Origin of the sequence: Kitasatospora sp. NPDC088783, assembly GCF_044750705.1 — a bacterium.
Taxonomy (GTDB): domain Bacteria; phylum Actinomycetota; class Actinomycetes; order Streptomycetales; family Streptomycetaceae; genus Kitasatospora; species Kitasatospora fiedleri.
The window spans coordinates 898,720-942,511 of sequence record NZ_JBIVKJ010000002.1 but is presented as its reverse complement, the minus strand read 5'-3'; the positions used below and the strand labels follow the sequence as shown (position 1 = coordinate 942,511).

Annotated in this window: 47 protein-coding genes and 3 pseudogenes (1 of these 50 cut by a window edge); 25 read left to right on the top strand and 25 right to left on the bottom strand. The window is 74.7% G+C overall.

Annotation, left to right across the window (positions count from 1 at the left end):
* A pseudogene (locus ACIP60_RS08615) lies at window positions 1-191 on the top strand (IS1182 family transposase); the annotation flags it as partial.
* On the opposite strand, the gene ACIP60_RS08610 reads toward ACIP60_RS08615, so the two are convergent.
* Window positions 165-479: a hypothetical protein gene (locus ACIP60_RS08610; protein WP_400681507.1), complete on the bottom strand. Its 315-nt coding sequence runs from the start codon at window positions 477-479 to the stop codon at window positions 165-167. The pseudogene ACIP60_RS08615 and the gene ACIP60_RS08610 sit on opposite strands and share 27 nt — an antisense overlap.
* Window positions 480-870: 391 nt before the next feature.
* On the opposite strand from ACIP60_RS08610, the gene ACIP60_RS08605 reads away from it, so the two are divergent.
* Complete coding sequence (locus ACIP60_RS08605) at window positions 871-993, top strand: hypothetical protein (RefSeq protein ID WP_400681504.1); 123 nt, start codon at window positions 871-873, stop codon at window positions 991-993.
* 23 nt (window positions 994-1,016) lie between these two features.
* On the opposite strand, the gene ACIP60_RS08600 is transcribed toward ACIP60_RS08605, so the two are convergent.
* Window positions 1,017-1,460 (bottom strand): hypothetical protein, encoded by a 444-nt coding sequence (locus ACIP60_RS08600; protein ID WP_400681503.1) that lies wholly within the window; start codon window positions 1,458-1,460, stop codon window positions 1,017-1,019.
* 346 nt (window positions 1,461-1,806) lie between these two features.
* Here ACIP60_RS08600 and ACIP60_RS08595 point away from each other — a divergent pair, with 346 nt between their 5' ends.
* A complete protein-coding gene (locus tag ACIP60_RS08595) occupies window positions 1,807-2,058 on the top strand; it encodes a hypothetical protein (protein ID WP_400681500.1) in 252 nt (83 codons plus the stop codon).
* Between the two features lie 50 nt (window positions 2,059-2,108).
* On the opposite strand, the gene ACIP60_RS08590 is transcribed toward ACIP60_RS08595, so the two are convergent.
* The 5 genes and pseudogenes from ACIP60_RS08590 to ACIP60_RS08570 form a co-directional block, all read right to left on the bottom strand.
* Window positions 2,109-2,693: a hypothetical protein gene (locus ACIP60_RS08590; RefSeq protein ID WP_400681498.1), complete on the bottom strand. Its 585-nt coding sequence runs from the start codon at window positions 2,691-2,693 to the stop codon at window positions 2,109-2,111.
* Window positions 2,694-2,919: 226 nt separating this feature from the next.
* Window positions 2,920-3,108 (bottom strand): hypothetical protein, encoded by a 189-nt coding sequence (locus tag ACIP60_RS08585; protein ID WP_400681496.1) that lies wholly within the window; start codon window positions 3,106-3,108, stop codon window positions 2,920-2,922.
* Window positions 3,109-3,455: 347 nt separating this feature from the next.
* Window positions 3,456-4,739, bottom strand: a complete 1,284-nt coding sequence (locus ACIP60_RS08580; RefSeq protein WP_400681596.1) for an IS256 family transposase — start codon at window positions 4,737-4,739, stop codon at window positions 3,456-3,458.
* 57 nt (window positions 4,740-4,796) lie between these two features.
* Window positions 4,797-5,534, bottom strand: a pseudogene (locus tag ACIP60_RS08575) (transposase).
* Between the two features lie 9 nt (window positions 5,535-5,543).
* The gene (locus ACIP60_RS08570; protein ID WP_400681494.1) at window positions 5,544-6,512 is read right to left on the bottom strand and encodes a helix-turn-helix transcriptional regulator; all 969 of its coding nucleotides are present in this window, start codon (window positions 6,510-6,512) and stop codon (window positions 5,544-5,546) included.
* A gap of 94 nt (window positions 6,513-6,606) precedes the next feature.
* On the opposite strand from ACIP60_RS08570, the gene ACIP60_RS08565 reads away from it, so the two are divergent.
* The gene (locus tag ACIP60_RS08565) at window positions 6,607-6,975 is read left to right on the top strand and encodes a VOC family protein (protein WP_400681492.1); all 369 of its coding nucleotides are present in this window, start codon (window positions 6,607-6,609) and stop codon (window positions 6,973-6,975) included.
* Here the strand turns inward: ACIP60_RS08565 and ACIP60_RS08560 are convergent.
* From ACIP60_RS08560 to ACIP60_RS08540, 5 genes are all read right to left on the bottom strand, one after another.
* On the bottom strand, window positions 6,878-7,507 hold the full coding sequence (locus ACIP60_RS08560; RefSeq protein ID WP_400681490.1) for a phosphotransferase: 630 nt from the start codon (window positions 7,505-7,507) through the stop codon (window positions 6,878-6,880). The genes ACIP60_RS08565 and ACIP60_RS08560 overlap by 98 nt on opposite strands.
* Complete coding sequence (locus ACIP60_RS08555) at window positions 7,497-7,979, bottom strand: hypothetical protein (RefSeq protein WP_400681488.1); 483 nt, start codon at window positions 7,977-7,979, stop codon at window positions 7,497-7,499. The genes ACIP60_RS08560 and ACIP60_RS08555 overlap by 11 nt, the downstream gene beginning before the upstream one ends.
* A 234-nt stretch (window positions 7,980-8,213) precedes the next feature.
* Window positions 8,214-8,633, bottom strand: a complete 420-nt coding sequence (locus ACIP60_RS08550) for a hypothetical protein (protein ID WP_400681486.1) — start codon at window positions 8,631-8,633, stop codon at window positions 8,214-8,216.
* A 412-nt stretch (window positions 8,634-9,045) separates the two neighbouring features.
* The gene (locus tag ACIP60_RS08545; RefSeq protein WP_400681485.1) at window positions 9,046-9,438 is read right to left on the bottom strand and encodes a hypothetical protein; all 393 of its coding nucleotides are present in this window, start codon (window positions 9,436-9,438) and stop codon (window positions 9,046-9,048) included.
* A gap of 115 nt (window positions 9,439-9,553) precedes the next feature.
* On the bottom strand, window positions 9,554-10,009 hold the full coding sequence (locus tag ACIP60_RS08540) for a hypothetical protein (protein ID WP_400681483.1): 456 nt from the start codon (window positions 10,007-10,009) through the stop codon (window positions 9,554-9,556).
* A 532-nt stretch (window positions 10,010-10,541) separates the two neighbouring features.
* Here ACIP60_RS08540 and ACIP60_RS08535 point away from each other — a divergent pair.
* The 8 genes and pseudogenes from ACIP60_RS08535 to ACIP60_RS08500 form a co-directional block, all read left to right on the top strand.
* Window positions 10,542-11,279, top strand: a pseudogene (locus ACIP60_RS08535) (IS5 family transposase); the annotation flags it as partial.
* A 165-nt stretch (window positions 11,280-11,444) separates the two neighbouring features.
* Complete coding sequence (locus ACIP60_RS08530; protein WP_400681594.1) at window positions 11,445-12,299, top strand: NAD(P)H-binding protein; 855 nt, start codon at window positions 11,445-11,447, stop codon at window positions 12,297-12,299.
* 559 nt (window positions 12,300-12,858) lie between these two features.
* The gene (locus ACIP60_RS08525; RefSeq protein ID WP_400681481.1) at window positions 12,859-13,908 is read left to right on the top strand and encodes an acyl-CoA dehydrogenase; all 1,050 of its coding nucleotides are present in this window, start codon (window positions 12,859-12,861) and stop codon (window positions 13,906-13,908) included.
* Entirely contained in the window at window positions 13,905-14,717 is an 813-nt protein-coding gene (locus ACIP60_RS08520; protein WP_400681478.1) for a PIG-L deacetylase family protein, read from the top strand. The genes ACIP60_RS08525 and ACIP60_RS08520 overlap by 4 nt, the downstream gene beginning before the upstream one ends.
* Window positions 14,714-15,379, top strand: coding sequence for a methyltransferase domain-containing protein (locus tag ACIP60_RS08515; protein WP_400681475.1), 666 nt, complete (start codon window positions 14,714-14,716; stop codon window positions 15,377-15,379). Before ACIP60_RS08520 ends, ACIP60_RS08515 begins: the two co-directional genes overlap by 4 nt.
* On the top strand, window positions 15,376-16,092 hold the full coding sequence (locus ACIP60_RS08510; protein ID WP_400681474.1) for a glycosyltransferase: 717 nt from the start codon (window positions 15,376-15,378) through the stop codon (window positions 16,090-16,092). Before ACIP60_RS08515 ends, ACIP60_RS08510 begins: the two co-directional genes overlap by 4 nt.
* Window positions 16,093-16,231: 139 nt before the next feature.
* Window positions 16,232-16,768 (top strand): ferritin-like domain-containing protein, encoded by a 537-nt coding sequence (locus ACIP60_RS08505; RefSeq protein ID WP_400681472.1) that lies wholly within the window; start codon window positions 16,232-16,234, stop codon window positions 16,766-16,768.
* 280 nt (window positions 16,769-17,048) lie between these two features.
* The gene (locus tag ACIP60_RS08500) at window positions 17,049-18,845 is read left to right on the top strand and encodes an acyl-CoA dehydrogenase (RefSeq protein WP_400681469.1); all 1,797 of its coding nucleotides are present in this window, start codon (window positions 17,049-17,051) and stop codon (window positions 18,843-18,845) included.
* A gap of 93 nt (window positions 18,846-18,938) precedes the next feature.
* On the opposite strand, the gene ACIP60_RS08495 is transcribed toward ACIP60_RS08500, so the two are convergent.
* Together ACIP60_RS08495 and ACIP60_RS08490 are read right to left on the bottom strand one after the other, a co-directional pair.
* A complete protein-coding gene (locus tag ACIP60_RS08495) occupies window positions 18,939-20,135 on the bottom strand; it encodes a spore photoproduct lyase family protein (RefSeq protein ID WP_400681467.1) in 1,197 nt (398 codons plus the stop codon).
* 55 nt (window positions 20,136-20,190) lie between these two features.
* On the bottom strand, window positions 20,191-21,243 hold the full coding sequence (locus ACIP60_RS08490; protein ID WP_400681465.1) for a phosphatidylinositol-specific phospholipase C domain-containing protein: 1,053 nt from the start codon (window positions 21,241-21,243) through the stop codon (window positions 20,191-20,193).
* A 268-nt stretch (window positions 21,244-21,511) separates the two neighbouring features.
* Here ACIP60_RS08490 and ACIP60_RS08485 point away from each other — a divergent pair, with 268 nt between their 5' ends.
* Together ACIP60_RS08485 and ppk2 are read left to right on the top strand one after the other, a co-directional pair.
* A complete protein-coding gene (locus ACIP60_RS08485; RefSeq protein ID WP_400681464.1) occupies window positions 21,512-21,859 on the top strand; it encodes a PRC-barrel domain-containing protein in 348 nt (115 codons plus the stop codon).
* An 86-nt stretch (window positions 21,860-21,945) separates the two neighbouring features.
* Window positions 21,946-22,917, top strand: a complete 972-nt coding sequence (gene ppk2, locus ACIP60_RS08480; RefSeq protein WP_400681461.1) for a polyphosphate kinase 2 — start codon at window positions 21,946-21,948, stop codon at window positions 22,915-22,917.
* 43 nt (window positions 22,918-22,960) lie between these two features.
* Here ppk2 and ACIP60_RS08475 read toward each other — a convergent pair whose 3' ends face one another.
* The 5 genes from ACIP60_RS08475 to ACIP60_RS08455 form a co-directional block, all read right to left on the bottom strand.
* The gene (locus ACIP60_RS08475) at window positions 22,961-24,610 is read right to left on the bottom strand and encodes an SDR family oxidoreductase (protein WP_400681459.1); all 1,650 of its coding nucleotides are present in this window, start codon (window positions 24,608-24,610) and stop codon (window positions 22,961-22,963) included.
* 181 nt (window positions 24,611-24,791) lie between these two features.
* Window positions 24,792-25,721, bottom strand: a complete 930-nt coding sequence (locus ACIP60_RS08470; protein ID WP_400681457.1) for an SDR family oxidoreductase — start codon at window positions 25,719-25,721, stop codon at window positions 24,792-24,794.
* A gap of 299 nt (window positions 25,722-26,020) precedes the next feature.
* Window positions 26,021-26,395 carry an ATP-binding protein gene (locus ACIP60_RS08465; protein WP_400681455.1) on the bottom strand — a complete coding sequence of 125 codons (375 nt, stop codon included), beginning with the start codon at window positions 26,393-26,395 and terminating at the stop codon, window positions 26,021-26,023.
* Window positions 26,396-26,767: 372 nt separating this feature from the next.
* The gene (locus tag ACIP60_RS08460) at window positions 26,768-27,121 is read right to left on the bottom strand and encodes an STAS domain-containing protein (RefSeq protein ID WP_400681453.1); all 354 of its coding nucleotides are present in this window, start codon (window positions 27,119-27,121) and stop codon (window positions 26,768-26,770) included.
* Window positions 27,122-27,221: 100 nt separating this feature from the next.
* Window positions 27,222-27,590 carry a VOC family protein gene (locus tag ACIP60_RS08455; protein ID WP_400681450.1) on the bottom strand — a complete coding sequence of 123 codons (369 nt, stop codon included), beginning with the start codon at window positions 27,588-27,590 and terminating at the stop codon, window positions 27,222-27,224.
* Window positions 27,591-27,808: 218 nt separating this feature from the next.
* On the opposite strand from ACIP60_RS08455, the gene ACIP60_RS08450 reads away from it, so the two are divergent.
* The 4 genes from ACIP60_RS08450 to ACIP60_RS08435 all read left to right on the top strand — a co-directional run bounded on the left by ACIP60_RS08450 (window position 27,809) and on the right by ACIP60_RS08435 (window position 30,807).
* Window positions 27,809-28,015: a hypothetical protein gene (locus ACIP60_RS08450; RefSeq protein WP_100834351.1), complete on the top strand. Its 207-nt coding sequence runs from the start codon at window positions 27,809-27,811 to the stop codon at window positions 28,013-28,015.
* 106 nt (window positions 28,016-28,121) lie between these two features.
* Window positions 28,122-28,853, top strand: a complete 732-nt coding sequence (locus tag ACIP60_RS08445; protein WP_400681447.1) for a hypothetical protein — start codon at window positions 28,122-28,124, stop codon at window positions 28,851-28,853.
* Complete coding sequence (locus ACIP60_RS08440; protein WP_400681444.1) at window positions 28,850-29,779, top strand: DUF6895 family protein; 930 nt, start codon at window positions 28,850-28,852, stop codon at window positions 29,777-29,779. The genes ACIP60_RS08445 and ACIP60_RS08440 overlap by 4 nt, the downstream gene beginning before the upstream one ends.
* Window positions 29,776-30,807 carry a serine hydrolase domain-containing protein gene (locus ACIP60_RS08435; RefSeq protein ID WP_400681442.1) on the top strand — a complete coding sequence of 344 codons (1,032 nt, stop codon included), beginning with the start codon at window positions 29,776-29,778 and terminating at the stop codon, window positions 30,805-30,807. The genes ACIP60_RS08440 and ACIP60_RS08435 overlap by 4 nt, the downstream gene beginning before the upstream one ends.
* A gap of 124 nt (window positions 30,808-30,931) precedes the next feature.
* On the opposite strand, the gene ACIP60_RS08430 is transcribed toward ACIP60_RS08435, so the two are convergent.
* Window positions 30,932-31,789 (bottom strand): helix-turn-helix transcriptional regulator, encoded by an 858-nt coding sequence (locus tag ACIP60_RS08430; RefSeq protein ID WP_400681439.1) that lies wholly within the window; start codon window positions 31,787-31,789, stop codon window positions 30,932-30,934.
* A 102-nt stretch (window positions 31,790-31,891) separates the two neighbouring features.
* On the opposite strand from ACIP60_RS08430, the gene ACIP60_RS08425 reads away from it, so the two are divergent.
* The 5 genes from ACIP60_RS08425 (at window position 31,892) to ACIP60_RS08405 (ending at window position 37,709) form a co-directional block, all read left to right on the top strand.
* The gene (locus ACIP60_RS08425; protein ID WP_400681437.1) at window positions 31,892-32,665 is read left to right on the top strand and encodes an SDR family oxidoreductase; all 774 of its coding nucleotides are present in this window, start codon (window positions 31,892-31,894) and stop codon (window positions 32,663-32,665) included.
* Window positions 32,666-33,018: 353 nt separating this feature from the next.
* Complete coding sequence (locus tag ACIP60_RS08420; protein ID WP_400681434.1) at window positions 33,019-34,128, top strand: polyprenyl synthetase family protein; 1,110 nt, start codon at window positions 33,019-33,021, stop codon at window positions 34,126-34,128.
* Entirely contained in the window at window positions 34,125-35,732 is a 1,608-nt protein-coding gene (gene crtI, locus ACIP60_RS08415) for a phytoene desaturase family protein (protein WP_400681432.1), read from the top strand. Before ACIP60_RS08420 ends, crtI begins: the two co-directional genes overlap by 4 nt.
* Window positions 35,719-36,717 carry a phytoene/squalene synthase family protein gene (locus tag ACIP60_RS08410; RefSeq protein ID WP_400681430.1) on the top strand — a complete coding sequence of 333 codons (999 nt, stop codon included), beginning with the start codon at window positions 35,719-35,721 and terminating at the stop codon, window positions 36,715-36,717. Before crtI ends, ACIP60_RS08410 begins: the two co-directional genes overlap by 14 nt.
* Window positions 36,714-37,709, top strand: a complete 996-nt coding sequence (locus ACIP60_RS08405; RefSeq protein WP_400681429.1) for a DUF5914 domain-containing protein — start codon at window positions 36,714-36,716, stop codon at window positions 37,707-37,709. Before ACIP60_RS08410 ends, ACIP60_RS08405 begins: the two co-directional genes overlap by 4 nt.
* 57 nt (window positions 37,710-37,766) lie before the next feature.
* On the opposite strand, the gene ACIP60_RS08400 is transcribed toward ACIP60_RS08405, so the two are convergent.
* From ACIP60_RS08400 to ACIP60_RS08385, 4 genes are all read right to left on the bottom strand, one after another.
* Window positions 37,767-39,272: an FAD-dependent oxidoreductase gene (locus ACIP60_RS08400; protein WP_400681591.1), complete on the bottom strand. Its 1,506-nt coding sequence runs from the start codon at window positions 39,270-39,272 to the stop codon at window positions 37,767-37,769.
* Between the two features lie 95 nt (window positions 39,273-39,367).
* On the bottom strand, window positions 39,368-40,651 hold the full coding sequence (locus ACIP60_RS08395) for a lycopene cyclase family protein (protein WP_400681426.1): 1,284 nt from the start codon (window positions 40,649-40,651) through the stop codon (window positions 39,368-39,370).
* A 301-nt stretch (window positions 40,652-40,952) separates the two neighbouring features.
* Window positions 40,953-41,288 (bottom strand): DUF1232 domain-containing protein, encoded by a 336-nt coding sequence (locus ACIP60_RS08390; protein ID WP_400681423.1) that lies wholly within the window; start codon window positions 41,286-41,288, stop codon window positions 40,953-40,955.
* A 99-nt stretch (window positions 41,289-41,387) separates the two neighbouring features.
* Complete coding sequence (locus ACIP60_RS08385) at window positions 41,388-42,251, bottom strand: helix-turn-helix domain-containing protein (RefSeq protein WP_400681420.1); 864 nt, start codon at window positions 42,249-42,251, stop codon at window positions 41,388-41,390.
* 171 nt (window positions 42,252-42,422) lie between these two features.
* On the opposite strand from ACIP60_RS08385, the gene ACIP60_RS08380 reads away from it, so the two are divergent.
* Both ACIP60_RS08380 and ACIP60_RS08375 read left to right on the top strand, forming a co-directional pair.
* Complete coding sequence (locus tag ACIP60_RS08380; RefSeq protein WP_400681418.1) at window positions 42,423-43,082, top strand: hypothetical protein; 660 nt, start codon at window positions 42,423-42,425, stop codon at window positions 43,080-43,082.
* Window positions 43,076-43,696, top strand: coding sequence for an RICIN domain-containing protein (locus ACIP60_RS08375; protein ID WP_400681415.1), 621 nt, complete (start codon window positions 43,076-43,078; stop codon window positions 43,694-43,696). The genes ACIP60_RS08380 and ACIP60_RS08375 overlap by 7 nt, the downstream gene beginning before the upstream one ends.
* Before the next feature lie 78 nt (window positions 43,697-43,774).
* Here ACIP60_RS08375 and ACIP60_RS08370 read toward each other — a convergent pair whose 3' ends face one another.
* A protein-coding gene (locus tag ACIP60_RS08370; RefSeq protein ID WP_400681412.1) for a DUF2267 domain-containing protein crosses the window boundary here: on the bottom strand, window positions 43,775-43,792 show its 3' portion. It continues 378 nt past the right edge of the window; 18 of the gene's 396 nt are visible here — the last part of the coding sequence; the start codon falls outside the window, past its right edge — the gene reads right to left on this strand; the stop codon is at window positions 43,775-43,777.

The following is a 43,792-nucleotide window of genomic DNA, read 5'->3' as shown; positions in this document are numbered from 1 at the left end:
GCCACTGCCGCTACCGCGGGCAGCCCAAGGCACACTTGCAGCACGTACTCACCGCCATCGCCGTCAACATCCAACGCCTCAGCAACCAGGACCTCAACGAAGGCGCGCCCCCACGACCGCCGACAGCCTTCCAGGCCCACCTCGACCAGCAGGGCATCCCGCGCCTACGCTCCTGGCGAGCCGTCAGCTGACGCGACGGCGATCAAGATCCCCGACAGAGTCAAGCTCAGAGAGTCCGGCTCGGTCCGGCGCAGGAAGGTGACGGTGCGGTCGGTGGGGTTGGGGCCGACGGGCGTGCTGATGTCGTAGCCGATGCCGTCGGGCAGGTGGACGCGCACCAGCTCGGCGTACCCCGCCTTTTGGACGGTCAGCGGCGGGAGGAAGGGCACCGACGATTCGCCGATCCGGTCGTGGACCGCCCAGCTGCCGTCCGCCGGCACGAGTGCGTACGCCGACTGCCGGTACCCGCCCTGCACCAACCGGTCGAACCACTGGGTCCAGGGCGGTCGGGCGGAGTCCGCCGGGGGCGCGGTAGAGTCCCCGGGTAGATCGCCTCGTCCAGCAAGGTCGCCTCCCGCAGCGCCTTCGCCTCCGCGTTCGGCATCCACTGCTGGTACGCCGCGTCGCCCGCCCAGAGCGCGGGAGCTGGCCGGGCGGCAGGCCGGGCACGCGCACATCCAGGCGCTGCTGAACGCCGCCGAGGCGGTAGAGGGCGGCGGCGGTGCCGGGCGGGGACGGCGAGGCCTTGGACGACCTGTACCGCTCCTGGCTGTCGGCGCCGTCGGTACAAACCGGCCGGGCCGCGACTGGTGGACCGAGGGCCGGGGCGGCTACTGCGGCCGCCGCGCCCACCGGCCGGAAGGACTGCCCGTGGTGAGGATCGACGCCCCGCACGAGACCGAGGCGTACACCGACGCCCCGCACGAAGCCGACGAGACCCGCGCCGTCGAGCAGCTGCTCGGGAGGGCCGCCCCACCGTACGCGGTGCTGTGACGGCGCCTGTGACTTCGGCCCGCTCAAGCCCGCGCGAGCCAGTTCCGGACGCCGTCCTCGGTGCCGGAGGGAATCTCCCCTGCGTCGAGCATTCCCTGGACGTAGCGGCGGATCGGCTCGGCACGGTAGGGGTGCGGCACCCCGACCGCGGAGGCCGTGCCGTCCTGCCAGGTCGTCCCCTCGATGATCACCTCGCCGTCCAAGGAGGACGCCAGCAGACCGCCTCCGACCGGCCCGGAGACGGTGCCCGGGTTGCGGCCCGAGACGTTCCAGCGCTCCGCGAGCCGCACCGGCGTCCAGACCGGGTACTCGTTGTCCGGGTCCAGGGTGACACCGAGCAGGAAGGCACCGTCCTCGGCGAACAGGCCCATCCGGGTCGCAAGGCGCAGCCACGCCTCGTCGAACCTCTCCAGGCCGTCGGGCTGCGCGAGGTCGACGACCTCGTCGATCCGGCCGTCCGCGGGCAAGCAGGACGTCGCGCAGGCCCCCTGGGGCGGACACACCTGCGCCGGCACAGGGACCGACAGCAGGACCAACCCAGCCTGGGCCAGTACATCGGAAATCACCGTGTCTCTCACAGACCACCTTCTCCTGGAACAGGCATCACGGATCGCACCAGAACAGTCTCCCGTAGGCGTGGCCGACGCCTCTCCCCGTCCACCTCTCACATGAACAACCGCCTGGCAGCCGGCCCGACGGGACGGTCTGGGCGCCGAGCTGGCCGCCCTGCCGCCCACCAGCGAGACATCCACCGCATCCGCCGACCACCGCGCCGCCGAGCAACTCCTGCTGCTGCGAGAAGCGCTGGTCCCGGTGTCGGTGCTCACCACAGCGGTGGAACTGCTCAGCCTGCTGGCCGACAGCCAGGACCCGGTGACTCGCGAAGCCGCGGCGGCGATGGCACGCGGCCGGGGCCCGGCCGTCCTCGTGCGGCAGGGGCAGGGCGGCCGCGACACGCACTTTCCCGGTGACGCCGCTCCACTGGCTGGGGAGTGTGCCGTCGGGGCCGGCTTGTGCGAGGAGTTCGCGGCGGCAGCCTCGCCCAACCCTGGCAAGGGCGCCTGACCCTGGCTGCCGGACGAACGGCACGACCATCGCTGCCGTTGTCTCGCACCCTACTTGGCGCGGGCGGGACCGCGGCGCTCGACGACACCCTCTCCACGAGCCCTGGGGAGGTCCTGGATCTTCACCGCCCCTCGGCGGGGCATTCCCGTGCCCGGCCCGAAGACGTCCTCGCCGAGCAGGTACTGGTAGAGCCACTCGCTGAAGCCCATCCTGAATTCGGTGAACCCACCGTCGAATGCGAACCCGACCACGTTCCACCCTCCCCCGGCTTCTGCCCTGACCAAGAAGGCGGACTCGCGGCGGTCCGTACTGATCACAGGGATCAGGTCGTCCGGCCCGCCGCCGGCCGGGGCGGCTCCTCGGAAGGTGATGTCGCCCCAGTCCGTCGACTTCAGGGCCTCGATCCGCGAGGAGACGTGGTCCTTCAGGTTGAACAGCTCGGTCCCCGGGTGGAAGAGCATGAGGTGCTCATCGATCATCGCCGGCCCGTAGGTCTCGATGATCCTCTTGAAGTCCTCCGGGAGACCGGCTCCCAGGAGGTCTTCCACCGGGCCCCAGTCGGTCACTGCGGGCCGGTCCGGGCGCCCCGGGCCGATCGCCTCGAATACCCGGTCGAGGTACTGGTACTCACTCATGGTCCCATCCCTGCTAAAAGGGTGTCTGTACAGCCAGTCACGCTCGGCCGTGTACTTCATCATGCCGATGGCCAGTTGTCCCAGACCAGGACGATCGGGCCGCCGGGACCGGGCGGGCGGGCGCCCGCTGGGTGCGGGAGCTGGCCGGGCGGCAGGTCGAGGCAGTCCTCGAAGGGCAAGGTGGCCGGGGTGGCGGTACGGGTGAGGTAGAGGCCGGGGCGTCGGGTCAGAGGTCGCCGAGGAGCCGGACCGCGGTGCTGAGGAAGAACAGCCGGCCCGAGGCGGCGGGCCGGAAGTCGAAGACGCTGGTGAACGGGCCGGTGATCAGCAGCAGGCGGCGCCACTCACGGGTGGCGGCCACCTCGCCCTCGAACCAGACCGCCCCGCCGGTGCGGTGGACGACCAGGTGCGGCACGTGCGTATGGGGTCCCACCCGAGGGCCGGGTGGGACCCCAGTTGCTGCCCACCTGAAAGCACGGAGCAAGGTTCTCCCTGACACCACGGCCGCCGAACTGACGTGCGACGTAGTGACAGCGAGCGAAATCGGCGTAACCGCCGTCTGGTCCGCTGACAGTAAAGCCGTTCGCCATAGCTTTGTTCTCCGCGGTAGCCCATCCGGCGATGTCGCCGCCAGCGCCGGTGCCACGGCTCTTCGAAGGAGCTCCGATCGGACAAGCCCCCGCCCCGGTGGACTGCTCGATACCGGGAGCGATCGCCAATAGGGGGTGTGTCCAGTGACTGGTGTATCTGATGTTGTGTGAGTTACCGGCGACCGGTGGAGAGTCGGCCGTCGAAGGTGATGTCGAATGCCTGGAGGGCGGGCTTCCATGGAATGGTCCAGCGCTTGTCTCCCTGACCGGTGGGGTCGAGGCTCATGACGGCCGTGTAGACGCACTTCAGCGCGGCTTGCTCGTTCGGGAAGTGCCCGCGGGCCCGAACGGCCTTGCGGATCCGGGCGTTGACCGACTCGATCGCGTTCGTCGTGCAGACGACACGGCGGATCTCGGCATCGAACTGCAGGAAGGGCACGAACTCGGCCCAGGCGTTCTCCCACAGCCGCACGATCGCCGGGTACTTCGTCCCCCACGCCTCCTGGAACTCCAGGAACCGCTCCTCGGCGGTGTCCTGGGTGAGGACGGTGTGAACGGGCCTGAGCGCCTTCGAGATCTTGTTCCGGTCCTGGCGGGCCGCGTAGCGGAAGCCGGCGCCCATCAGGTGGACGACGCAGGTCTGCGTGATCGCCTGCGGCCAGAGCGTGCCGGTGGCGTCGGGCAGGCCCTTCAAGCCGTCGCAGACGACCGTGCACACGTCCTCGACGCCGCGGTTCCTGATCTCGGTGAGGACCTGGAGCCAGTACTTGACGCCCTCTCCGCCGCCGCCGGCCCACAGGCCCAGGATGTCGCGGGTGCCGTCCACGGTGACCGCGAAGGCGGCGTGGACCGGGCGGTTGGCGACCTGTCCGTCGCGGACCTCCACGTGGATGCAGTCGATGAAGACGACCGGGTAGACCGGGTCGAGGGGACGGTTCTGCCACTCGGCCATCGAGTCCATGATCTTGTCCGTGATGGTGGAGATCGTTGACTTCGGCACGCTCGCACCGTAGACCTCGGCCAGGTGGGCCGAGATGTCGCCGTGCATCAGGCCCCGGGCCGAGAGGGACAGCACCATTTCCTCGACGCCGGACGGCCGGCGCTGGCGCTTCTTGACGATCTGCGCCTCGAAGGAGCCCTCGCGGTCGCGCGGCACGACGATCTCGACCGGGCCGATGTCCGTCAGCACGGTCTTCGACCGGACCCCGTTGCGGGAGTTCCCGGAGTCGGCCCCGGCCTTGTCGTGCTTGTAGCCGAGGTGGCCGGTGATCTCGCCCTCAAGGGCGGACTCCGGCACGCGCTCGGTCAGCTGCTGCAGCAGCCCGCCCTCGCCGGTCAGCCGGAGCCCGCTCGCACGTGCCCGGTCGACCAACTGCCCGATCAACTGCTCGTCCAGCAGGCCCGCTGTCAGCTCGACCGGCCGGACCTCTTCAACCGCCCCAACCGAGGCAGTCACGTCGCTCATCAGGTGCTCTTCCTTGATCAGGAGAGACACCGGTCACCGTACAGACCCTCACGGTGCCGACTTGTCGAGACGTCGCCAGCAGATGAGTCCGCAGGCGAGTGGGACGAAGGCGTTGTGGAGCTGGGCGAAGGTCTGCTCGACGACGTAGCGAAGCTTGCCGAGGCCGATGGTATCTGGCTCGCCGCGGCGGGAGATGACGGGCAGGATCCGGCGTTTGCGCAGTTGTCGGCGGTTGGGGTTGCTGTCGTAGCCCCTGTCGCCGAGCAGGGCGTCGGGACGTTTGCGTGGGTGGGCGACCCGGCCGGCGACCGGTGGGATGCCGTCGACCAGGTCGAGGGTCCGGGTGACGTCGTTGACGTTGGCGGCGGTGGTGATCACATGGAACGGGATGCCTCCGACGTCGCTGATCAGGTGGTGCTTGCTGCCGGTCTTGCGGCGGTCGACCGGCGACGGGCCGGTCTCCTCGCCCTCTTTTTGGCGCGTACGGGGGAGGCGTCCACGCACGCGCGCGTCCAGTCGATCAGCCCTGCCGCGTTCAACTCGGCCAGGAGCATGCGGTGCAGGGCCTCGAACACCCCGGTCTGCTGCCGGCTGATGCCGGTGTACAGCACGAAACAGGATGCCCTGCAGGCACAGCCGGTCGTCCACCGGACGCGGACCCGGCGACCGCTGCGGCCAGGCCGGCAGAAGCGGCTCGATCCCGGCCCACAGCTCGTCGTCCACGATCCACGGCTTCTTGCGCACACCATCACGGACGGACGAATCGTCACATCGGTCACACCCCACCAGTAACGATCACCAAGATCGTGTTACGAGTTCATAGTGGAGCGCGAGATTGGTGGCGAGGTCGCGGAGGTGAGCCCTGGCTTCGGTGGGGCCGTGGACAGTGATGGCGCTGCCGAACGGCAGGAGTGCTCGCACGTCCTCCAGGTGCAGGAAGCGGATCGTCACCTTGCGGCCGGTGGCGGATTCTTCATGGTCGTCTTGGACGAGCCGTTGGCCAAAGATCCGTTGCGCTCGCTCGAACTGGGTCTGGTCGATGGTGGCGCTGACCTCTATCGCATGGTTGTGTTCCCACTGATCAACGAGCGCTGCAGCGACGGTGACCAGGGTCTGGTTCTCGCGGATCCGTCGTGGCTGGTCGACTTCTTTCCACGCCGTGATCCGCTCGAGTCGGTACATCCGTGGCACTCGAGCACGGTCGGCGACGAGATACCAGATGCCGGCCTTGGCGAACAGCCCGTAGGGATCCACGACCAGGTCGCGTGGGCATGACTCGCGTGGGCTGTCGTACTCGATCCGTAGCCGGCGACCTCGCCGCACTGTGCCGATCAGCGAAGCCGGAGTCGTGCCGGAAGCCCGTGTCCGGAGCCAGGGACGGCTGTCCACGTGCACGACGTCTGTGAGCGGCAGGAGATCGTGTCCTCGACGTGACTGTGTGGCGACGATCTTGGAGAGCGCGCGCCGGCTTTCGACCGATGCGTCGAGTTCCGCACGTTGCTTGTCGTCCAGCCCGGTGAGCGAGAGGTGATCACGCTCGCCCGGCGTGAGTCGCATGAGGTCGAGCCCGGCCCCGGGCAGCAGGGTCACGCCGCCGAGGCGACCCCGTTGCGCGGTCACCGGCAGACCGGCATCGCGGAGCCAGTTCAGGTCCCGGGTGATGGTGCGAAGGGACACCCCGAGCGCCGAGGCGAGTTCCTGCGTGGTCACACCGTCCCTCGATTCGAGGAGCAGCATCAGGGAGAAGAAGCGGTCTGGGGTCACACCCCAAGTCTGTGAGGAATTACGACACGATGCGGCGCATATCCCGGTCAGGCTGGTGGATGCGTGCCTACGACCTGCAGGAAGGAACTTCCCAATGACCACATCCGTCGTGTCCATCGTCTATGTGAACGACGCGCCCGCCGCAGCTCGTTTCTACGGCGACCTCCTCGACATGAGGCCGTCGTTCGAGACTCCGGGATACATCACCTTCGACCTCGGGCCGGGCGCTGACCTCGCTGTGTGGTCCGGTCAGTTCGAGGATCTGTCAGCGGACGTCCCACGCACCAGTGAAGTGTGCCTGGCCGTCCCCGGTGGTGGGCCCGACGAGATCAACGCGATCTTCAAGCAGTGGCAGTCCAAGGGCGTCACGATCCTGCACGAGCCTCATGATATGGGGTTCGGGCTGACCTTCCTCGCAGCCGATCCTGACGGGAACCGTATCCGCGTCGCACCGCGGGGCTGAAAGTCCACCACGCGGCAGGCGCGCACGACAGGTGTCGTGCCTGCCGCCCTCTGAGACACAGAACACTCGGACACACGTTCCGCTTGCCTAGCATGTAGCCGATGCCTTCGAGGGGATCGCCGGGTGCGGCAGGGTCGAAGTCGATGAACGCGACCGGGACGCCGTCGTCGGAGAAGACCGTGTTGTCCGGTCCCGGGTCGTGATGGCAGACCACGGGGTGCCGGTCGGCCAGGACACTGCCGCGCGTCGCCTCGTGGAAGGCGCGGAGCAGGGCGCCGGCGGCGCTCACCTGCGGGTCGGTCCAGCGCTGGAAGCGGGCGAGCGCTCGACCCGGGAGGTGGCTGAGGATCTGGCGGTCGGCCTCGTTGAACCCGAGATGGCGTGGGGCACCGGTGAAGCCCTGCCGCTGAAGTTCACCGAGCAACTGGGCGACGAACGCTGACGACGCGGTGGCCGGTCGCCGAACGGTGCGGCCGACCCGGACGACGTCGGGAGTGATCCGCCCGCCGGGCAGCGGTACCTCATTCTCCATGTCGCCCATCTTCTCGTGCCCGGCACCGGCACACGGGAGCGAAGCCGCGGAAACTTCCCTTGTCGCGAGGGGTGTGCTCCGGCAGGCGGTGCGCGACGGTCAGGTCCTGGCGCCAGCCTTCCAGCGATGCGGCGCTCGCCTCCAAGGCGCGGGGGCGGTCCAGCAGGGGCGCCAGAGCTGCCTGGGCGTTGCGGAGCAGCTCCCCGGCCGGGTAGCCGCCGCCGGTCCCGTCGGTGACTGCGAGGCCGAGGTAATGCAGGATGTCGCGGACCAGGGCGTTGATCTCCGTGGCGGCCGCGGCCAGCACCCCGGCTTCGCTCTGCGGAAGGTTGAGGCTGCCGGAGGTGACCACGCGCAGGCGAAGGCGTGTCACCTCGTTGAAGTCGCGGACCAGTTCGGCGAGCGTGACGGTGTCCTGGGCCTCCTGCGGGGGCAGGCGCAACTCCGCGTCGCCGTGGTAGCCGGGCTGCACCCCCTGCACCTGGGGTACGGCGCTGGTGCTGGTGGGCTTCGAGCAGGTCGGAGCGGACCGCGCCGAAGCTCTCGAAGTCGCTGGACCGGCCGGCCCCCTTCTCGATGTCTTCGGCCGCCAGGTCGACGGCGAGTTCGTGCAGCGGTTACAGGGCTTCGGTGATGGCGTTCACCTGGCGGGTCCCCCTCGTCGGGTGCGGGCGGTCCTCGCGTTGAGCGCGGGGTCGGTGGCCGGTCAGCCGATCTGCGCCTGGGCGATGTCGGCGGGCGGGGTGCTGGTGCGCTGGGCCCAGGTGAGGACGGCGGCGAGCGCGGTGCCGGCGGTGACGTGGCAGCCGCCGGGATGGACGATGAGCTTCTGGACAGAGCGGTGGACGCGGCCCTTGCGGACGAGGGCCAGGACGTCGGTGGCGGCGCGCTCGCCCCGCCAGTGGCCGGCGGGCAGGGCGGTGGCCGCGAGCAGGCCGGCCGGGACGCCCGCGGGGCTGGTGGACCAGGCGTCGAGGAGGAGGATGGCCAGTCCTGCGGCGTGCGAGGTGGTGACCGGCTGCTCGGCGGTGGGGTCGGGGCCGAGGGAGTCGAGCAGCCGGGCCGCGTGCGCGGTCTCGTCGGCGCAGCTGTGGGCGGGCTCGATGCCCTCGTCCGCCCACGTCACCCCGGCCGGAAGAGGCAGCGGGCGAGTTGATGCCCCCTCTGTCACGGCCGTTGAACACGGAGTGGCATGAAGAGGGCCATACGGATTGGGTGTTGTTGTGACGCGACACCTTGGCCGTACGGCTTCGTCCCCTCACCTCCCCACCGGCCTTCGATGCCGTCGACTCGACATGCTGATCGGCGAGTTGGTCCAAGTGCGGCCGGCTGCCGAAGAAGGACCGCTGCACGACCGTCGAGGACATGACCGACTGCGCGCGGCCGGGACTGGACCAAGCACTGAGCCCTTTCGGATCGACCACCGAGCGGGTGGCCGGGCCACGGTTGCAGGCGACACGAGCGACGAAGATCACGCCGGTCCGGGCAACCGTCAACGGCAGAGGCGGCCTCACCCACCGGGTGGCAGCTGAGAAGGCTCACTGATCCGGAACTCCGGGCCCGCCCGGGCGGCCGGGCGCCGCCTGCTCCCGGCCGCCGGACTCCTGGGAGATCCGGGACAGCAAATCCGGGTGGTACAGCACCTCCTCGGCGCGGCGCCGCTTGCGCTGCGCCTCCGCCTCCCGGGCGCGGGCCTGCACGGTGCTGCGCCAGTAGGCCTCGAACGCGGCCACCGGATCGTCGTCCACCGCGTCCAGGAAGACGCGGACGGCGTCGACGGCAAGCCCGGCACAGCGCAGCATCTCGGCCTGCGGCCCCTCCCCGGAGCGGACCGCCTCGACCCGGGCCTTGTCCCGGACCGCCTTGGACTTGCACGCCGTCGAGCAGTACTCCGGGCGGCGCCCGCGCTTGCCGGGCTCCGCAGCCGGCACCGGCTTCCCGCACCCCGACCGCAGGCACGTCTCCCCGGCCACCACATCGAACAGCACGTCAGCCGTGTCAGCAGCGCCGGAATTGCGGGGCTGCCGTCGCGGGTGGATTTCAGGGTCAGTAGTTGCCGTTCGAGAGGATGGTACCGCTCTGGTTGTAGACCGTGATCAAACCTGCTCCCGCAGCAATGGGCTTGTGCTTCTGCGTTGCCCAGTCAGTTGCGGCTGAGACGATCAGCTTGGCCGTGCCGGTGTCGCTGGACGTGATATCACCGGTCAGGTCGGTGTAGATGTTCACCTGACCGTCAGAGGCATCGACTTTCGCGACATGGTCGGCAACTGCGGTTTTCATTGCGGAGGTTGCGCTCGACGAGCTGGCGACGAAAGCCTTGAGAGAAGCCGCCTCCGTCGTCGCTGCTGCTGCGCTTGAGCTCGCCGCCACTGCCGTACTGCTGGTGCTCGTCGCCGCAGATGAGGTAGTCGCCGCTGGCGCGCTGTTCGAAGCGCCGCTCGACTCGGTCTTGCTACTGGAACAGCCGGCACTTGAGGCGCCGATGGCGAGCGCGGCGATCACCGATACGCCACTGAAGGCGGTCCTTCGTCCCGTTGTGTTCCTCATGGCTCCAGGCTGTTGCGTGCTCTTGTCAAATGCATCCGGTGCCGGCCATCCGGGTGGGAAGCGCGGAATGCCCCCAAGTGCCGGGGAAGTTCAGAGCCGGTCCGACCAGGGCGGTCAAGGTTCGACAACACGAACCGGGCAGTAGTCCAACTTCAGCGGCAATCGAGCAAGGTTGGTGGCACAGGACAGCACTCACCGGAGGCCCGACTACGTGCCTTACCAGCCGTTGCTCCATCGAACTTCGTGGGCGTGAGTTCGACGTTGCCGACCCGGTCGGGTGATCTTCTGGTCGGCTGGGCATGAAGGCGGGGCCCGTGCAGCTCGTGGGTGTCGAATCCAGCCGAGCAACAGGAGGCCCCTGGTGCCGCAGTCTTCCGTGTCCGTGCCGCTGTCGTCCAACTCCTTTCCTCTGTCGTGTGATTGTCTTGCTCACCGGTTCGGGAACGCCGGGAACCGCCCGCACAGGCGACCGAGGTACCCCTCGGACATGAGCGACGCGGAATGGGCCGTCGTGCGGGACGCGATGCCGGTGCCCGCCTGGCTGGAGGGAAGGGGTGGGCGGCCGGAGGGCTACTGCCACCGGCAGTTGGTCGACGCGGTGCGCTACCTGGTCGCGGGCGGCATCGCCTGGAGGGCGGTGCCCGCGGACTTCCCCGCCGGGGACCGCGTCTACGCCTTCTTCCGGCGCTGGCGGGACAAGGGCCTGGTCGGCGAGTTCCACGACCGGCTGCGGGAGCGGGCCCGCGAGGCAGCGGGCCGTGATCCGGAGCCGACCGCCGGGATCATCGACGCCCAGCCGGTGAAGGCGGCGGCGTCGGTGCCGGCCACGAGCCGGGGGTTCGACGGCGGGAAGAAGGTGAACGGCCGCAAGAGGCACATCGTCGTGGACACCGTCGGGCTGCTGCTGGCCGTGATGGTCACCGCCGCATCCGTCACTGACCGCGAGGACGGCCGGACGCTCCTGGAGCGGCTGCGGATGCGGCACTGGCGGATCTCGCTGGTGTGGGCCGACGGCGGCTACACCGGACGCCTGGTCGACATCGCCCGTGACGTGCTGCGGATCGCGCTGACCGTGATCAGGCGGACGGATGACACGACGGGCTTCGTGGTGCTGGCGAAAAGGCGGCTGGTGGAGAGGACATTCGCGTGGCTGGTGCACTCGCGCCGTCTGGCCCGCGACTACGAGAGGCGCACCGACGCCTCCGAGGCGGTGAGCCGCTGGTCGATGACCATGGTCATGAGTCGCCGGCCCCACCGCCCGGTTCCTGGCGGACCGCACCGCCGACCACCGCCCCCACGCCGGCGAGGCCCGGCCCACGGGCCGCCGTCGCGTCCCCGTTCCGCGCACCGCAGCCGCCCACCCGCCCGTCCAGGGGAGGAACCCCGCACCATGAGCATCGTCGTCACCGGCGCCAACGGCCGGCTCGGCCGCCTGACCATCGCCGAACTCCTGCGCACCGTACCCGCCCGCGAGATCACCGCCGTGGTCCGCACCCCCGGCAAGGCAGCCGACCTCGCCGGGCGGGGCGTCACTGTCGTACCCGGCGACTACAACGACCCCGCCTCCTTCGACGGTCTCCTCCGGGCCGGTGACAAGGTGCTGCTGATCTCCGGCAACGAGTTCCACCGCGACATCGTCGCCCAGCACCAGGTCGTCATCGACGCCGCCGCCCGGGCCGACGTCGCCCTGCTCGCCTACACCAGCCTGCTGGGCACCATCAGCGGCCCCGTCTCCGTCAACCACCGCAGGACCGAGGCCGCCCTGCGCGCCCGCGGCCTGCCCCACACCCTGCTGCGCAACGGCCTCTACCACGAGATGGCCACCGACGCCGTGGCCCCCGCCCTGCGCACCGGCGCGATCGTCCGCGCCGCCGGACAGGGCCGCGTCGCCTCCGCCTCGCGCGCCGACTACGCCGCCGCGGCCGCCGCCGTCCTGACCGGCACCGGCCACGAGGGCGCCAGCTACGAACTCGGCGGCGACACCGCGTGGAGCTTCGCCGAACTCGCCGAAGAAATCTCCCGGCAGTCCGGCACCAGCGTCGTCTACCGGCCGGTGACCGCCGACCACTACGAGGAACTCCTCACCGCCACGGGCCTGCCCCAGCCGATCGCCCACGCCGTCGCCGCCCTCGACCTGAACGTCGCCGACGGCGAATGCGCCACCCGCAGCGGCGACCTCTCCCGCCTCACCGGCCGCCCCACCACCCCCCTCGCCCACGCCATCGCCACCGCCCTGCACCCCTGACCCAGGCACCTCGGCGGAAGAGCCCCGCAGCGGACGGCCGCACCTCCCCCGGCCGCCTCCCCCGGCCCGGCCCGTACCCTCCGGGCGTGATGAGACGTGAACGACCCGGGCGCGGACCGTCCGCGGTGCCCGGTCAGGCACCGCGGGAACGGAGTCGGGACCGGATCGAGCCGGACCGGCACGAGGGGCGCGTCGACGACGTCCGGGAGGATCGGGCCGTCGAGCGGAGGGCCTTCACCCGTGGGTGGGCGCCTCCTCCCTGCGGCCGCAGGGTCCGCCGGGGCTGGTCAGCGGGTGGTCGACGCGGGTGGTCGACGCGGGCGGCCGGACGCCGGGAGTCCTCCGGCGGGGGCGGGCCGGGAGCGCGGTCGGGGTGCGGGCGTCCGGTGCGGGGGGCAGAGTCGGGGGCGATGCCGGACGGCCGTCGAATCGTCCGGTGCGATGGTGAGGAGCTCAACGTGTTCGCTGGACCGTCCTTCCGGCCTTCCACCCTGCCGCCCTGGCCCGTCCGAGTGCCGCGGCAGCAGGGCCCCCACCCGTCCGACCGGGCCGGCAGTCCGTGAGCACCGCCGTGCACGGCCGCGCCCCGGACGGGTCCGCCGGGGAGGTCTGCGCCACGGCGGGCCACCGCCGGACGATCGCCGAGGCGTTCACCCGGATGGCGGCCGACGGGGAGTTGGACCTTCCGCTGCCCGGTGCCGGGCGGACCGCGGAGCGCTGGGCGGCGCTGACCCGGTGGGCGCAGCAGGACCTGTCCCTGGCCCGGCTCGGCGAGGGCCATGCGGACGCCGTCGCGATCCTCGCCGAACTCGGGGCCCGGAGTTCGGAGTTCGCGCTGGACGGCGGAGCGGGGCCGCGCTGGGGGGTGTGGGCGGCCGAGCCACCGGGGTACCGCCTGGAGGCGCGCCGCGGTTCGGACGGCTGGCGGTTGTCCGGGGTGAAGCCGTTCTGCTCGGGGGCCCGGGTGTGCACCCACGCGCTGGTGACCGCCCGCGACGGGGAGCGGCGGCGGCTGTTCGCCGTCGAGGTGGCGCAGCCGGGTCTCGTCCCGCTGCCGGACAGCTGGCCCGGGCCGGGCATGGCGGGCAGCGACACGCTGGACGTGGTGCTGGAGGACGTCCGGGCCGTCCCGGTCGGTGAGCCGGGCGCGTACCTGGAGCGCCCCGGTTTCCACCACGGCGGGATCGGCGTCGCCGCCTGCTGGCACGGCGGGGCCCGCGCGGTCGCCCGCACGCTGCTGGAGGCCGCGCGCAAGTGGGACCTGGGCCCGCACGCCCTGGCCCATCTCGGTGCCGTCGACGCGCACCTCGCCACCGTGGACGCCCTGCTGGAGGGCGCGGCCGCCGCCGTCGACGCCGACCCCCTCGACGCGGCCGGTACCGCGCGCCGCCGCACGATGCGGGTGCGGGCCGCCGTCGAGCACGCCGCCGGGGACGTGCTGGCCCGGGTCGGCCGGTCGCTGGGCGCCGCCCCGCTGGGCCACGACGCCGTGCACGCGCGGGCCGTCGCCGACCTGACCGTCTACCTGCGCCAGCACCACGCGGAGCGCGATCTGGCCGGTCTCGGCGCGGCGGCCCGCGACGCCCGCCTGGAGTGGGAGGACGGATGACGGACCGTCCGGTTCCGACGCCGGCTCCCGGCCCCGGGCGGCGGGCCGCGGCCGACCCGATCCAGGCGCCCGGGACGCCGGAGCAGGACTGGCGGGCGTGGGCACCGCTGCACCGCCTCCCCGCCGTCGACCCGCTCGCCTGCCTGCCCGCCCGTCCGGACGGCCCGCCCGTCGTCCTGGTCGTGGCGGCGCACCCCGACGACGAGGTCCTCGGCTTCGGCGGCACGATCGCCGTCCTCGCCGCGGCCGGTGTCCAGGTGCGCCTGGTGTCCGTCACCGACGGCGAGGCGTCCCATCCGCACAGCACCACTGCCGCGGCCCGCGACCTGGCAGCCGTGCGCGCCCGGGAACTGCGCCGGGCGACACGCGAGTTGGGGGCGGACGTGCCGGCGGTGCGGCTGGGGCTGCCCGACAGCGGCGTGGCCCGCCACGAACCGGCGCTGGCCGCCGAGCTGACCGGGCTGCTCGCGGACTGCGACCTGTGCGTGGCGCCGTTCGGCGCGGACCTGCACCCGGACCACGAAGCCGCGGGACGCGCGGCGCTGGCGGCCGGGGCCGCACAGGGGGTTCCGGTGTGGGAGTACCCGGTGTGGGCGTGGCACTGGGCGGTGCCGGGCGATCCGCGGCTGCCCTGGAGCCGGGCGGCGCGCATCGCGCTGCCCCCGGCCGCCCGGGCCCGCAAGCGCGCGGCACTGCGGTGCTTCCGCAGCCAGATCGAGCCGCTCGGCGACGGACCGGGCGACGGGGCGATCCTGCCCCCGGACGAACTCGCCCACTTCCAGCGCGACTTCGAGGTGATCTGGCGATGACCACACCCCCTCGCCCCGCGGCAGGGCGCCCGACCGGCGCCGCCACCCCCGCCGCCTACTTCGCCGGCATGTACGCCGAGCAGGACGACCCCTGGCGGCTGGCCGAGCGCTGGTACGAGCGGCGGAAGTACGCCCTGACCCTCGCGGCGCTCCCCGAGCCGCGCTACCGCAGCGCGTTCGAACCGGGCTGCTCGGTCGGCGTCCTGTCCGCGCTGCTGGCCGAACGCTGCGACGCCCTGCTCGCGTGCGACCGGGAGGAGCGCGCCGTGGCCCGGGCCCGGGCCCGCCTCGCGCGGGCGCCGCACGTGCGGGTGGAGCACCGCCGGCTGCCGGACGACTGGCCCGACGGCGCCTTCGACCTCGTCGTCCTGTCCGAGCTGCTGTACTACTTCACCGCCGCCGACGCCGCGGACGTCCTGGAGCGGGCCGTGCACGCGTTGGAGCCCGGCGGCACGCTCCTGCTGGTCCACTGGCGCCACCCCGTCCCGGACCACGCCCGCAGCGCCGAGGCCGTCCACGGACAGGCCCGCGCCCACCCGGCCCTGGTGCGGATCGCCGCGCACGCCGAACCGGACTTCCTGCTGGACGTGTTCGTCCGCCCGGACCGGCCCGGCACCCCGGCCGCCGGCCTGTCCGTCGCCGCCGCCGAGGGCCTGACGTGATCCGCGCGGTGGCCGTCGTCGTCCCCGCCCGCGACGAGGAGGGACTGCTCGGCAGCTGCCTGACCGCACTGCACCGGGCGCTGCGCCACCCTCGGGTACGGGCGCTGCCGCACCGGGTGGTCGTGGTGGCGGACGCCTGCACGGACGCCACCGCGGACGTGGCCCGCCGGTACGGCGCGCAGGTGCTGGAGCTGGCGGCCGGCAACGTCGGGGCGGCCCGCGCGGCGGGCAGCGAACGGGCCGTGGACCTCGCCCTCGCCACCGGGTCCGCCCTCGCCCCGGCCGGGGTGTGGCTGGCCCACACCGACGCGGACTCCCGGGTGCCGTCCGAGTGGCTCGCCCGCCAGCTCGACCACGCGGCTCTCGGATGGCACGCGGTCGTCGGCACCGTCCGCGTCACGGACTGGACCGGCCACCGGCAGGCCACCGCCGGGGCCTTCCGGCGGCACTACCGGCACCCGGCGGGCGCCGGGGGCCACCGCCACGTCCACGGGGCCAACCTCGCCGTCCGTGCCGACGCCTACCGCGCGGTCGGCGGTTTCGCACCACTGCCCGTCGGCGAGGACCGCGCCCTGGTCGCGGCCCTGGAGGCCGCCGGCCACCGCGTCAAACGGACCCCCGACACCCCCGTCACCACCTCCGCACGACGCGACCCCCGCGCCCCCGGCGGCTTCGGCGACTTCCTGCGCGGCCTCGACTCCCTCGCCCGCTGACGCGGCCCGCCCGGACCGGGCGTCCGCGTGCTCGCGCTGGTGCAGACCGGTGGTGTCGCGGGCCCGTCCGTGTCGCCGCCGCCGGCTGCGGGAATCGGTGGGAGAACCGTTCTCACCCCCCACCACCTGGGAGTACCGCATGGCTGGCGACGATTTCGTCATCGACGTGACCCGGATCCGGGACGAAGCCCGGCAGAAGATGTCCGACGGCGCCCTGACGGCCACCTACGGCCTGGACGCCGCGAAGGTGATCGCCGTCCTGAACGACGTGGTCGCCACCGAGGTGGTGTGCTGGCTGCGCTACACCCGGCACGCGATCTCGGCCACCGGCATCGATCGCGCGCAGGTCGCGGCCGAGTTCACCGAACACGCCGCCGAGGAGATGCAGCACGCCCTGCGCGCCGCCGAACGGATCTCCCAGCTCGGCGGCGAGCCCGACTTCGACCCCGCCACCCTCGTCCGACGCGCCCACACCGACTACACCACTCCCGGCGAGACGGACCTCAAGACGATGCTGGAGGACAACCTGCTCGCCGAGCGCATCGTCATCTCCACCTACCAGGAGATCGCCCGCTGGCTCGGCGAGCACGACCCCACCACCCGCCGGCTCATCGAATCCATCCTCGAGGAGGAGGAAGAGCACGCCGACGACCTCACCGACCTGCTCGCCACCTGACCGCGTCCCTGGGCCGCACGTCCGCCGTTCTCCGCCCGCCGGTCTCCGCGCGCCGCCGGGTTCCGGTGGAGAACGGGGGCGGGAGCGCGCCCGCACGTCGGGCCGAAGCCGTGCGGGGCCCGGAACGGCCGGAGCCGCCCGCCCCGGGCGGGGGCGGGGGGCTCCGGGGCGCCCGGGTCGTCGCGGACGGTGCCCGGTCGACCCCGCCCGTGCCCGCGCGCGGGCACGGCGGAGAATGGGGCCTGCCCGCAGACCGGCCGCCCGATTGGACGCACCCGCCATGGCCTCCCTCCTGCTGTCCCGCCGCGACCTGGACTTCCTGCTGCACGACTGGCTGGACGTCACCGCCCTGACCGCGCGCGAGCGCTACGCCGAGCACGACCGGGACACGATCGACGCGGTGCTCGACCTCAGCGCGCGGATCGCGGCCGAGCACTTCGCCCCGCACAACAAGAAGAACGACGCCCAGGAACCGACCTTCGACGGCGAGCGGGTGCACATCATCCCGGAGGTCGGGCGGGCGCTGCGGGTCTTCGCCGAGTCCGGTCTGGTCGGTGCGGCGATGGACCACGCGGTGGGCGGACAGCAGCTGCCGCAGGTGGTCGCCCACGCCTGCACGGCCTGGTTCCAGGCGGCCAACGTCGGCACCGCGGCCTACCCGTTCCTGACGGTGGCCAACGCCAACCTGCTGCTGGCGCACGGCAGCGCGGAGCAGGTGGACACCTACGTGCGGCCCATGGTCGAGGGCCGCTTCTTCGGCACCATGTGCCTCTCCGAGCCGCAGGCGGGCTCCTCGCTGACCGACATCACCACCCGGGCGGTGCCGCAGCCCGACGGCACGTACCGGATCACCGGCACCAAGATGTGGATCTCCGGCGGCGACCACGACCTGAGCGAGAACATCGTCCACCTGGTGCTCGCCAAGATCCCCGGCGGCCCGGCGGGCGTGAAGGGCATCTCGCTCTTCGTCGTCCCCAAGTACCTGGTGGCGCCGGACGGTTCACCGGGCGAGCGCAACGACGTGGTCCTGGCGGGCCTGAACCACAAGATGGGCTACCGGGGCACGGCCAACACGCTCCTCAACTTCGGCGAGGGACGGCACACGCCGGCGGGCGCGCCGGGCGCGGTCGGCTTCCTGGTCGGCGAGCCGCACCACGGGCTGGCGTACATGTTCCACATGATGAACGAGGCCCGGATCGGCGTCGGCCTGGGCGCCGCCGCGCTCGGCTACACCGGCTACCTGCACGCCCTCGACTACGCCCGCACCCGCACCCAGGGGCGTCCGCCCGGCGCCAAGGACCCCGCCGCCCCGCAGGTGCCGATCATCGAGCACGCCGACGTCAGGCGGATGCTGCTGGCCCAGAAGAGCTACGTCGAGGGCGGCCTCGCGCTGAGCCTGTACTGCAGCCGCCTGCTGGACGAGGAGCGCACCGCCGGGCAGCAGGCCGAACGGGACCGGGCCCGGCTGCTGCTCGACGTGCTGACCCCGATCGCCAAGAGCTGGCCCTCGCAGTGGTGCCTGGCCGCCAACGACCTCGCCATCCAGGTCCACGGCGGCTACGGGTACACCCGCGAGTACGACGTCGAGCAGTTCTACCGCGACAACCGGCTCAACCCCATCCACGAGGGCACCCACGGCATCCAGGGCCTCGACCTGCTCGGCCGCAAGGTCGTCATGGGCGGCGGGGCGGGCCTGCGGCTGCTGCTGGAGACCATCGGCGCCACCGTCCGCCGGGCCGCGGACACCGGGGGCGAAGCCGCCGTCCTGGCCGCGGAGCTGGCCGCCGCCGCCACCCGGGTCGAGCACACCACCGCCGCCCTGTGGGCGGGCGGCGACCCGGACACCGCGCTGGCCAACGCCTCCCTCTACCTGGAGGCGGTCGGACACGTGGTGGTCGCCTGGATCTGGCTGGAGCAGTTCCTCGCCCTCCCCGACGGCGGGGACGCCTTCCACCAGGGCAAGCGGCAGGCCGCCCGCTACTTCTTCCGCGTCGAACTCCCCCGCACCGGACCGCAGTTCGACCTGCTGACCGGCCTGGACCGGACGGCGGCCGACACCCGCCCCGACTGGTTCTGAGCGCCCGCGCACGCGCACGCGCACGCACCGGGCCTCCGGGCCTCCGGGCCGCCGGGTCCGGTGCGCGCGGGTCCGGTGCGTGCGGACGGTGTGTCAGAAGGCGTAGCGGACCCGCAGCCAGGGGGCGCGGGCGCCGATCAGCTCGCGCAGCGTCTCGAGGGCGGCGGCCTTGACGCCGGTGCGGTAGCGCACGTTCCAGCCGCCGTTCTCGGAGCGTTTCGGCTGCTGGAGGTCCGGGCGCCACAGGACCTCCTCCGCGCGGGGGTGCCAGCCGAGGTTGACCTCGTGCAGGTCCCGGTTGTGGGTGAGCATGATGACCTCCGCGGCGGCCTGGTCCTTGACCCGCCCCGGGAGCGTGTCGTCCATGGCCCGCAGCAGTTCGCCCCAGTCGTGCTCCCAGCCCGGGCGGATGACCACCGGGGAGAGGTTGAAGTGCACCTCGTAGCCGGCGTCGAGGAAGTCGGCGGCGGCCGCGAGGCGTTCGGGGACCGGGCTGGTGCGGATGTCGAGGTGCCTGGAGTCGTCGGGCGGCATGACGGAGAAGCGGATGCGGGTGCGGCCCTGCGGGTCGAGCCGCAGCAGGTCGGGGTTGACGAACTTGGTGGCGAAGGACGCCTTGGCGGTGGGCAGGCGGCGGAAGGCCCGGACCAGGTCGGCGGTGCCGTCGCCGATCAGGTCGTCGACCGAGCAGTCGCCGTTCTCCCCGATGTCGTAGACCCAGGCGTGCTCGTCGCACTGGTTGGGCTCGCGCTTGGGGCCGTTGGCCGCGACGTGCCGTTCCAGGGCGGCCAGGACGCGCTCGGTGTTGGTGAAGACGGTGATCGGGTTGGCGAAGCCCTTGCGGCGCGGGACGTAGCAGTAGGCGCAGGCCATGGCGCAGCCGTTGGAGAGGCCGGGGGCGATCCAGTCGGCCGACCGCCCGTTGGGGCGGATGCCGAAGGACTTGCGCTCGCCGAGGACCAGGATGCCGCGCTTGGTCCGCACCCAGCGCTCCACGTTGCCCGCGTTACCGTGCAGGTCGGGGATGCGCCAGTGAGAGGCGGTCTCGACGATCCGGGCGCCGGGGAAGCGGGCGATGATCTGCCGGCCCCGCCAGGACCGCGCGGCGGCGGGTTCGGCGTGGATCTCGGTGATGTCGAGCAGCCTGCGCGCCTGCTCCCCGTCGCGGAACGGCCGCTCGGGGGGTTCGCCGTCGGGGGACTCGCCGGGCGGCGCGGCGGCGGCGATGAGCTCGTCCAGGTCGAACAGGCCCTCGGCCCCGTCTCCCGGCCCTCCGGGACGCTGTCGCATGTCACCAGTGTACGGAGGAGGGCCGGGGGCGCGGGGACGGGACGCCGGCGGGGTGTCAGCCGCGCGGCAGGACCATGGACTGGACCTCGGGCAGGTGGCGCCAGTCGGCGGAGACCAGGGTGGCGTGGGCGCCGGCGAGTTGGACCACGCGGGCGCGGGCCTGGTCCGCGGTCGGGTCGGTGGCGCTGATCGCGGGGGCGACGTTCTGCGCGTCGGTCATGCTGAGCAGGTAGTGGCGGGTGCCGTACCAGGAGGTGTCGACACCGTTCAGGTAGGCGGCGGCGTCGCCGTCGAAGACCACGAACCAGGGGCGGATGTCCGTCTCCGGGTACCCGGTGCGCGGGTCGCCGGCGGCGGCGCCGTGGACGGCGGGGAAGACCCGGGCATCGCCGATCCGGCCGGCGGCGGCCAGGTCGCGCAGGTGGCGGGCGTACTCGACGTCGGTGTGCAGGGTGTCGAAGGGGTTGCCCTCCTCCACGGTGCCGGGGATGACGTAGACGATCGCGCGGCCGGCCAGGCTCGACCGGCCGGGCCAGTTGCCGGCCCTGGCGGCGTCGTCCAGGGTCGGGTAGCTCCCCCCGCCGGGCTTGGCCAGCAGGTCGGCGGGGCGGAAGGCGGCGCTGCCCAGGTGGGCGGCGATCAGCGCGTCGAGCTGGGCGGGGCCCATGCCGCTGTTGGCCGCGAAGCCGCCCTTGAGTTCCAGTTTGACCGTCAGCGGGCCCGCCGCGGGGTGCGCGGCCAGCCAGACCCGGACGTCGTCCAGGCAGCTCTCCAGGTTCTTGTTGGCGCCGCCGGTGTACAGCTGCGCCGGGGAGGAGGCGTTGACGCAGTTGTTGGAGTTGCCCAGCGGGTTGGAGTGGCTGACCTTCCACTCCTTGGTGACGGTGTCGGTCCAGGCGTCCAGCTCGATCATCGAGGTGCCGGTGTCCAGCGCCTGGGCCAGGAATCCGAAGGCGGCCGGGTCGTAGGTGTTGTGGATGCCCACGGAGCTGGTGGAGGCGAACGGCAGTTCGGCGGGGGTGGCGGCGCCGGCGGCGGCGCCGAGCTGGGTGGTGGCCGTGAGGGCCGCGGCGAGTGCGGCTGCGGCGGCGGTGCGGCGGAGGTTCATTCGGTCCCTCGTCGGTCGGGCGGCGCGGACGGTCGGGCGGCGCGGACGGTCGGGCGGCGCGGACGGTCAGGCGGTCAGGCGGTCAGGCGGTCAGGCGGTCAGGCGGTCAAGCGTGGGCCCCCTGAATGACTTTCACGTGACATGACAACGAACTGCCACGGAAGCTGACGCGGCGTCAAGACCCCGCGGTGGAACCGGGGCGGATGGGCCGTCGGAACGCGGGTAACGGAGTCGGTGAAGCAGCACGTCGAGGACAGGGGAGGCCAGCGTGGCCAGAGGGATCTGGGATTACGAGAGCGCCGAGGGGTACGCCTCGGGCGACGATCTGGCGGGATACCGGGTGGAGGCCTCGGACGGCCGGATCGGCAAGGTCGACAAGCACAGCGAGGACGTCGGCCACGCCTACCTCGTGGTGGACACCGGGCCGTGGATCTTCGGGCGCACGGTGCTCGTCCCGGCGGGCACCGTCAACCGGGTCGACCACGACGACAGGTCGGTGTGGCTGGACCGGACCATGGAGGAGATCCGGAACTCGCCCGAGTTCGATCCAGACACCCACGCCGACAGCTCCGACTACCACCAGGCCCTCGGCGCCTACTACCTGGGAACCGCCTGAGCCCCGCGCCGCCCCGTCCGACCGGACGGGGCGGCCGTCCCGGAACCGGGACGGAACCACCCGACCGAAGGGAGCAGGAGCCCGCCGTGGACGAGCGAGAAGCCCGGCGCACCGGGGCCGAGGACCTGTTGGCGGGTCTGAGCGTGGACCACCAGCGGCCGGAGCAGCCGGTGCTGCTGGACGCGGCCGGCGCGCCCATACAGACCTGGCAGGAGAACCACCCCTACGACCGCAGGATGGGCCGCGGCGAGTACGAGCGGACCAAACGGATCCTGCAGATCGAACTGCTGAAGCTCCAGCGCTGGGTGAAGGCCACCGGGACGCGGCTGGTCGTCGTCTGCGAGGGCCGGGACGCGGCGGGCAAGGGCGGCGCGATCCGGCGCTTCACCGAGCGCCTCAACCCGCGCGGCGCCCGGATCGTCGCCCTCGACAAGCCCACCGACCGGGAGGCCGGGCAGTGGTACTTCCAGCGGTACGTCGCCCAGTTGCCGACCGCGGGTGAGATCGTCTTCTTCGACCGCTCCTGGTACAACCGGGCCGGGGTCGAGCGGGTGATGGGGTTCTGCTCGCCGGAGGAGTACGAGCGGTTCCTGCGGCAGTGCCCCGCCTTCGAGGACATGCTGGTGGCCGACGGGATCGTGCTGGTGAAGTTCTGGTTCTCGGTCTCGCGCTCCGAACAGCGCACCCGCTTCGCGATCCGCCGGGTCGACCCGGTGCGCCAGTGGAAGCTCTCCCCCACCGACCTGGCCTCCCTGGACCTGTGGGACGCCTACACGAGCGCCAAGGTCGGCATGTTCCGGGCCACCGACACCCGCTCCGCACCCTGGACGGTGGTCAAGGGCAACGACAAGCGGCGGGCCCGGGTGGAGGCGATCCGCAGCCTGCTGGACCGGGTCGACTACGAGAGCAAGGACCGCGACGCGGTGGGGCGGCCCGACCCGCTGATCGTGGGGGCCGCGGACACGCTGCTGGAGGCCGGCGAGGAGGACACCGCCCTGTCGCCCACGCCGTTGGCCGGACCGCACCACGGTCCGGGCCGCCACCCCGGACGGGGCTGAGCCCGGCGTCCCGCGCCGGGCTCAGCCCCGTCCCGCGCCGCGGTCAGTCCCGGTCCCGGGCCGCGCCGGCCCCGGTCTCCGCGCCCGCGCCCGCGCCCGCGCCCGGGTCGGCGGACTCCGACGGCCCGTGCGGGTCGTGGCGGCCCAGGCGCTCGGCCGCGCGGGTGATGTTGCGGGCCATCCCGCCGAAGACGAAGGCGTGGAAGGGGGACACGCTCCACCAGTAGGCCTGGCCGGCGAGGCCGCGCGGGTGGAAGAGCGCGCGCTGGAGGTAGACCGTCCGCCCCTGCCGGTCCCGGCCGACGCGCAGCTCCAGCCAGGCGAGCCCCGGCAGCAGCATCTCGGCGCGCAGCCGCAGGAGTTCCCCGCGGTCGACGGCCTCCACGCGCCAGAAGTCCACGGCGTCGCCGAGCCGCAGCCGGGTGGCGTCGCGCCGGCCCCGGCGCAGCCCCACGCCCCCCACCAGGCGGTCCAGCCAGCCGCGGACGGCCCAGCCGAGCCCGAAGGAGTACCAGCCGTTCTCGCCGCCGATGCCCTCGATGACCTGCCACAGCTCCTCGGGACGCGCCTGGGTCCGCCGGGCCCGGCGGTCGATGTACAGGCTGCCGCCCGCCCAGTCGGGGTCGGTGGGCAGCGGGTCGCTGGGCGCGTCGGGCAGGGCCGCGGACGACCAGCGGGTGGCGACCTGCGCCTCCTTGACCTGCTGCAGGGCCAGGCGCAGCGCCTCGTCGAAGTCCAGCGGGGACGTCGCGGTGTCGGGGATGTGATCGGCGATGTCGTGCTCGGTGCAGACCACCTCGTGGCGCAGCGACTCCGCCAGCGGGCGGGCGATGCTGCGCGGGACGGGCGTCACGAGGCCGATCCAGTGGCTGGACAGCCCCGGTGACAGCATCGGCACGGAGACGATGAGGCGGTGCGGCAGTTCCGCCACCCGGGCGTAGCGCTGCATCATCGCGCGGTAGTCCATCACCTCGGGCCCGCCGATGTCGAAGGTGCGGGAGACGGAGGCCGGCAGCGTCGCGCTGCCCACCAGGTAGCGCAGGACGTCCGCGACCGCGATCGGCTGGATGCGGGTGCGCACCCAGCGCGGCGTCACCATGACCGGGAGGCGCTCGACGAGGTAGCGGAGCATCTCGAAGGACGCCGATCCGGAACCGATGACCGTCGCCGCCCGCAGCACCGCCGTGGGCACGCCCGAGTCGAGGAGGATGCGCCCGACCTCGGCCCGCGAGCGCAGGTGCGGCGACAGGTCGCTCTCGGGCACGTCCCTGGGGGTGAGCCCGCCGAGGTAGACCAGCCGGTCCAGCCGGGCGGCGCGGGCCGCGTCCGCGAAGGTGCGGGCGGCGCGGCGGTCGGTCTCCTCGAAGTCGTCGCCCCCGCGCATGGCGTGCACCAGGTAGTAGGCGACGCTCACGCCGTCCAGGGCGCGGGTCACGGAGTCCGCGTCCAGGACGTCGCCGCGCACCACCTCCACCTCGTCGATCCAGGGGAAGTCGCGCAGCTTGTCCGGCGTGCGGACCAGGCAGCGCACCCGGTAGCCCGCCGACAGGAGCTCCGGGACGAGGCGGCCGCCGATGTACCCGCTGGCGCCGGTGACCAGGCAGAGCCCGGCGGGTGCGCCGTCCTCGGTCGGCCCGGACGGGGCGGGGGCGGCGGCCTCTTCGGAGGAGGGTCCGTTGCTGTCGTGGGTCATGAGTCGCCTTCGCGGGTGGGAGCGTGCCGTGGGAACCGGCCCGGGGAGCGGCCGGCTGGGATTCCTCCTCTGCTACCCGCTGCGGGGACGGGCAAGACGGTGCCGGGCGGGTACCGCCCCGATTGGCCGAGGCCCGGCCCGGGCGGGGGCGCTGCGGGGTCCGGGCGGCGGCCCGCGGGCGCTACCCGGAGGGGGGCGGGTGCGACTCCCGGTAGGAGTTCCAGTCCGCGTGCCCGCCGGCGCCCAGCACTTCGCCCGCGGAGGAGAACGCGCCGTCCGCCGCGGCCCGCAGCTCGCGGCGGGTGGTCCGGGCCACCAGGGCGGGGAAGACCGGGCGCAGCGGCTGGCACCAGCGCAGCCACGGCGGGGCGTAGATCTGCGGGGCGCGCCCGGTGATGCCCCGGGTGAGCCACCGGGCGACCTGCTCCGGGGAGTGGACGCGGCGGGCGGGCCGTGGCTGGTTGCGGCGCAGCGCCGCCAGGACCGGGTTGTCGTCGATGCCGTCGAGCATCTCGGTTCCGGTCCAGTGGAGGTAGGCGACGCCGACCTGGACGCCGTCGGGTTCGACCTCGCCGCGCAGGGCGAGCGCGAACGACTCGGCTCCCGCCTTCGACGCGCAGTAGGCGCTCATCATCGGGGCCGCACCGAAGGCCGCCGTCGAGACGATCTGGAGGAAGTAGCCCCGGGTGGAGATGAGTTGAGGCAGGAAGGCGCGGGCGGTGTTGGCGGACCCGATGAGGTTGACGTCGATGACCCGCTGCCAGAGTTCGGCGCTGGTGCGGCCGAACGACCCGCTCACGGCGATGCCGGCGTTGGCCACCACCACGCTGGCCGGTCCCAGCTCGGCCTCGACCCGGCGGGCGGCCCCGGCCAGGGCGGCCCGGTCGGTGACGTCGCACTCGACGCAGAGGGTCGGCCCGGGAAGGGCCGCGGCGGTCTCCCGGAGGGTCGCCTCCTCCCGCCCGGCGAGGGCCACCCGCATGCCGGCCGCGGACAGGCTCCGCGCGAGGTGCTCCCCGACGCCGCGGGCGGCCCCCGTGACGACGGCCACCCGCCCGCGCAGCGGAGACGCCCCGCCGCGGAGCCCGTCTCCGCCGGACGCAGTGCGCATCGCTCCTCCTCGCTCGCGGTCGGGGCACCGGACGGCCTCCGCGTGCCCCGCCCCACCCTCGGTCCGGCCGCCGGCCGCCGCAACCGCACCGCCGCCGACGGGCCCGGCGGGACGGGGGCCCGGCACCCGGCGCGGTCCCGCGGCATCCGGTGCGTGCTCTCGGCGCGCCGGCCGGAAGCCCTCGTCCTGGGTGTACTCGGGTTTCCGGCCGGTGCGGCGAGCGGGCCCCCCTGCCCGGTGGCGGGCAAGGAGGGCGCGCACTGGGCGCCGTGGGGCGGGCGGGGGTTCGGCGGCAGGCCCTAGAGCGGGACGGTGACGCTCACCCGCTTGCCGCCCCCGGGCAGGGGGAGGACGTCCCCGGTCGCGGCGAGGAGCTGGACCAGCGCCCAGCCGCGCCCGCTCAGGCGGTAGGGGTCCCGCAGGGCGGTCGGGTCGGTTCGCGGGCGGCTGCCGACGGCGTCCTCGACGTCGATCCGCACGCACGTGCCGCCGCCCGGGCGGCCGTCGGTCCCCCCGGCGGCGGCGCCCACCGGCGCGGTCTCGACGCCGACGGCGAAACCCACCACGCCGCCCGCGTGGCGCACGGCGTTGGTGACGAGTTCGGAGGCCACCAGCAGCGCGTTCCGCCGCCCGGCGGGGGAGACGGCTCCCTCGGCGCCCAGCACGTCCGACACCGCCCGCCGCGCCTGCGCCGGCGTCCGCACCGGCGTCCCGGCGCACGTCGGCAGCCGGTCCCCGTCCCCGCCCGCGGCCCCACCTGCGCCACGGGCGGCGTGCGGGGAACGCCGGAGACCGGGCAGGGCGTCCCCGGCGGCCGTGGGGGGAAGGTGGACGGTGAAGCGGCGGTGCGGCATGGCGTGGCCTCTGTTCGATCGGCTCTCGGCATCGGCGGTGGACCGTGCACACGGAACGTTCACCGATCCTTGTGCCCCCGTCCCCGCTCGCCATCCCCCCTCACTGTTCCCGCGCGTTCCAGCGGCCCCTCCCCCGCCCCGCCAGGCGCTCCCGTCCCCTGCGGTCCGGCCGACCCGGCGGCGGCCACGGCGTCACGTCCGTGCGCGTCCGTGCCGAGGGCCCGCACGCGCACGGACGCGCAGGGTGAGGGGCCGGTCCGGGCCCGTCATCGCGAACAGTCGGGCCACCGGGTCCGGGACCTCGGCCGGCCGCAGCGCCCGCTCCTGCGCCGTCAGCCGCTGGAGGAGCTCCACCGGGGCGCCGATGCCGGAGGAGTCGCAGAATTCCAGTCGTGCGCAGTCGGCCACCACCCGGCCCGCTCCGTGCCCCCGGGCCGGTTCCCGGCCGGCGGCCTCGGGCAGCTGCACCGCGCTGTCGAAGTCCAGCTCCCCGCGCAGGCACAGCACCGTGCCCCGCTCCTCCCGCGCGACCTGGACCGAGAACACCCTCGGCCTCGTCCGTCCGGAGCCCGTAGCGACGACCCGCCCGTCCTGCGGACCCGCCCGGCCCGGGGCTCGCGCACCTCGTGGGCGGTGCCGGGCGGGGTCAGCCGTGCGCGGTGTCGATGACGCAGAAGCGGTTGCCGTCCGGGTCGGCGAGCACGACGAAGTCCGGGTCCGGCGGGTAGCTGTCCCAGTCGACCCGCTCGGCGCCCAGCGCCACCAGTCGTTCCACCTCGGCGGCCTGTTCGGCGGCGTCGTCCGCGTAGAGGTCGAGGTGGATCCGCGGGTGTTCCTGGACGGGGCTGACGCTGCGGTCCAGTGCCAGTTGCACCCCGCCCTCGTGCGGGGGCAGCAGGACCGCCCAGTCCTCGTCGGACTCCCCGCGCGGGACGTACCCGAGCGCCGCCGTCCAGAACGCCACCGCCCGCGGCACGTCCGCCACGCCCAGTACCACCGAACCCATCGTCAACATCCTTCCAGTGTGCCGGACTCCGGGCCGGAGCGGGCACGAGGCCCGACGGACCGGAGCGGGCCCGAGGTCCCGTGCACCGACGGGCGCGGGGCCCCCGCGCCGCGGGCGGCGTCCCGCCCTGCGGGGTTGGGGATGCAGGAGGCCGTTCGTGCTCGTAGTGTCGAAAGAGGGGGCGCCACCCGACCGGATGGTGAAATCCAGACGAGGAGGCACATCTGATGCTTACTCAGTTCCGGACCGAAACGGCCCCGACGTCACGCAGCGCGACGTCGACCGAGGCCGCCGCGTTGGCGAGCCTGATGGTGGAGGACGAGGCCGTCGTGTCCGACGCGCCCACGTACTCGCCCGAGGCGCTGGGAGGCGGACTCCTGGTGCTGGGGCTGCTGCTGTCGCCGAAGCCCCCGAAGGAGAAGCCGACCCGGTAGTCGGGGAGGTCTGATCACCGGGCCGGTCCGCCTGCACGGGCCGGCCCGGTGCGCACCCGCCGCGTATCCGCTGCGCGGCCGCCGCGTACCAGGAGGGACTTCGCAGATGCCGTTCGCCGAGACACCACTGCGCGACGAGTACGCCGCCGCCGTCGAACAGCTGGCGCGCCGTACTCTCGACGCCCTCCGGGACGGCGCTCCCGTGGCCGCGCTCCCGGAGCCGCCGGACCCGGAGGCGACCGACTCCCGTCCGCTGCTGGCCGCGGTCCGGGTCCTCGGGGCCGACCTGTTCGCCCCGCAGCTGCTGGCCGGGGCCGAGCCCGACGGGCCCACCGCCGCGCTGCTGGCCCGGGCCCGGCGGACGTTCCCGGCCCCGGCCGCCCCGTCCCCGGAGGCGGCCCGGGTGGTCGAGTGGCAGGACTGGGCCGTCGGCCGGTTCCTCGCCCGCACCCCGTACGGGGAGGCCGCACCGGAGCCGCCCGTGCTCCCCGGACCGGAGGAGACCGGCTGGCAGGTCTGGTCGGTGCGGATGTCCCAGCTGTCCGGGCTGGCGCTGCCCGGGCTCGACGGGCCGGTGCACGCGCACGCCCGCGCGCACTCCCTGGACCTCGCCCGCGGCACCGTCCGCTCCCTGCTGCGCCACGACCTCACCACCGCCGCCCGGCTCGTCCGCTGGCTCGCCTGGACCGGCGCCGAGGGCCTGCCGCCGCGCCTGGAGGTCGAACCCGTCCTGGACCGGATCCGGCTGGCCGGCGACGGCAGCGCCCGCACCGGACTGGGCCTCGCCGTCGCCCGCCGCCTGCTCGACGGCCCCGCCGACGGGAGGCGGGCGGCATGACCGACACCCGCGTCCTCGCCACCGCGCAGCGGCTCGGCTCCCGCGCGCTGTCCTGGCTGCACTCCGCGCACCGGGACGGCCTCGGACGGATCCCGGACAGCACCCTGATCGACTTCGCCGATCCCGACAACGCCTACAAACCGCTCGGCGAGGTCGCCCTCGCCGCCTCCCTCGTCCTGCGCGACGGCGTCAGCGCGCCCGCCGACGCCCGCGCCGCGCGCGACCTGCTCGAGGGCTGCTGGGCGCAGCTGCGCGAGGGCGACCTGCTGTACGAGCGCCAGCTGCACCACTTCACCATGACCGACCCGCTGGAGACCTACGGCCACTTCGCCCGGGCCGGCTACCGGCACCCGGCGCTGGAGGAGCTGCTCGACTCGCTCAGCCGGCTGCGGGCCGCGCACGCCGAGGAGATCCGGGCCAACCGGCGCCTGGGCGTCGCCAATGCCCGGCGGGTCGTCGGGCTCGACCACCGGCCGGACTGGGAGGCGCTCGCCCTGGGCACCTGGCTCGGCGCCGGGCCGGAGCCCTGGGCCGTGAACTGGATGACCGGGTACGACATCACCCACACCGTCTTCCACCTCACCGACTGGGGCGCCCGCCCGGAGGGCCTCCCCCGGCCGATGCACGACTACGTCCGGGACTGGCTCCCCGTCTGGCTCGACGTCTGGGTGGAGGTCGGGCAGTGGGACCTCGTCGCGGAGCTGCTGGTGGTCGACGCCTGCATCGGCGAGCCGGCCACTGGGCGGCAGGGCTGGGACGCGCTGGCCGCCGCCCAGCACGAGGACGGGCTGCTGCCCCGCGACACCGACCCGGTGGACGAGGACCGCGAGCGGGCGTTCCTGGACCACCAGCACACCGCCGTCGTCGCGGTGGTGGCCGGCGACGTCACGCTGGCCCGGGCGCTGCGGGCGACGGCGGCCGTGTGAGCGGGGTGGACGCCGCGGTCGCGGCGGCGGTGCGGGCGGCCGTGTCGTCGTCCGCGACCGCCGTCACGGTGGCGGTGGTGCGCGGCGACCGGGAGGAGGTGCGGTGCTCCGGGCGGACCGGGCGGGGGCGGGCGGGCCCGTGCACCCCGGACACCGTCTTCGAACTCGGCTCCGTCAGCAAGACGTTCACCGCGCTGCTGCTCGCCGCGATGGCCGCGCGCGGGGAGCTCGCCCTGCACGAGGCGGTGGACCGCCTGCTGCCCGCCCACTGGCCCGCGGTGGCCGTCCGCTCCCGCGAGCCGGTCCGGCTGCTGCACCTGGCCACCCACACCGCGGGCCTGCCCCGGCTGCCCCCGGGGCTGCTCGCGGCGGCCCTGCCCGCGTGGCGCAGCAACCCGTACGCGTCCTTCGGCGAGGAGGAGCTGCGGGCGGCGCTGGCCAGGACCACCGTGCGCGTCGGGCCGGGCAGCCGGTACCGGTACTCCAACTACGGGGTCGGGCTGCTCGGCCGGGCGATGGCGGAGCGCGCCGGGCTACCGTACGGCGAACTGCTCGCCGACCGGGTCCTGTCGCCGCTGGGTCTCGGCGCCACGACGTGCGATCCGGACGCGGCCGGACGCGCGGTCGGGTACCGGCGCGGACGCGCGCTGCCGCCCTGGCGGATCCCGGGCCTGCCGGGGGCGGGCGCGGTGCGGGCGAGCGGCGCCGACCTGTTGCGCTACCTGCGGGCCCACCTCGACGCCCGTCCCGCCGCCCGCCCCGCCGCGCTGGCGTCCGCCCTGGCGGACGTCCAGCGGCCGCGGCTGCGGCTGCCGGCCTCCGGCGACGAGCTGTGCCTGGTGTGGAACCGCCGCCGCTCCGGCGGGCGGGACCTGTACTTCCACTCCGGCGGCACCCGGGGTTTCACGGCCTTCGTCGGCTTCTCCCCGCAGGGGCGGGCCGCGGTGGCGGCGCTGGCCAACGCCGGGCCCACCCCGAACGGGCGGTTCGTCCAGGCGGGCTACGAGGTGCTGCGGGCCGCCTCGTAGCCCGCCCGGACGGTGCCCGGCGGGGTCGGGCGGCCCGGGCGGTTTCGCGCGGGTCGGGGCGGGCGTGCGGCGCGGGCGGCCGGTCGGGCGGCGTACCGGCGGGGGGCCGCCCGTGACCCGGCCCTCATCGGCGGTCCGGTGCCGGTGCGGCGAAGCGGTTGGGTCCCAGGACGGCGAGCAGGCGGAGCTTCTCCTCGCTCTCGCTGCGGGGTGCGGCGGTGAGCACGAGCAGCACCTGGGACTGGTCCTCGGTGAACAGGGCCTGGCAGTCGACCTCGATCGGTCCGACTTCGGGGTGGACGAGCGTCTTGTGGTCCTCGAAGCGCCGGGCGACCTCGTGGCGCGCCCACAGGTCGGCGAACTCCTCGCTGGCCCGGCTCAGGGCCCGGACCAGCTCGCCCGCGGTGGATCGCGGGCCGCGGACGCCGTAGGCGGCGCGCAGACTCGCGACCTGGGCGCGGCTCTGCCGGTCCCGGTCCTGCTCGGGGTAGAGGAGCCGGGCGGAGGGGTCGGTGAACCAGCGGTAGATCGCGCTGCGGGCCGGGCCGGTCAGGTGCGAGGCGTCGCCGAACAGGGCCGCGGCCGGGCCGTTCTGCACCAGTGTCTCGCCCAGGTCGCCGAGGACCAGCGCCGGTGTGTCGGCGAGGCGGTCGAGCACGCGCAGCAGCGCGGGGGCGACGTGGGGCGAGGCCGACAGGGCGGCCGGGGCGTTGTGCCCGGCGATCCGGTACAGGTAGTCGCGTTCGTCCCTGGTCAGCCGCAGGGCGCGGGCGAGCGCGGACAGGATGTGCGCGCTGGGCTGGGGGGCGCGCCGCTGCTCCAGCCTGGTGTAGTAGTCGGTCGACATCACGGCGAGCGAGGCGACCTCCTCCCGGCGCAGTCCGGGGGCCCGGCGACGGGCGCCCAGGGGCAGGCCGACGTCCTCGGGGCGTAGTGCCTCGCGGCGGCGGCGCAGGAAGTCGGCGAGTGCGGCGCGGTCCATGGATCCGATTGTCGTCCCGTCGCCGCCGCTCAGCCAGGGACCGGTGATCCCCCGATGAGGCGTCCCTGCCACCGGCCTCGGCGGCGGACGATAGTCGGAGGCATGAACATCTCCGGAAACACCGTCTTCATCCCGGGCTCCACCAGCGGCATCGGGCTGTCGCTCGCACTGGCGCTGCGCGACCGGGGCAACACCGTCATCGTGGGCGGCCGGCGCGCCGAGCTGCTGGAGCGCATCGCGGCCGAGCACCCCGGTGTCGACACCGTGCTCGTGGACGCCGCCGACCCGGCGAGCATCGACGCGGCGGCGAAGGAGGTCCTCGCCCGCCACCCCGACCTGAACGTCCTGGTGCCGATGGCCGGGGTGATGAGCGCCGAGGACTGGCACGGTCCCGCGTCGTTCCTTGCCACCGCCGAGTCCACGGTCACCACGAACCTGCTCGGCACGATCCGGCTGATCGCGGCGTTCGTCGAACACCTCCAGCAGCAGCCGGACGCCACGATCATGACCGTCTCGTCCGGTCTGGCGTTCGCTCCCCTGAAGGCCACCCCGACGTACAACGCGACGAAGGCCGCCGTCCACATGCTCAGCGAGTCCGTCCGGCTGCAGCTCGCCGACACCTCCGTCAAGGTCGTGGAGCTGGTGCCCCCGGCCGTCCGCACCGCCCTCATGCCCGGGCACGAGGACAACGAGGCGGCCATGCCGCTGGAGGAGTTCACCGCGGAGGTGATCGGGCTGATCGAGGCCCGGCCCGACGCGAAGGAGATCCAGGTGGAGCGCGTGAAGTTCCTGCGCTACGGGGAGGCCCGCGGCGACTACGACCGGGTCGTCGCCGCGCTCAACCCCGCCGGGGACCGGGCGGACGGAGGGGAGTAGCCCCGGCGGCCGGGACGGCGCCGGGCACGGGAGGGGCCGCTCGCGGGGTGAATCGTCCGCCGGGAGCGACTGGGCGGGCCGGTCCGGGGATAGACGAAGAGAGCCTCCTGCGCCGTCGGCGCGCGGCGCCCGCGCGGCGCCCCGCCCGGGTGTGCGCAGCGTTATCCGACGGGAAAGCGAGCTCGATGTCCTCCGTATCGCTGTCGGCATCCACGGGGAGCGCGGCCGCCCCGTCCGAGCGGGGCGGTCGCTCCGGCGCGGTCCGTCCGCTGGGCGGACGGGGGCGCTCCCCCGGCGGGCCGGGGCTGCCGGTCGCGGCCCGGGCCTCGCCGGCGGTGCGGGGCGTGGAGGGCGTGGACGGTGACGTGTCGGGCGCGGTCGGCCGGGTGCTCGACGAGTGGCTGGCGGGCCGGGTGGCGCGGGCGGGCGCCCTCGACGGGACGTTCGCGGCCGACCTCGCCCACCGGGTGGCGGACTTCACCGGGCGCGGGGGCAAGCGGGTGCGGGCGCGGCTGCTGTGGTGGGCGATGCGCGCGTGCGGGGGGCCGGACGTGCCGGTCGGGGCCGCGCTGGCCACGGGGGCCGCGCTGGAGCTGCTGCAGACCTGCGCGCTCGTCCAGGACGACGTGATGGACGGGTCGGCGACGCGCCGCGGCCGTCGGGCCCTGCACGTGGACGTGGCCGCCCAGTACGCGCCGGGGGCGGGCGGGCGGGGGGCCGCGGACCTCGGTGCGGCCGCGGGCGTGCTGGCCGGGGACCTGGCGCTCGTCTGGGCCGACGACCTGGCCGCCGCCGCGCGCTCGGAGCTGCGGGAGCCCCGGCGGCAGCAGGTGCGGGAGGTCTGGTCGGACCTGCGGATGGAGATGGTCGCCGGCCAGTACCTCGACGTGCACGGCCAGGTGACCGGGTCGCGTTCGCCGGCCCGGGCGATCCGGGTCGCGGAGCTCAAGAGCGCGATGTACTCGGTGGAGCGGCCGGTCCACCTGGGGGCCGTGCTGGCCGGGGCCCGGCCCGAGCAGGTGGAGGCGCTGCGCCGTTCGGGCCGCTGCGCGGGCGTCGCCTTCCAGTTCAAGGACGACCTGGACGGGGTCTTCGGGGATCCGGCGCGGACCGGCAAGCCCTGCGGCGACGACGTCCGGGCCGGCAAGCCCACCTACCTGTTCGCGGTGGCGCGGGCCCGGGCGGTCGCCCGGCGCGACCGCGCCTCCTCGGAGGTGCTGGCCCGGTGCCTGGGCGACCCGGAGCTGGACGAGGCCGCGTTGGACCGGGTCCGGGAGGCGCTGGTGGCCACCGGGGCGCGGGCCGCCGTCCAGTCCCGCATCGAGCGGCTCTCCGAGCGCAGCACGGAGTACCTGGAGCGGGCCCGTCCGCTGGCCCCCGGTGCCGAGCGGCTGGCCGCCCTGCTGCGGGCGACCGCCGGGCTGCCGCCCGTCGGCGCGGGCGGCACGGGGGGTGCGCGGTGAGCCGCGCCGTGCCGTCGGCCGATCACGTCGTCGTGGTCGGGGCGGGCCTGGCCGGGCTGTCCGCCGCCTGCCACCTGGTCGGCGCGGGGCGGCGGGTGACCGTCGTCGAACGGGACGGGGAGCCCGGCGGGCGGGCCGGGCGGATCCGGCGCGGCGGGTACCTGTTCGACACCGGGCCGACCGTGCTGACCATGCCCGAGCTCGCCGACGAGGCGTTCGCGGCGGTGGGCACCTCGCTGCGCGAGCACGTCGACCTGCTGCCGCTGCACCCCGCCTACCGGGCCCGGTTCGCGGACGGCAGCGCGCTGGACGTGCACACCGACGCGCAGGCGATGGAGGCCGAGGTGGCGCGGTTCGCGGGCGCGCGGGAGGCCGCGGGCTACCGGGAGCTGCGCCACTGGCTCACCCGGCTCTACCGCGCGCAGATGCGGCGCTTCATCGACACCAACTTCGACTCGCCGTGGCAGCTGCTCAACCCCGACCTGGCGCGGCTGGCCGCCCTGGGCGGGTTCGGCCGGCTCGCCCCGCGGATCGGGCGCCACCTGCGCGACGAGCGGCTGCGACGGGTCTTCTCGTTCCAGTCCCTGTACGCGGGGGTGGCGCCGGCCCGGGCGCTGGCCGCCTACGCGGTGATCGCCTACATGGACACCGTGGCCGGGGTGTGGTTCCCGCGCGGGGGCATGCACGCGCTGCCCCGGGCGATGGCCGGCGCCGCCGCCGCGGCGGGTGCCGGGTTCCGGTACGGGAGCACCGTCACCGGGCTGGAGCGCCGGGGCGGCCGGGTCACGGCCGTGGTCACGGACCGCGGGCGGATCGCCTGCGACGCGGTCGTGCTGACCCCCGACCTGCCGGTGGCGTACCGGCTGCTGGGGCGGGCTCCGCGGCGGGCGCTGCCGCTGCGGTTCTCGCCCTCGGCGGTCGTGCTGCACCTGGGCACCGACCGGACCTGGCCCGAGCTGGCCCACCACACCCTGTCCTTCGGCCACGCCTGGGAGCGGACCTTCGACGAACTGACCCGCACCGGCAGCCTGATGACGGACCCCTCGCTGCTGATCACCCGGCCGACCGGCACCGACCCGTCGCTGGCCCCGGCCGGCCGGCACACCCACTACGTGCTGGCGCCGGTGCCCAACACCGCCGTCGGCCCGGGTGCCGAGGCCTGGGGCGACCTCGCGCCGGGCTACCGCCGGCACCTGCTCGACACCCTGGAGCGGCGCGGGCTGACCGGGCTCGGCGCGTCCGTCGAGGAGGAGTGCCTGGTGACCCCGGCCGACTGGACCGCCCGGGGGCACGCGGCGGGCACCCCGTTCTCGGCGGCCCACACCTTCGCGCAGACCGGCCCGTTCCGGCCGCGCAACCTGGTGCGGGGCCTGGAGAACGTGGTGCTCGCCGGCTGCGGCACCACGCCCGGGGTCGGCGTGCCGACCGTCCTGATCAGCGGGAAGCTCGCCGCCGCCCGGATCACCGGCCCGGCCCGCCCCGGCCCGGCGCGCCGCCGCCCGCCCGCGGCGTCCGCCGCGCCGCCCGGACCCGAGGCGGCGCCGGTCCCGTCCTCGACCTCGACCTCGTCCCCGACGGCAGGAGCCCCGCATGACGGCCCGTGAACTGGACGCGGCGGGGATCACGGCCCCCGCCCTGCGGGCGGCGTACACCGTCTGCCGCGAACTCAACGCCCGGCACGGCCGCACCTACTTCCTGGCCACCCGGCTGCTGCCGCCGGAGCGCCGGTGCGCGGTCCACGCGCTGTACGGCTTCGCCCGCTGGGCCGACGACATCGTCGACGGGCTGGACCGGCGCGAGACGCCCGCCGAGCGCGACCGGCTGCTGGGCGCGCTGGAGCGGGACTTGGCCGGGGGCCTGCGGCGCGGCGACGCGGCGGAGCCGGTGGTGCGGGCGGTCGCGGACACCGCCGAGCGGTACGGGATCGACCCGGCGCTGTTCACGGACTTCATGGCCTCGATGCGCGCCGACCTCACCGTCACGGACTACCCCACCTACCGGGACCTGTACGGCTACATGCACGGCTCGGCGGCGGTGATCGGCCTGCAGATGCTGCCCGTCCTCGGCACGGTGACGGGCCGCGCCGAGGCCGAGCCGCACGCGGCGGCGCTGGGGGTGGCGTTCCAGCTGACCAACTTCCTGCGCGACGTGGGCGAGGACCTGGACCGCGGCCGGGTGTACCTGCCGGCCGACCTGCTGGCGGCCCACGGGGTGGACCGGCCGCTGCTGGAGTGGAGCCGCCGCACCGGCCGGGACGACGCCCGCATCCGGGCCGCGCTGACGGCGGGCGCCGCGCTCGCCCGCGGGGTCTACCGGGACGCCGAGCCCGGCATCGCGATGCTGGAGCCCCGGGTGCGGCCCTGCATCCGGACGGCCTTCCTGCTCTACGGCGGCATCCTGGACGCGATCGCCGAGGACGGCTACGCCGTGCTGCACCGGCGTTCGGTGGTGCCGCTGCGCCGGCGGGCGGCCGTCGCCGCGTCGGGGCTGACCCGGATCCTGGCCGCCAGGGTGCGGGCTCCGGGGCGCTCCGGCCCGCCGCCGGGCCCGGCGCGCCGCCGTCCGGCGGTCCGGGGGCGGGTCCGGTGAGCGCCCCGTCCCGCTGGACGCCCCCGCTGCGGCTGCGCCGGGGTCCGGGCTGGGCCCGGCAGGAGCCGTCGTGGCGGGCGGCGCGGCCCGCGCTGATCGCCGCCGCGCTCGAACGGGCGGCGGCCCGGCCCGCCGGGAACTGGTTCGTCGTCGGCCGCGCCGGGATCGCCGGCGGCGGACGGCCGTGCGGGCGGCTGGTCGGCGGCGCGGAGGTGGTGCTGTGGCGGGACGCGGCGGGGGCGCTGCGGGCCGGGCCGGGGAGCTGCCCGCACCTGGGCGCGCCGCTGAAGGACAGCCGGGTGGTGTGCGGCACGCTGGTGTGCCACTGGCACGGCCTGGCCCTGAACGGCGGTCCGGTGGCGGGCTGGGGGCCCTACCCGGTGCACGAGGACGGGGTGCTGGCGTGGGTGCGGCTGGACGCCGTGGGCGGCGGGGAGCCCACCGGGCGGCCGGTGGCGGTGGCGCGGCCGGAGGCGCGGGGGGCGGTCACGGCGGTGTACACGGGGTTGGGCCGGTGCGAGCCCGCGGACGTGGTGGCCAACCGCCTGGACCCGTGGCACGGCTCCTGGTTCCACCCGTACTCGTTCGTGGACCTCGCGGTGGTGGAGACGCCGGAGGGCGCCGGGGAGGACCGGTTCGTGGTCGACGTGTCCTTCCGGGTGGCCGGGCGGCTGGTGGTGCCGGTGCGGGCGGTCTTCACCGCGCCCGGGCCGCGCACCGTCGTCATGCGGATCGTCGAGGGCGAGGGGGAGGGTTCGGTGGTGGAGACCCACGCCACCCCGCTGACCGGCCCCTCCTCCCCCGCGCCGCGCACCGCGGTGGTGGAGGCCGTCATCGCCTCCTCGGGGCGGCGCGGCTTCGCCGCGGCCCGGGCGCTGGCTCCGGCGCTGCGGCCGCTGATGCGCCGGGCCGCGGCCCGGCTGTGGCGCGACGACCTGGCCTACGCGGAGCGCCGCTGGGCGCTGCGCAGCACCGGCCGCTTCCCCGGCTGACGGGGGCGGGCGGCCGACCCGGGCGGGCGGCGGACGGGGCGGCGGCCCGCCGGGGGGTCAGCGGGCCGCCCGGCGGGCCAGGGCGCGCAGCAGGCGGGAGCGGCCGGCCCGGGGCACCGTCCACAGGGTCTGGCCGGCCACGCCCCAGCGGGCGAGCAGGGCGTTGGCGGCCTGGAAGCCGGTGGTGGCGGCGCGTTCCATCAGGGCGACGGGCAGGTCGGTGCGGACCAGGTCGCCGGCCAGGACGACGGCGGGGTGCGGGGTGGTGACGCCGGGGCGGCGCGGCCATCCGCCGACCGGGAACACCGGGCAGTCCCGGCGCCATTCGTGGCGGACGTCCACCGTGCGGGCGTCCCGGGTCTCCGGGTAGACCTCGTACAGCCGGGCCGCCATCCGTTCCTGGACCTCCTTGGGTTCGGCGTCCTCAGGCACGGCGTAGGCGTGCAGCTCGACGACCGATCCGCCGGTGCGGGCGGACCAGCGGGCCGCCTCGCCCTCCCAGTGGTTCAGCACGCTGACGTTGTCCAGTCCGTCGTAGCCGCTGGTGCCGAGGAAGCCGGGCCGGTCGGCGGCGACCGGGCGGTCCAGCCAGAGCCGGGAGACCAGGAAGGGCGGCGCGGTGCGCAGCGCGGCGACGTCGGCGCGCCAGGCCGGGTCGCCCAGCTGCTCGGAGGCCGCGACCAGGCGGCGCAGGCCGGCGGCGTCCAGGGCGAGGACCACGGCCTGGTGGCGTTCGGCCCCCCGGTCCGGGGAGAGCACCTCGAGGTCGCCGCCGGGCAGCGGCCGGACGCCCTCGACGGCGGACCCGGTGCGCAGGTCGACGCCGCGGGCGCCCAGGTAGGCGGCCAGCGGCTCCCACAGGGCCTGCGGGTAGGGCTCGGTGGGGACGTCGAACAGCAGCCCTTCGGAGGAGCCGAGGAAGTAGATGTGGAACATCAGCAGCAGTTCGGCGGCGGACAGCTCGCGCGGGTCGGTGAAGAAGCTGCGGGAGAACACCTCGAAGGCCAGGTGGTGGGCGGCTTCGGGGAAGTTGATCCGGCGCAGGAAGTCGTGCGCGCTGGTGGCGTCGTGGCGCTCGAAGACCTCCGGGAGGCGGACGTCCAGCAGCGGCAGGGCCGCCCGGGCGTCCAGGGCGGCGAGGTCGCGCAGGCCGAAGGTGGGGCTGCGGGCGACGAAGCCGGCGGCGCTGAGCGGCGGGGTGCGCGGCACCCGGGCGAAGCTGTCGGCCGTTCCGGAGCGGTGGCGCAGCGGGTAGTCGGGCAGGCCGGTCAGCCGGGTGAGGCCGGGGTCGGTGCGCCGCAGCAGACCGCGCAGGTTGTAGTACTGGCGGAAGAAGGCGTGGAAGCCGCGGCTCATGGTCGCGGTCGAGCCGTCGGCGAGCCGGGTGGTCCACCCGGCGACCCGCCCGCCCAGCACGGGCTCCCGTTCGTGCAGCACCACCTCGATGCCGCGTTCGGCGAGCGCGGTCGCGGCGGCCAGCCCGGCGATCCCGCCGCCCACGACGGCCACCCTGGGCGGCCGGGACCCGGGGAAGCGGGCGTGGCCCGGGGCGGCCCGCACCACCTCGGCCCGGCGGTCCCGGCCGCGCCGGGCGGCGGGCGGGCGGTGCGCGGCGTGCTGGTCGTGCTGGTGCGGGTGCTGGTCGTGCTGGTGCGCTGTCAACGGTCGTCCTCACGGGGGTCCGGGGCGGTTTCGGGGCGGGTGCCGGGCGGGGTCCGGCGCGGCAGCAGGGGCAGTTCGGCGGCCGAGCGCAGCATGGGGCCGACGGGGCAGCGCAGGCCGATGCGCAGCTCCTCGGCGGGTGTGCTGCCGCCGTCCAGGAAGCGCAGCACCTGCTCGGCGGGGGTGCGGCGGAACAGGTCGGTGAAGAACCGGGGCCCGTCGACGCGGCCGGTGTCCAGGGCGCGCAGCAGGACGGCGTCCATGGCCAGGGCCCGCCGTCCGTGGGGGGCGGGCGCCGGCGCGGGGCGGCCCGGCGCCGCCGGACGGCCGAGGGCGGCGGCGATGGCGCGGCTCTGCCGCTGGACGGCGGCGAAGGCGTACCCCGTGGCGGGGCGGGTGGCGCCGCCGGCCGTGCCGATCCGCACGTGCGCGGGGCCGACCCGGCGGGGGAAGCGGCCGTCGGTCATCGGGATGACGCCCTGCTCGACCTCCTCGACGGTGAACTCGTCCAGGCCGAGGACCTGCCGGGCGTAGCCGTGCAGGGCGCGCTCGTACCCGGGGACGGTCAGCGGGTGCCGGGAGAACTCGGTGTACTCCACCAGGGCGCGGTCGGGGGCCAGCGGCAGCACGTAGCCGAAGCCGAGGCCGTGGGCGGGCTGCGGGACCCGGAAGTCCATCAGGTGCGCCGTGCCGGGGTCGAAGCTCGGGCGGGCGGTGCGCACGAACCAGCCGCGGAAGTGCTGGAGCAGGGTGGTGCGGGCCGGGGGGAGCCGGGCGGGCGGCCGGGAGTCGAAGACGTACCCGGCGTCGAGGGTGAGCGGCCGGCCCGCCGCGTCCTCGGCGCGCACCCGGGCGCCGGGGCGCCCGTCCGGCCGGGCCCGCACCTGGTGCACCGTGGCCCGCAGGACCCTGGCCCGGGGGTGGGCGGCGAGGCGGGCGTGCACCAGTTCCTCGAAGGCGGTGGAGCGCAGCATCCGGTAGCGCAGCGGGGCGGGCGCCGCCTCGACGGTGCTCCCGTCCGGGCCGGTGATCCGCAGCCGGGACCACTGCGCGAGGACGGCCTCGTCGTACTCCCCCGGGCCGTCGTCCCAGAAGCACCAGGTCCGCGGCGCCGGGCGCAGCGGGCCCTCCGGCGCCTCGATGACGGTCACGTCGAACCGCGGGCCGTCGGGGCGGCCCGCCAGGTCCTGCCTGACCAGCCAGTGGGCCAGGCTGAGTCCGGCGGCTCCGCCGCCGATGACGGCCAGCCGGAGCGGCTCGGCCTCCGCGGCTCTTCTCAACTCGCCCCTGCCTTCCGGGTCTGGGCGGGACCGCGGGCCGTGCGCGCGGTCCCGGACGGTCTCGCGCGGTGGGCGGCCCGGGGACCGCCGGGTGGGTGCCGCCGCGCGGCGGCCCGCGGGTACCGGCCGCCTCCGCCGCCGACCGGCGCGTCGCGGGAAGGCCGTGCCCAACCTTGGCACCCGCGCCGGGAGTCGGCCGCGTCATCCGCCGGTACACGCCGACGGGTCGGCCGTCCGGCGGACCCGTCCGCGGCCGGGCGGGCCTCGGTGCGGTGCCCCGCTCCCCGGCCGCGGCCGGCGGTCACGGCCGGCGGTCGCGGCGGCCCGCGCGGCGGGCGGTGCGGTGGACGGCCCCCTGGACGGCCCCCTTGGGGACGGCCTTGCCGAGCGAGCGCAGGGCCAGCAGCAGGACCCCGAGGTCGTCGAGCAGGATCGGGTCGGGCAGCAGGTCCACCGGGGAGATCAGGTAGACGATCGCTCCCCAGAACAGCACCTTCTTCGACATCGGGATGCCGGTGTCGGCCAACAGCCGCTTGGTGCGCACCAGTTTGACCACCAGCACGACCGCCGCGACCACCGTCGCCGCCACCAGCGCCGTGCCGGCGACCCACAGCAGCGTGCTCGTCCCCTCGTCCATCCGTCCACCTCTTCCAGCGTTCCTGCCCGTCCGGTCGGAACACGTCTGCCCCGCTTCGGGCCGAGCGTTCCTCCCCGCCGGGCACGCGTCGAGGAGACGTCAGGAGGTTGACGGGGCGTCGGGAAGGCGTCGGGAGGGCGGCCGGCCGGCCGCCGACAGGCCGCGCAGGGCGGCCGAGGTGTCCCGGTCCGCGGCCGTGTAGGCGATGACCACTTCGTGGGGGTCGCCCGTCGTGCGGAAGGTGTCCCAGGACAGGCGCAGCTGGACTCCGGACGGGCCGTTGATCCGGGTGCTGCCGCGGGTGAGGTCGACGACGACCTGCTCCGACCACAGCCGCCGGAAGCAGTCGTCGGCGTCGCCGAGTTCGCGGATCTGCCGCGCCAGGGCCCGGTCCCGGGGCCGGGCTCCCCACTCGGTCCGCAGGTAGGCGACTGTTTCGCGCGCCTTCAACTCCCAGTCGGCGTACACCGTGCGCGCCTGCGGGTGGGTGAAGACCAGCCAGCCGATGGTGCGGCGGCCCGGGGGGACCAGCGCGAAGTCGGTGAAGACCGCGGCGGCCAGGTGGTTCCACGCCAGCACGGCGCCGTCCCGGCCGACCACGTACGCGGGGGCGTCGGTGAGGGAGTCGAGCAGGTGCTGGACGCTGTCGCGCACGCCTGCGCCCGCGGGCTCCTCGGGCGGGTGCGGGGACGGCCGGGCGAGGCTGTAGAGGTAGCCGCGCTCGCCCGGCGTCAGGCGCAGGGCGTCGGCGACGGCGTGCAGGACCGCGTCCGAGACCCGCCACGCCTGGCCGCGTTCCAGCCGGATGTAGTGGTCCACGCTCACGTGCGCGAGCAGCGCGACCTTTTCCCGGCGCAGGCCGCTGACCCGGCGGTGGCCGTCGTCGGGGAGTCCGACGTCCTGGAGCCGCAGCCGGGCGCGCCGGGAGAGGAGGAAGTCCCGGATGGCGTTGGTGGTTTCCACGCCCGCATTCTGCGAGGTGATCGCGGTCCGCGACAGACCGCAACCGGCCACTGTGCGCCCGGCGGCATCCGGCCGGGCCGGATGCCAGGGCAGGGCTTGCACTCCCCGGCCCGGGTGCCGCGCGGTGATCCTGGCCCTCCGAACGCGTCATCACAGTCGAGGGAGTCCTTCGTGTCGATCACCGCTGTCAGGAGGCGTGGCGTCCTGCCCGCCGCGCTGCTCCTCTGTGCCGGGCTCACCGCGGCGGGGGTGGTCGGCGCGGAGCGGGCGCACGCCGACCCCGCCCCGCCGCCACCGCCCACCACGAGCTGCGATCCGGCCACCGACTCGTCCTACTACAGCGTCACCGCCGTGGTCACCCCGGTGGTGACCGACTTCCTGGCGGTGAACGTCGGCGACGGCACCACCGGCCAGCGCACCGAGACACTCAGCCAGGTCAGCACGGTGAGCACCACGGTCGACAAGAGCGTCGAGATCTCCGCCTCGGCGGGCCCGGTGTTCGTCAAGGTCGAGGCGAAGGTCGGCTTCTCGGTCTCCAACACGACGTCGTCGACCAGCACCAGCACGGTCAGCACCACCTGGAACTTCGCCAGGGCCGGCTACTACGGCCTCTACCGCGGCACCCGCCGGGTGGACGGCACGTACGCGAAGTACGTCTGTGCCCAGACCGGGCCCGCCACCGGGGTCTGGATCAACGCGCAGCGGGGCGGCTACGGCACCTACACCACGTACGAGACCCCCGAGATCGGCACCGTCACCCGCAACTGCGCGGCGCCGGAACCGGCCGGCACCGTGCGCCGCGCCGCGCAGGACCGGCTCGGCACGTGCTGACCCCGACCACCCGCCCCGAGGAGACCACCGTGACCGACTCCCCGCGGCGGACGCCGCGTTCCACCTCCCGGACGGCCCGGGTGCTGTGCGCCGCCGCCGTCGCCGCGGCGGCGCTGGTCGCCGCCCCGTCCTCCGCGTCCGCCTCCTCCGACCCCACCCGGGACGGCTGGGCCTGCGCCCCCGGCTACTACCGGATCAACACCTCCGGCGGCATGGTCTTCGACCTCTCCCAGGGGCCCGACAGCAAGGGCGCGATAGTGCAGTACCAGTACCAGGGCCTCGCCAACCAGCAGTGGCGCGTGTGCCACTGGGGAGCGGACACCACGTCCACCACGCCCTACATCTTCAAGAACCGGATGAACGGCCGCTGCATCACCATCTGGGACAAGTCGACCAGCGACGGCTCCTGGTTCATCGAGGGCGACTGCAACGGCTGGATCTACGACGACCAGAAGTTCTGGCTCGACTACCTGCCGGGCACCTCCACCTTCGCCCTGCAGGTGCTCTCCTCCTCCTCGTGGGTGTCCGTCGACCAGGGCCTGTACAGCGTCTCGCGCGCCCGCCTCGTCCAGTACGCCGACCACGCGGGGGTGTTCTCCCTCTCACCCGCCTGACCGGTCGGCCCCGTCTCCACCTGCTCCGTCTCCACCTGCTCCGCAGCCACGGTCGCGGCCCGGGACGGCTCCGCCGTTTCAGGCCGCGGCCAGGTC

Excerpts from the sequence above, each read along its gene's own strand:
- ACIP60_RS08590 (WP_400681498.1), bottom strand. The coding sequence starts at position 2,693 with ATGAGTGAGTACCAGTACCTCGACCGGGTATTCGAGGCGATCGGCCCG.
- ACIP60_RS08565 (WP_400681492.1), top strand. The coding sequence starts at position 6,607 with ATGACCACATCCGTCGTGTCCATCGTCTATGTGAACGACGCGCCCGCC.
- ACIP60_RS08560 (WP_400681490.1), bottom strand. The coding sequence starts at position 7,507 with ATGGAGAATGAGGTACCGCTGCCCGGCGGGCGGATCACTCCCGACGTC.
- ACIP60_RS08530 (WP_400681594.1), top strand. The coding sequence starts at position 11,445 with ATGAGCATCGTCGTCACCGGCGCCAACGGCCGGCTCGGCCGCCTGACC.
- ACIP60_RS08520 (WP_400681478.1), top strand. The coding sequence starts at position 13,905 with ATGACGGACCGTCCGGTTCCGACGCCGGCTCCCGGCCCCGGGCGGCGG.
- ACIP60_RS08515 (WP_400681475.1), top strand. The coding sequence starts at position 14,714 with ATGACCACACCCCCTCGCCCCGCGGCAGGGCGCCCGACCGGCGCCGCC.
- ACIP60_RS08505 (WP_400681472.1), top strand. The coding sequence starts at position 16,232 with ATGGCTGGCGACGATTTCGTCATCGACGTGACCCGGATCCGGGACGAA.
- ACIP60_RS08500 (WP_400681469.1), top strand. The coding sequence starts at position 17,049 with ATGGCCTCCCTCCTGCTGTCCCGCCGCGACCTGGACTTCCTGCTGCAC.
- ACIP60_RS08495 (WP_400681467.1), bottom strand. The coding sequence starts at position 20,135 with ATGCGACAGCGTCCCGGAGGGCCGGGAGACGGGGCCGAGGGCCTGTTC.
- ACIP60_RS08490 (WP_400681465.1), bottom strand. The coding sequence starts at position 21,243 with ATGAACCTCCGCCGCACCGCCGCCGCAGCCGCACTCGCCGCGGCCCTC.
- ACIP60_RS08475 (WP_400681459.1), bottom strand. The coding sequence starts at position 24,610 with ATGACCCACGACAGCAACGGACCCTCCTCCGAAGAGGCCGCCGCCCCC.
- ACIP60_RS08470 (WP_400681457.1), bottom strand. The coding sequence starts at position 25,721 with ATGCGCACTGCGTCCGGCGGAGACGGGCTCCGCGGCGGGGCGTCTCCG.
- ACIP60_RS08455 (WP_400681450.1), bottom strand. The coding sequence starts at position 27,590 with ATGTTGACGATGGGTTCGGTGGTACTGGGCGTGGCGGACGTGCCGCGG.
- ACIP60_RS08450 (WP_100834351.1), top strand. The coding sequence starts at position 27,809 with ATGCTTACTCAGTTCCGGACCGAAACGGCCCCGACGTCACGCAGCGCG.
- ACIP60_RS08445 (WP_400681447.1), top strand. The coding sequence starts at position 28,122 with ATGCCGTTCGCCGAGACACCACTGCGCGACGAGTACGCCGCCGCCGTC.
- ACIP60_RS08440 (WP_400681444.1), top strand. The coding sequence starts at position 28,850 with ATGACCGACACCCGCGTCCTCGCCACCGCGCAGCGGCTCGGCTCCCGC.
- ACIP60_RS08430 (WP_400681439.1), bottom strand. The coding sequence starts at position 31,789 with ATGGACCGCGCCGCACTCGCCGACTTCCTGCGCCGCCGCCGCGAGGCA.
- ACIP60_RS08425 (WP_400681437.1), top strand. The coding sequence starts at position 31,892 with ATGAACATCTCCGGAAACACCGTCTTCATCCCGGGCTCCACCAGCGGC.
- ACIP60_RS08410 (WP_400681430.1), top strand. The coding sequence starts at position 35,719 with ATGACGGCCCGTGAACTGGACGCGGCGGGGATCACGGCCCCCGCCCTG.
- ACIP60_RS08390 (WP_400681423.1), bottom strand. The coding sequence starts at position 41,288 with ATGGACGAGGGGACGAGCACGCTGCTGTGGGTCGCCGGCACGGCGCTG.